We start from the raw sequence: 57671 nt of genomic DNA, 5'->3' as shown, positions 1-57671 counted from the left end.
ACATGGGCATACTGCGCCAGTACCGCCTGCATTGCCTGATGCGGGAACGGATAGAGCTGCTCAATGCGGATAATCGCCACATTGGTCTGCTCGTTTTTGCGGCGCTGTTCCAGCAGATCGTAGTAGACCTTACCGGAGCACATCACCACACGTTTAACCTGTTTCGGGTCGAGCGCGTCCACTTCACCAATCGCCGGCTCAAAGGTGCCGTTCGCCAGCTCATCCAGGCTGGAGACGGCCAGCGGGTGGCGCAGCAACGATTTCGGCGACATCACGATCAGCGGGCGGCGCATACCGCGCAGCGCCTGGCGGCGCAGCATGTGGTAGACCTGTGCCGGGGTGGACGGCACGCACACCTGCATATTCTGCTCCGCGCAGAGTTGCAGGTAGCGCTCAAGGCGTGCGGAGGAGTGCTCCGGCCCCTGCCCTTCGTAGCCGTGCGGCAGCAGCATGACCAGCCCGCACATCCGGCCCCATTTCTGCTCGCCGGAGCTGATGAACTGGTCAATCACCACCTGCGCGCCGTTGGCGAAGTCACCGAACTGCGCTTCCCAGATGGTCAGGGTGCGCGGCTCTGCGGTGGCGTAGCCATATTCAAACGCCAGCACCGCCTCTTCAGACAGTACGGAGTCCCAGACACGGAATTCGCCCTGGCTGTTATGGATGTTCGCCAGCGGCACATAGACTGCGCCGTTTTTCTGGTTGTGGATCACCGCATGGCGGTGGAAGAAGGTGCCGCGGCCGCTGTCCTCACCGGAAAGCCGCACCGGCACGCCCTCATCCACCAGCGTGGCGTAAGCCAGGTTCTCTGCGCCGCCCCAGTCAAAGGCTTTGTTGCCTTCGGCCATCTCTTTGCGGTCGTTGTAGATCTTGGCCACACGCGACTGCACTTCAATGGCATCCGGGATGGTGCTGATGCGGCGTGCCAGCTCCTGCAGGCGCTTCATGTCAACGGTGCTCGGGTAGGGTTCATCCCACTCGTGGTTGAGGTACGGCGACCAGGTAAAGGAGTGCATGTTCATCGGACGCCACTCTTCCACCACACAGTCGCCGCGATCCAGCGCGTCACGGTAGAGGTTGATCATTTCCGTGGCATCTTCCAGGCTCGCGACCTCGGTTTCGCTCAGGCGGTCAGCGTAGAGTTTGCGCGGCGTCGGGTGTTTTTTGATCTTGGCGTACATCAGCGGCTGGGTCGCGCTCGGCTCATCCGCTTCGTTATGGCCGTGGCGGCGGTAGCACACCAGGTCAATCATCACGTCACGCTTGAAGGTGTTACGGAAATCCAACGCCAGGCGGGTCACAAAGGCCACCGCTTCCGGGTCATCCGCATTCACGTGGAAAATCGGTGACTGCACCATTTTCGCGATGTCGGTACAGTACTGGGTGGAGCGCGCATCCTGCGGGTTCGAGGTGGTAAAGCCCACCTGGTTGTTGATCACGATGCGTACCGTGCCGCCCACTTCGTAGCCGCGGGCCTGCGACATGTTCAGGGTTTCCTGCACCACGCCCTGGCCGGTGATTGCCGCGTCACCGTGGATGGTGATCGGCAGCACCATGTTGCTGCGGGCCTCGTCGAGGCGGTCGCGGCGGGCGCGTACGGAGCCCATCACCACTGGGCTTACAATCTCCAGGTGCGACGGGTTGAAGGCCAGGGCCAGGTGCACCATGCCGCCTTCGGTTTCCACGTCGGAGGAGAAGCCCATGTGGTACTTCACGTCACCGGTGCCGAGGTGCTCTTTGTGCTTACCGGCGAATTCGTCAAACAGTTCTTCGGTTTTTTTGCCCAGCACGTTAATCAGCACGTTCAGGCGGCCGCGGTGCGCCATGCCCAGCACCACTTCACGGGTGCCGTTTTTGCCCGCATGGCGGATCATCTCTTTGAGCATCGGCACCAGGGCGTCGCCGCCTTCCAGTGAGAAGCGCTTCGCACCGGGGAATTTCGCGCCCAGGTAGCGTTCCAGCCCTTCGGCTGCCGTCAGCTCTTTCAGGAAGCGTTTCTTCTCTTCCGGGCTGAAGGTGGCGCGGCCCACCGCGGACTCGATGCGCTGCTGGATCCAGCGTTTCTCGTCCGTGTTGGTGATGTGCATATATTCGGCGCCAATCGAGCCGCAGTAGGTCTGCTTCAGTGCCTGATACAGCTCGCCGAGCTGCATGGTGTCTTTGCCGATGGCAAACGAACCGACGTTGAAGGTTTCCTGGAAATCCGCCTCGGTCAGGTTGTGGTAGGCCGGGTCAAGATCCGGTACCTCATCCTGTTTCCACAGGCCAAGGGGGTCGAGATTGGCTTGCTGATGCCCGCGGAAGCGGAAGGCGTTGATCAGCTGCAACACTTTCACCTGTTTGGCGTCAGTGTCGGGATCGTTGATCGCCGCGGAGTAACGGGACGCATCCTTCGCCAGGCGGCGGAAGTAATCCCGGGTTTTCGAGTGGAGTTGATCGGGTTTCACACCCGCGGTGGGTAGCTGTTGGAAAATAGAACGCCAGCTATCTTCTACGGAGCCCGGATCGGTTAAGAAGTCTTCATAGAGCTGCTCTATGTAAGACTGGTTCGCGCCCGCCAGATAGGAGGAATCCAGCCAGGCCTTCATTGCGCCGTTCTGCATCATGATCCCTTAAGCTTTGTAGCTTTAGTTTTCGCCGTGGTTAACATACATCGTTGTGCCGTATAACGGTGTGCCGAATTACGGTTCATGCGGTACGGGCAGAGAGGCCCGTAAAGGAACCTTTGAAAGCGGTCTGGCGGCGGCCGCTTTCAAAGGTTTCCTGTTGCCATCACGCAGCAGAGTCAAACCGGGTAAAACAGGCCGGGAACCCGCAGGCTCCCGGCACCGCGGCCCTTACGCGCCGCGTTGTAACAGCATAGACTTGATATGCCCGATTGCCTTAGTCGGGTTCAGCCCTTTCGGACAAACGCTGACACAGTTCATGATGCTGTGGCAACGGAACACGCTGAAGGCATCGTCCAGGTCGTCCAGGCGCGCCTGGGTTTCAGTGTCGCGGCTGTCGATCAGGAAGCGGTATGCCGCCAGCAGGCCGGCCGGGCCGACGAACTTGTCCGGGTTCCACCAGAACGACGGGCAGGACGTGGAGCAGCAGGCGCACAGGATGCACTCATACAGCCCATCGAGTTTTTCCCGCTGATCCGGCGTTTGCAGGTACTCGCGTGCCGGCGGATTTTGCCCATCATTCAACAGGTAAGGCTTAATTCTCTCATACTGCTTATAGAATTGCCCCATGTCTACGACCAGATCGCGGATCACCGGCAGGCCCGGCAACGGGCGGATGACAATTTTCTTGTTGCCGTTGCGCAGCGCGGAAATCGGGGTGATACAGGCCAGCCCGTTTTTGCCGTTCATGTTGAGGCCGTCAGAGCCGCAGACCCCCTCACGGCAGGAGCGGCGGAACGTCAGGGACGGGTCCTGCTCCTTGAGTTGGATCAGCGCATCCAGCAGCATCATGTCGCGGCCTTCTTCCGCCTCGAGCACATACTCTTTCATGTGGGGCGCGGCATCGACGTCCGGGTTGTAGCGGTAAATCGAAAATTCAAGTTTCATTTCTGGCTCCTGCGCAACATGCCGCTGACTAGTAAGTACGCGCTTTCGGCGGGAAGGCCGGGCGCAGCGTCGGCTGCATGTTCACTTGACGACGGGTCATGCTCTCGGTTTGCGGTTCATACAGCGTATGGCACAACCAGTTCTCATCATCACGCTCCGGGAAGTCGAAGCGGCTGTGCGCGCCGCGGCTCTCGGTACGGTAGTTGGCGGATACGGCGGTGGAGAACGCGGTCTCCATCAGGTTATCCAGCTCCAGGCATTCGATGCGCTGGGTGTTGAATTCGCTGGAGGTATCGTCGAGGCGCGCATTTTTCAGCCGCTCGCGGATGCCGCGCAACTCTTCCAGCCCTTTCGCCATGGCGTCCCCTTCACGGAATACCGAGAAGTTGTTCTGCATACAGGCCTGGAGTGCCTTGCGGATCTCCACCGGGTCTTCGCCGGAACGGGTGTTGTTCCAGCGGTTGAGGCGCTCCAGGGCCACGTCGATGTCGTCATTGGTGGCATCGCGCAGGGTGCCCTGTTCCAGCAGCGATTCCTGCAGGTGCATCCCGGCCGCACGGCCGAACACCACCAGGTCAAGCAGCGAGTTGCCGCCCAGGCGGTTGGCACCGTGTACCGATACGCAGGCGATTTCGCCGACCGCGAACAGGCCCGGGATCACCTCATCCTCACCGTTGGCATTCAGGCGCAGCGCCTGGCCGGTGACTTTGGTCGGGATGCCGCCCATCATGTAGTGGCAGGTCGGGATAACCGGGATCGGCTCTTTCACCGGGTCAACGTGGGCGAAGGTGCGGGAGAGCTCCAGGATGCCCGGCAGGCGGGACTCCAGCACATCTTTGCCGAGGTGGTCGAGCTTCAGTTTGGCGTGCGGGCCCCACGGGCCGTCACAGCCGCGGCCTTCACGGATTTCGATCATGATGGAACGCGCCACCACGTCACGGCCGGCCAGGTCTTTGGCGTTCGGCGCATAACGCTCCATAAAGCGTTCGCCATCTTTGTTCAGCAGGTAACCGCCTTCGCCGCGGCACCCTTCGGTGACCAGTACCCCTGCCCCGGCGATGCCGGTCGGGTGGAACTGCCACATTTCCATGTCCTGCACCGGCACCCCGGCGCGCAGCGCCATGCCGACACCGTCGCCGGTGTTGATGTGGGCGTTGGTGGTGGACTGGTAAATACGGCCTGCGCCGCCGGTGGCCAGCACCGTGGCTTTGGCTTTGAAGTAGACCACTTCACCGGTTTCGATGCAGATGGCCGTACAGCCCAGCACGTCGCCATCCTGGTTTTTCACCAGATCCAGCGCATACCACTCGGAGAAAATGGTGGTGCCGTTTTTCAGGTTCTGCTGGTACAGGGTGTGCAGCAACGCATGGCCGGTACGGTCAGCCGCGGCCGCAGTACGCGCCGCCTGCTCACCGCCGAAATTCTTGGACTGGCCGCCGAACGGGCGCTGGTAGACGCGGCCGTCATCCAGGCGCGAGAACGGCAGGCCCATGTGCTCCAGCTCCAGGATCGCTTCCGGGCCGGTTTTACACATATATTCAATGGCATCCTGGTCACCGATGTAGTCGGAGCCTTTTACCGTGTCATACATGTGCCATTCCCAGTTGTCCTCATGGCTGTTGCCCAGCGCGACGGTGATGCCGCCCTGTGCGGACACCGTATGGGAGCGGGTCGGGAAGACTTTGGACACCAGGGCGCAGGAGAGGCCCATTTGCGAAATTTGCAGTGCAGCGCGCATACCGGCCCCGCCGGCACCCACTACCACTGCATCAAAGGTTCTGACTGGCAGATTCATTTACACTCCCCACACCACGATAGATCCATAAATTAAGTAAGCCAGCAGCGCCACGACGACGGCAAAATGCACCATCAGACGGAAGGCGAACGGCTTCATATAGTCCGTTAATACCTGCCACATGCCGATCCAGGCGTGAACCAGGGTCGAAAACAGGGCAAGCAGGGTGAATACTTTCGTGACCGGGGAAGCGAAGAAGCCATGCCAGACGGCAAAGGTAATCGGGGGGGCGATGAGCACGAAGCCCACCAGGTAGATGATATACAGCGTGATGATGATGGCTGACGCACGCAGCAGAAGCCAGTCGTGCACGCCATTACGCCCTAATGCTGAGACATTGCTTACCATACCAAAACTCCAGCCAGAATTGACAGCACGACGGTCAGCCCTATCGCCACGTAGGCTGAGCGGGTACCAGCGGCCAAACTCTCTTCAATCATGCCAAAATCCATTAACAAATGGCGGATGCCACCGCAAATGTGATAGGCAAGTGCGGTCAGGATTCCCCAAAATATGAATTTAACGAACCCGCTATTCATAATGGCCGCTGCCTGCATGAACCCCTCTTCAGAAGAGAGGGAAATGCCCAGAAGCCAGAGGAGGATACCCACCGCAACGAAGGTGATTACGCCAGAGACTCGGTGTAAAATTGACGCTATCGCAGTAACAGGGAACCGGATCGTTTGCAGATCCAGGTTGACAGGTCTTTGTTTTTTCACGGATTAGCCCACACAGCTCTTATTATTTTCCTTCCTCCGGCCTGGGTGGGATCAGACAGCGTTAAGAGCCTTGGCCCTTCACGTCACGCGCTCAAACAACAACATCCACTGTGCTTAAACGGCGCGGTCTTATTAACGCTGGGTGCTCCTACTTCAGGGTGTTCCGGAGACCTGGCGGCAGTATAGGCCGTTCACATTCTCATTACAATTACCACACAAACCCTTTGGTCACATTTCCCCAAAACAGTGATCCAAGCCACATTTTTCACAAAAGATACAAAATTAATTATCTAGTTTGACAATAGATCAACATTTCCATTACAAATAGGCATGCCCTCTCCCTTACGGCTTCAGGCTTCTCAGATCGGCACTTCCCTGGGAGCATAAGTTATGCAAAAGTGTACTTTGAGTTATGCAAAGGTGTACTTTGCGCAAAACCGTTCGTTATGTGAAAACCTGTAGCGGCTGACCTCTTTAGCGGGGCCGGCCCTGTGTCGTAAAGCGATGCCGTAGGGTGATGAATCCGGTTACCCAAGATCTACTGAGTCGTTAACAACCCGGAACGCAGCTTGTCCGCCCTGTAAGGTCTGCTCCAGAGGGCTGGCGCCCAGAGGGGATTACACCTCATAAACTGCACGTCATGAACGCTGTTCCCTTTCCGCTTACAGCTGCTCATGCGTCCGTTGTGGCACATGCCGGGCCTCTCCCGGCAGTGACAGCCCGGTTGTGACAGATTTTAATAATAAGGCGCTAAGGAGACAGTAAAATGGCTGATAAGAAAGCGACACTGACCCTGGAAGGCAGTGACCCGATTGAACTGGATGTGCTGGCCGGTACGCTCGGTCAGGAGGAGATTGATATCCGCAAGCTGGGTTCCCAGGGGCTGTTCACCTTCGATCCCGGTTTCACCTCCACCGCATCCTGTGAATCCAAAATCACCTACATCGACGGCGATCAGGGTGTGCTGCTGCACCGTGGTTTCCCGATTGACCAGCTGGCGCAAGAATCCAACTACCTGGAAGTGAGCTATATCCTGCTGTATGGCGAAGCGCCGACCAAAGCACAGTTTGAAGAGTTCCGCACCAACGTGACGCGCCATACCATGGTGCATGAGCAGATCACCCGCCTGTTCCACGGCTTCCGCCGTGACTCGCACCCGATGGCGGTGTTGTGCGGCGTGACCGGCGCACTGGCGGCCTTCTACCATGACTCGATTGACGTGGAAAATGAACGCCACCGTGAGATTGCGGCCTTCCGCCTGCTGTCGAAAATGCCGACCGTGGCCGCGATGTGCTACAAATACTCCATCGGCCAGCCGTTTGTGTACCCGCGCAACGACCTCTCCTATGCCGGTAACTTCCTGCATATGATGTTCGCCACCCCGTGCGAAGAGTACAAGGTGAACCCGGTGCTGGAACGCGCCATGGACCGCATCCTGATCCTGCACGCTGACCATGAGCAGAACGCCTCCACCTCTACCGTGCGTACTGCCGGTTCCAGCGGCGCGAACCCGTTTGCCTGTATCGCGGCAGGCATCGCCTCACTGTGGGGGCCGGCGCACGGCGGCGCGAACGAAGCCTGCCTGAAGATGCTGGAAGAGATCAACACCGTGGAGCACATCCCGGAATTCGTGCGCCGCGCGAAAGACAAAAATGACTCGTTCCGCCTGATGGGCTTCGGCCACCGTGTCTACAAAAATTACGACCCGCGTGCCACCGTGATGCGTGAAACCTGCCATGAAGTGCTCAACGAGCTGAACATGAAAGACGACCTGCTGGAAGTCGCCATGGAGCTGGAGCACATCGCGCTGAACGACCCGTACTTCATCGAGCGCAAACTCTACCCGAACGTCGATTTCTACTCCGGCATCATCCTGAAAGCGATGAAAATCCCGTCCTCGATGTTTACCGTGATCTTCGCGATGGCGCGTACCGTCGGCTGGATTGCACACTGGAATGAAATGCACCAGGACGGCATTAAAATTGCCCGTCCGCGCCAGCTCTACACCGGTTACGATAAGCGTGACTTCAAAAGCGAGCTGAAAAAATAACGGCCCTCACCGGCCTCTGACCCAGACCGGGATGCGTTGGCATCCCGGTTTTTTTATGCCTGCCCGGTGCCTCATTCTATTATTCCCAGCCCGTCTTTCGCCCCACATTATCATTATTGTGAATATTCTTTATCTATTCACTAAATCAATATTTTTCAGAACCATTTCTTATTCAATGCCTAAGCCTGTGCCGTTTTGAGAAAATAAGAAAATCGTTGAAAAGCCCCGCCCCGCCCTCTATTTTGCCGCCTTTTACGCGCCTCACCGGCCGCCCCTTTTCGGTGGGGTGTTTTTTTATCCACGCCTTTTTTCAGGAAGAAAAATGCATCACCGGCCCGCAGCCCACCGCCCCCTGTTCCGTAAAACCGTGATTGCCGGACTGCTTTGCAGCCTGCCGCCGCTGACCGCCGCCTGGGCGGAGGATCGCCACCCACGCATTATCAATGACGGTGCCGCCCATACGCTGAATAACGTTGATATTTACAGCGACAGCGCCAATGCCCTCACCGTGAATAACGGCAGCCGTCTCACCCTCACAAACAGCACCCTGACCATTGACGGAATAACAGCAAAAGGTATTGCGGCCGACGGTGAAAATACCCTGCCGCCCACCACGCTGGAGGCAAAAAATATCCTCATCCATGTCGGCGGGAAAAAGGCCAAAGGGATTGAACTCGCCGGCCATGTCACGGCGACACTGGCTGATGCGGTTATTTCACTGCAAGACGGCGTCTCTGCGCTGCAAAGTAAACTCGGTGCCACCCTGAGCGCCGACAATATGCAGATCGTGGTGGACAACACGGCCCACGGCAGCGCGCCGACGATGGAAGTGGTGGATATCATCGGCACTCAGGCCGTGTTCAACGGCGGCGATATCCGGGTGGCGACGCAGGGCACGCTGGACGTGTTTAACGTCTCCGGCACGGAAACCCAGCAAGGCCGCCTTACGCTGAACGGCCTTAACGTGGCGGTCAACGGGCTGGAAAGCGGCCGGCCCAGCTACCTGATTAACGCCAGCGGCAACAGCCGGATCACCGTCAACGGCGGCGACTATCTTATACGCGCCGGGAACGGTTACGGCGTCTGGCTGGTGGATGAGCGCGTGCAGATGGAGGCCAACGATATGACGCTGACCACCGAAGGCAACGGCGCGCACGCCATAGATAACCGCGGCCGGCTGGCGATGGCAGGCAGCCGGATCACGACGCTTGGCAATAATTCGCACGCCCTCTATACCGAAGCCACAACCCATGCGCGCGATCTGGTGCTGAACACGGCAGGCAAACGCAGCGCGGCCATCGCTGCCGCGCGCGGGGGTGAGGTGGCGTTGAACGGGGTTTCTGCCGCCACCTCCGGCGAAAACAGCAACCTGCTGCTTAACTTTGGCGACAGCCATATCGCCGCTACCGCCCTGACCGGCACCGCCTCCGGCGACCGGGCGGATGCGATAAAAACCTACGCCAACGCCACCCTTGCCCTCACTGACAGCCACCTGACTGCCGGGGGTGTTGACGCCCACGGCATCACGATGCTCAACGACCCGGCGCTTCGGGCCGCCACCACCGCCATCACGCTGGATAACAGCACGATCCAGAGCGCACAGTCCGCAGCCGTCTCCGCGCTGGGCGGCGGCATCACGATTAACCTCGCCAACAGCAGCCAGCTCACCGGCGGGAACGGCGTGCTGCTGGAAACCGCCGTCATTCAGGACACGGCGGGCAACCTGGTGCATGATGACGTCACCCTCAATGCGGGCGGCCATTCACGCCTGACCGGTGATGTGCTGATCGATCCCCTGGCGGCAGAGAACAACGCCGCCCTGCATTTGCGCGACGCCTCCCGCTGGCAGGGGGCCACGCCGCAGCTCAACCAGCTCACGCTTGACGCCACCAGCCAATGGGCGATGACCGGTGACAGCCGTATCAATCAGCTTGCGCTGGGCGGCGGTACGCTCGCCATGCAGCACCACGGCGATCGCTACCTGACCCTGCATACCGATAGCCTGAGCGGCGGCGGCGATCTGCTGTTGAATACCGCGCTGGCCGGTAACGCCTCAGACACCGACCGGCTGGTGGTCACCAGCGAGATGCGCGGCGATTACCAATTGTTCGTGCATAACACCGGCGGCCGTGGCGGGCTGACCACCGGTGACGGCATCAACGTGATTCAGGTGGACGGCAGCAGCAGCGGCAGCGTGACGCTGGGGCAGCGGGTGGCGGTGGATGCCTACGACTATTTCCTCTACCAGGGCGGCGCACAGGATGCCGACGACTGGTACCTGCGCTCCACCTTTACTGACGAGCCGGTGACACCGGACGATCTGCCGCCGGACGACACGCCGTCAGACGATCCGCACCCTGCGCCACCGGCCCCCCAGCCCGACCCGGACGACATCCCGTGGCGGGAAGAGGTGCCGGGTTACCTGGCGGCACCGGTGCTCAACCAGCGTTACCTGTTTGATGCGCTCGGCACCTACCACCAGCGCACCGGCGGCGATGTGGCGCACTTGGACGGCAGCTGGCTGCGGGTGTTTGACCAGCAACAGGATCTGGATTCCGGCCGGTTTGGTTATGACAGCGAAACCCGCTATGTGCAGTTGGGCAACGACGTGTACGAAGACCGCAGCAGCACGGCCACCACCCGCGCCGGCTGGGTGCTGACGCTCGGCAGCCAGCGCACGGACGCCGAAGACCGCCAGCGCGCACTGAACCCGGCGCTCTCCATCGCGACCGGCCGGATCGAGAGTGAGATTTACAGCCTCGGCGGCTACTACAGCGTGCAGGCCGACGATGGCGGTTATCTGGATGTGATCGGCCAGCTCAGCACGCTTCATAATGACTATTTCAGTGCCGGGCACAGCGCGCAGCATGGGGTGGGCGTTGCCGCCTCTTTCGAGGCCGGGAAACCGTTCGCCCTGGGTAACCTGCTCATGCTGGAGCCGCAACTGCAACTGAAATACCAGTACCTGCATCTGGACGGGTTTCACGACGCGATCAGCCCCGTCTCCGGCGTGGCGCAAAGCAGCGGCGAGGCGCGTGCCGGGCTGCGCCTGTACCGTGACGTTGGCCACTGGCAGCCCTATCTGACGCTGGATGCCGCCACACTGATCGGGGATGAACCGGCGGTGCGCGTTGGTTCACAGCAGATCCAGACCGGGTTCAGCAACAGCTACTGGCAAACCGGGCTGGGCGTGGCGGCCACCCTCAGTGACCGCGCCAGCGCCTACGGGGAGTTCCGCTATCAGCAGGCGTTTGACCGGCAGAGCGACGGCTATGCCGGGATGATCGGGGTAAAAATCGCTTTCTGATTTCCTTTACCCTGTGGGTCAGTGCTGGCAGGCCGGGCACCAATAAAACGGCCGGGAGGAGAGCGTGGTTTTCTCAATGAGGCTGCCGCACCGTTCGCAGGGTTTCCCGGCGCGGTGGAACACCCGGAAGCGGAACAACGCGCCGTGGCGTTTGCTCTCTTTAGCCTTGCCGCGCGTGGCATAGGAGAGGCGCGCAATGCTGAGCACCGCCTCGGCCAGCGCCTCCCGCTGTGCCTCGCTGAGATCCTGCGGTTTGTGGTGCGGGGCAAGTTGCGCCTGCCAGAGAATCTCTGCCCGCAAATAGTTGCCCAGCCCGGCGATAAACGCCTGATCCAGCAGCGTGCCCGCCAGCTGGCGGCGGCGGAACGCCGGGGACATCAGCCGCTCACGCACGATGTCCGGCGTCAGGGCCATGTCCAGCACATCCGGCCCGATGCGCGCCAGGAACGGATGGGTGTCTACCTCATCCGTGACCCACAAGGAGATGTCTGAGGCGCTCAGCAGCACCACCGCCTTGTCCGCGGTTTCCAGCCGCACGCGCGGCGAGCGCTTGCCCGCCGGTTCCTCCCCCGGTTTCACCACCCGCCAGACGCCATACAACTGGTTGTGGCTGTAGAGCGTCATGCCGTTGGAAAAGTGGGTCAGCAGCGCTTTGCCGCGGGTTTCAAAGCGGATGACGCGGCAGCCGATCAGTTCAGGTTGGTAGGGTTGCAACTGGGGAAAGGCGAACCAGACATGGGTCAGCGGCTTGCCGCCTACCGCTTTTTCAAGCTTATCGGCCGCGCGCCGGATTTCCGGGCCTTCAGGCATGGGGACTGCTCCTTCGCTATGTCATAAACAGGTCAGGCACGCGTTAACGTGCCTGCCAATGCCCTGAAGTATAGCGTAAAAGCCGTGGATCAGTGGGTTGCGCCGCCGCCCACCAGCAGGTCGCGCTCGGTGTTGAGTGCAATGGCGATCGCCAGCTCCAGCGCCGTCAGCACGGTGTTGGCCGCCATGCTCGGGCTGCCGGGATGGTGCGCCGCCTGCTCCGGCAGATAAGGGATATGGATAAACCCGCCCTTGATGCGCGGGTTGTTTTTCAGGTGCAGATGGTGCAGTAACCCGTACATCACATGGTTACAGACAAACGTCCCGGCGGTTTGCGACACCGCCGCCGGAATGCCCGCCTCGCGCAGCCCCTCAACAATCGCCTTGATCGGCAGTTGCGAGAAGTACGCCGCCGGGCCGCCCGGCACAATCGGCTCATCAATCGGCTGCTGCCCCTGATTGTCCGGGATGCGGGCATCATCGACGTTGATCGCCACCCGTTCCAGGCTGATTTCCGCCCGGCCGCCCGCCTGCCCCACCGCCAGAATCAGCCGCGGCTGGGTGTCCGCTATCGCCGCCTCGAGCGCTTCCAGCGCATGGTGGAACACGCAAGGCAGTTGGCGCGCCACGATATGCACGCGGCCCAGCTCCATATCATGCAGCCGCTTCACCACCTCCCAGGAGGGGTTGATGCGCTCACCATCAAAGGGTTCAAACCCGGTAATCAATACAGTTTGCATCGTCTCATCTCCCCGCAGGCCCTGTTTTCAGCATAGCCAGTATGCTCATAAAAACATCAAAAAATAGAGCAGGAAAATATTCACCAACAGCAGTGCCAGCCCTGTCGGGATCTGTGCCTTGATCACCGCATTGCGGTCCGGCAACTCCAGCAGCGCGGCGGGCACAATGTTGAAGTTGGCCGCCATCGGCGTCATCAGGGTGCCGCAATAGCCGGAGAACATGCCGATCGCCGCCATCACCGCCGGGTTACCGCCCTGCTGCATCACCAGAATCGGGATGCCGATCCCGGCGGTCACGATCGGGAAGGCGGCAAAGGCGTTGCCCATCACCATCGTCAACAGCGCCATGCCGGCGGCATACACCGCCACCGCCACCAGCCGGTGGTTCACCGCCAGGTACTCCTGCGTCAGGTGGGAAATGGCGCTGCCGACCCCGGCCGAGGTAAACAGCAGCCCGAGCGTCGCGAGAATTTGCGGCAGGATAAACGCCCAGCCGATGGCATCCAGCAGGCGGCGCGTCTCCTGCACCGATTGCAGCGCCGAATCCCGCGTCATCCGCAGTGCCATCAGCAGGCCGACCACGCAGCCGACCAGCATTGAGAACAGCGTGTTGAGCGTCGGCGGGCTGCCGGCACCAAACACCGTGGCCGCCAGGCCGGGGATATTGTTGAACGCCAGCACGCCCAGCACCGTCACCACCGGGATCGCCAGCGCAGGCAGGAACAGCCGGTTGCCGAGCCGCCCTGCACTTTCGGCACGCGCTTTCTCACTGCGCTGGTGGTAACTGCCGAGGCGCACCCCGCCGCACCCGGCGATCAGCGCCATCAGCACCACTACCACGCCCACCGCAATGTTCAGCGTGCGCACGCCTTCTGCCCCGCCCTGCGCGGCGGCCCACTGCCCGGCCCAGTCACCCAGCAGGAAAATCAGGCCATACAGCCCCCAGAACAGCCCGGTAAACAGGCGGCGCGGGTTGGCGCGGTCACGCAGGGACATCACGCTGACAATCAGCAGCAAGACCCCGGCCAGCACATAGAGATAGTGTTGCTGGAACATTATTGGCCTCCTTTGCGTGACAGGGCCGCGCTGTTCAGGGCGGACAGCTCACGCCGGAGCTGCCGGTCAAGCCGGTTCAGGCGGAAGGCGTGGATCAGGAACGCGCACACCGCCGTCGGGATGCCCCACAACGCAATGTGCAGCGGCTCGGTCTGGATCCCGGCGGACTCCAGCATGAAATTATGCATAAAGATGATGGCCCCAAACGCGACAAAAATATCCTCGCCAAAGAACAGGCCGACGTTGTCGGTCGCCGCTGCCATCGCCCGCAGCCGGTGGCGGGTGGCTTCCGGCAGCTCACCGTGGCGCGCGGTGGCCGCCCCTTCGGTCATCGGTGCCAGCATCGGCCGTACCATCTGCGGGTGGCCGCCGAGGCTGGTCAGCCCCAGCGCCGCCGTCAGCTCACGTGCCAGCAGGTAGACCGTCAGCAGGCGCCCGGCGGTGGCGCTGTGGATGGTGGCGATAAACGCCTGCGCCCGCTCCTTCAGCCCGTGGCGCTCCAGCAGGCCGATCACCGCCAGCGGCAGCAGCAGGATCAGCGGCAGGGTGCGGGTGCTGAGAAAGCCCGACCCGAGTTTCTCCAGGATGGCGGCCACCGGCATCTGCGCCGCCAGCCCGGTGATAATACCGGCGACAATCACCACCAGCACCGCGTTAAAGCGCAATAAAAACCCAATGACGATGGCGGCAATGCCCACCAGCGGCCATAAGTTGACAGCCTCTTGCATAGTTCCTGCTCCCAAAGCGATCAGCACCGGGCAAGGCCCGGTGCGTAACATGCCCCAAACGGGCGAAAAAGGGGAAAAATCAGGCGGCGCGGATGGCGATCTGCCGCTGCTCAAAACTGCGGCGCAGCAGGCGGGCAAACGCCAGCGCGTGGGCGCCGTCGCCGTGCACACAGACGCTGTCCGCCTGCACCGGCACCGCCTGCCCGCTGCGGCTGATGACCTCGCCCCGCTCCACCATATGCAAGGTTTGCGCCAGCGCCTGCTCGTCACTCTCGATTAACGCATCCGGCTCACTGCGCGGCACCAGCGTGCCGTCATCCTGGTAGCGGCGGTCAGCAAACACTTCCTGGCGGGTTTGCAGCCCCAGCCGCTGGCCGGCGCGGATAAGCTCACTGCCCGCCAGCCCGACCAGCCGCAACGTGCCGTCCACCGCCAGGACGGCGCGGGCAATGGCATCCGCCAGCGCCGGGTCTTTCGCCGCCTGGTTGTAGAGCATCCCGTGCGGCTTCACATGCACCAGCGTGCCGCCCTCGGCACGGGCGATCGCCGCCAGTGCGCCGATCTGGTAGAGCACCTGCGCGTAGACCGTTTCCGGCGGCAGTTGCATCGCCGTGCGGCCGAAGTTTTCACGATCCGGGAAGCTGGGGTGTGCACCGATAGCGACGCCGAACTCACGCGCCCAGCGCACCGATTGCACCATGGTTTGCGCGTCCCCGGCGTGGAAACCGCAGGCGATATTGGCGGAGCTTACCAGTTGCAGCAGTTCACGATCGTTGGCGCAGCCCTCACCCAAATCCGCATTCAAATCAACGGCCATATAACCCCCGTGCCACTTGTTGCAGGAACCGGTCCTGATCGGCCTTGACCTGATGGGCCTCTTCCAGCGTGCATTTCACAAAATGGATCGGCTCGCCGAGCCGGATTTGCGCCAGGTGATAGAGATCCGCCTCGATGACGCAGGCGATCCGCGGGTAGCCGCCGGTGGTCTGCGCATCCGCCAGCAGCACGATCGGCTGGCCGTTGCCCGGCACCTGCACCACGCCCGGCAGCAAGCCGTGCGACAGCATGTCGCGGTCGGTGGTGCGTTCCAGCGCGTGGCCGTGCAGGCGGTAGCCCATACGGTTACTCTGCGGGCTGAGCTGCCAGGCAGTGCGCCAGAATGACTCGCGCGAAGCCGGGCTGAACTCCTGATACTCCGGCCCCGGCAGGGCGCGGATGCGGTTACTGAACAGCAGTTGTTTGATGCCGGTGGCGCGCTGCGGCAGGTTCTGCGGTTCGCCCAGCGGCAGCAGATCGCCCTCCTGCAAACGCCGCCCGTGGAAGCCGCCAATCCCGGCTTTCAGGTCAGTGCTGCGGGAGCCGAGCACCTCCGGCACATTGATGCCGCCGGAAATCGCCAGATAGCTGCGCATACCGCGTCTCGGCATCCCGAGCACCAGCCGCTGCCCCGGTTTGACCGGGTAACGCCAGCCGGTCCAGAGTTTCTGTCCGTCCAGTTCGGCGTCACAGCCGGCACCGGTCAGCGCTATCCAGCCGTCACGCAGGAATTCAGCGGTGAACTGCCCAAGGGTGATTTCGATCCCGGCGCTGTCGGGCGCGTTGCCCACCAGCATGTTCGCCAGTTGCAGCGCCGGTTGGTCCAGCGCGCCGGTCTGGCTGATGCCGAGGGCGCGGAAGCCGTGGCGGCCCAAATCCTGGACGGCGGCATACATCCCGGCACGGATAATTTTCAGCATACGCCCTCCTGTTGCGGCACAAAGCGCACGTTGTCACCGGGGCGCAGCAGGGTCGGCGGCATCTGGTCAGGCATAAACAGCGCCTGCGGCGTCAGGCCAATCAGTTGCCAGCCGCCGGGCGAGGCCAGCGGGTAGATGCCGGTCTGCGCCCCGGCAATGCCGACGGAACCGGCCGGCACCAGCAGGCGCGGCTCGCCGCGGCGCGGGGTCGCCAGGTGCTCCGGCATCCCGCCGAAATAGGAGAAGCCCGGCAGGAAGCCGAGGAAATAGACCACATAGTGGGCGGAAGCGTGGGCCTCAACCACCTGTTGCGGGGTCAGGCCGGTATGGCGCGCCACCACCTCCAGATCGGGGCCGTGGGTGCCGCCGTAGATCACCGGGATGTCGATGTCCCGCGCGTCGGGCACCAGCGCCTCGCTCTCTTCCCACCAGCGTTGCAGCCGCTCAATGGCATCCAGCGCCACCGTCTGCGGCTCGGCCAGAAAAATAGTGAGGTTATTCATGCCCGGCACCGCCTCGCGGACATCATCCCGGCCCCGTAACCGCTCCGCCAGCCCCCAGATCCGCTGCTGGCTTTGCAGCGTCACCGGCGGCTCCAGCTCGAGAACGACCGCGCGCTCCCCTAACAGATAACAACGTGCTCGCTGCACTTCCCGCCCCTTAGATAAAGAATAATTATCAATTAAACCCGCATCGTTATGCAGGAAAGCAGGGGGCGCTGTCAACCATCCGCCCCTTACCCTGTCGCCGCACCTGCTAGTATCAATAGCATAAGGTTGCCTGTTCTGCGCCGGTGAAGCAGCGCAGGGCCAGCCCACCGGCCGGCTTTTTTTACATGGATAAGGGAGATAGCGTGAAAAAAACCCTGAGTGTCTTTTTTCCCCTCTACACCACCACCCTGCTGATGCTGCTCGGCTCCGGCCTGCTGACCACTTACGTCTCCCTGCGGCTCACGGCCGTGCAGGTCAGCGGCGCATTGATTGGTGCCATCATCGCAGCCCACTACATTGGGCTGGTGATCGGCGGGAAGGTCGGCCATATGCTGATCGCCCGTGTCGGCCACATCCGCGCCTATGTCTCCTGTTCCGGCATCATCACCGCCGCGGTGCTCGGCCACGGCCTGACGGACATCATCCCGCTGTGGGTGGCGCTGCGGCTGGTTATTGGCCTGTGCATGATGTGCCAGTACATGGTGCTGGAGAGCTGGCTTAACGATCAGGCGGCCGCTGAGCAGCGCGGCACGGTATTCGGGTTTTATATGGCGGCCTCTTACCTCGGCATGGCCCTCGGCCAGGTGGTGCTGATGTTGCAGGATGGGCTGGGGATAAGCACGCTGCTGATTATCGCGCTCTGTTTTGCGCTGTGTCTGGTGCCGATTGCATTGACCACCCGCACCCACGCCGGGCACATGTCACCGGCACCGATGGAGCTGAAATTTTTCATCGGCGCGATCCCAAAAATCCTGGCGATTACCCTGGTGATTGGCATGGTGGTCGGCGCGTTTTACGGCATGGCACCGGTCTATACCAGCCAGCTGGATCTGTCGACCCGCCAGACCGGGCTGTTTATGGCGCTGGCGATTTTTGCCGGGCTGGTGGCGCAATTCCCGCTGAGCTGGCTCTCTGACCGCTACAACCGCACCCGGCTGATGCGCCTGTGCGCCCTGCTGCTGGCGGTGGCGGCGCTGCCGCTGGCAGTGTTGCCGCACCTGCCGTTCCCGCTGCTGCTGGCCATCGGTTTTGCGGTGAGCCTGATGCAGTTTTCGCTGTATCCGCTGGTGGTGGCGCTGGCCAATGACCTGATCGCGCCGGAGCGGCGGGTGTCGCTGTCTGCCTGTTTGCTGATGGCGTTTGGCGTGGGGGCCTGTGTGGGGCCGCTGCTGGTGGGCGCGCTGATGCAGCCGCTGGGGGCGAATAGCCTTTACGCCTTCTTTGCGGTATGCGCCGCCGGGATCGCCGCCCTGACGCGCACCCCGAAAGCCGCCGGGGAACCGGCGCAGGCGCAGGATGCCCCGGTGCCGCACACCGCCATGCCGGACAGCCTGACCAGTTCACCCCTCTCACCGGCGCTGAACCCGGCATTTGATGAGCAGCTGATTCAGGAAACGATGCCGGCCCCGGCTTCCGTGAATGATGACCCGTTAACGGCCGGTGAGGAGGAGAACGCGTTTCCGCCGCAGGGCGCGGACCCGGAGAGCGATACCGGCCTGCAACGGGCGTTTATTTTGCTGGAGGATGACGCCCCCCCAGGCGGGGCGGCGGAAGAGGACACGGCGCGGAAAAAAACCGGCTGAGCCGGGTTACGCCGGGTTATCAATATCAATAAAGGTGACGTCCAGCCCGTGCTCAGCGGCCAGCCACTCACCGAGGGCGCGCACGCCGCCGCGTTCGGTGGCGTGGTGCCCGGCGGCAAAGAAGTGCAGCCCCATTTCGCGGGCGATGTGGATGGTCTGCTCCGACACTTCCCCACTGATAAAGGCATCAACGCCGAACTCGGCCGCCTGCTGGATGAAGCCCTGCCCGCCGCCGCTGCACCAGGCCACGCGTTTGATGGTTTCCGGCGCGCCGATGTCGCTGTGCAGCACGCTGCGGCCGAGTTGCTGCTCAATCCGTTGGCGCAGCGCCTCGCCGGTGAGCGGGGTCGCCAGCTCGCCGAACGGCACCAGCGGCATCACCTCGCCCTGCACCTCAATGCCGAACGCCTGCGCCAGTTGCGCGTTGTTGCCCAGCTCCGGGTGGGCGTCCAGCGGCAGGTGGTAGCCATAGAGGTTGATGTCATGGGTCAGCAGGGTTTTCAGCCGGTTACGCTTCATGCCGCGCACCGCCACCGGCTCGTTTTTCCAGAAATAGCCGTGGTGAACCACAATCGCATCCGCCTGATGCGCCACGGCGGCATCCAGCAGTGCCTGGCTGGCGGTGACGCCGGTCACGATACGCCGCACCTCGTCGCGCCCCTCGACCTGCAACCCGTTGGGCGCGTAATCTTTGAAGTCGTTGACGTTAAGTTTCTGGTTAATCAGGCGTTCAAGCTCGGTATTGCGCATGGTGTGTTCTCTTAATCGGTAAGTCAGGCTCACAGGGTAATGTGTTCGCCCTGTTGCATAAAGATGAAGTTAACGCCGAGGCGGTTACCGGCCTCAAGCTGTTGTTTCACCTCGGCCGGGACATCTTTGCCCGCCTGTAATGAGGGTTTGATGTGGGTGACCAGCACCGGCAGGCCGCGCAGCGCCTGATCGCCGCCGCTCAGGGCGGCGAGTTTGTCCAGTTCGCCGAGCAGCAGGGCCGGGGTCAGGTGGCCGAACAGCCGGTTGGCCGGCTGGTCGTTGGCGTAGGAACTTTCAATCAGGATGCCCTTCAGCTGATGCGCCTGCACCAGCGGCGCCAGCACCTGCCAGGCGGCCTGCAGGTGTCTGGATTTCTCATTGGCATCGCTGCCGGTATCGCCGAAATAGGCAAACGCCTCATCACCGCGGCTCACCAGCAACATCGATGAGGCGCTGCTGTCATGGCTCAGCGGGGTGATCACGCCGCTGAGGCCGGTGTCACCCAGCGTGACGCGCTGCCCCAGCGGCGGCGTATTGATGCGGTACGTGCCGAGCCGGGTGCCGTTGCCGCTGTCACTGAAATTGGGCCAGCTTTTCCAGTTGAAATAGTGGGTGCGCAGGGTGTTGGCGGTGTCGGCGGTGGTGTAGATCGGTTTGCGGCTGTCGTCCGGCGCGGCCAGCAACAGCCCGGCGAGGTGGTCAAGGTGGCCGTGGCTGAGGAAATAGGCCCCAATCAGCTCGCGCAGCACGTAGCCCTGCGGCGTCAGCGGCGCGGCCTTCTCCGGCGTGGCCTGCGGGAAGCTGCCTTTCGCCAGCGCCTGGGCGATGCCCGGCAGCAGCGTGCCGGCATCCAGCGCCAGATAGCGGCTGTTTTCGCCGTTTTTGATCAGATAGGCGCTGAGGTTGCCCTCTTCCAGCCCGCCGCGCACCCCCAGCGCCACGATGTCAAAGTCAGCGGCGGCCGCCGCTGACCAGAGCGCCAGCAGCGCCGCCATTACCCGTATGCTTCTGCCCATTGCGTGCTCCGTGCTGATTAATAAGGGTCGTCAGCCTCCTGGGCGCGGGCGTGGCGCCGGGCATCCTCAAACGCCTCCAGCGTCTCCCGCCGTGCGGTGGCGTGGTCAACCTGTGGTGCCGGATAGTCTAGCACGCGCCGCTGCTGTTCGGCCCAGCGATGCGGGTGGTGAATGGCACTGTCCGGCACGGCGGCCAGCTCCGGCAGCCAGCGGCGGATAAAGTCGCCCTGCTTGTCGTAACGCTCGCCCTGGGTGGTCGGGTTGAAGATGCGGAAATAGGGTGTGGCGTCAGTGCCGGTGGAGGCCGCCCACTGCCAGCCGCCGTTATTCGCCGCGTAGTCGCCGTCGATCAGTTGCGTCATGAAATAGCGTTCGCCTTCGCGCCAGTCAATGCGCAGATCTTTCACCAGGTAGCTGGCGGTGATCATCCGCAGCCGGTTGTGCATCCAGCCGGTCTGGTTCATCTGCCGCATCGCCGCGTCCACAATCGGGTAACCGGTGCGCCCCTGTTTCCACGCCTCGAACGCCTCACCCGGCGCACGCCACGGCACAAAGCGCGTCCAGCGGATAAACGGCTGGTGCTTGCAGAGCATCGGCCAGGCCACCAGCAGATGGCGGTAAAAATCGCGCCAGACCAGCTCATTCAGCCAGCCAAAGGCGCCGCTGTCGCGCCGCTCCAGCAGCCCAGGGCACTCTGCCTGCAGGCGGTTGAAACACTGGCGCGGCGAGAGCGCGCCGATCGCCAGATACGGGGAGAGCTGGCTGGTGCCGCTGAGGGCGGGCAGATCGCGTTGGCGCACGTAGTCCGGCACCTGTTCACGGCAGAAGGCGCGCAACCGCGCCAGCGCCGCCTCTTCGCCCGCCGGAAAGTGCGCCTCATCCACCGCCTGTTGCGGGTAGTCAAACGGTGCCAGCCGGTGCCGGGTGACGTGGCCCTGATCGCGCGGGCGCGGCGCAGGCAGTGAACGGGTGTCGGAGGCCGTCAGGCGGCGCAGAAAGGCATTACGGAACGGCGTGTAAACCTTGTACATCTCACCGCTGCCGGTGGTCACGCTGCCCGGCGGCAGCAACAGGCTGTCATCAAACGCCCGGCAGTGCACCTGCCCGGCCAGCGCCTGCTCCAGCGCCGCATCACGCTGTTGCTCATTCAGTTCATACTGGCGGTTATAGAACAGCTGGTCGATGCGCTGCTCACGGCAGAACGCCACCAGCCAGGCGTTGGCGGCGGCGAAATCCTCACACTGGTGGTAACAGAGTTCGATGCCTTTGGCCGCCAGCGCAGCCTGCAGATGGTGGAGGGTCTGGTAAATAAAGGTGGCCTGACGCGGGGCCATGTTGTGTGCGGCCCACTGGCCGGGGGTGGCGATAAACAGCGCCAGCACACGTGCTGACGGATCTTCGCAGGCGGCGTGCAGCGCCCGGTTATCAATGGTACGCAGATCGTTCCTGAACCAGACCAGATGGGTGGCCATAAAAAATCCTGTGAATCATGAAAACAGGGGCGGCACGGTGGCCGCCCCAGACAGTGGCTGTTGCTCAGGGCACGCTTAGTGGCCGTAGCGCAGGCAAAGTGCTTCGGGGTAAGGCTCGAAGTAGCGCTGCTGTTGCAGGTAGTCGTCGGGGAATTCCGCCATGTAGTGCTTGAGCAGCGTGATCGGTGCCAGCAGCGGCTGCACGCCCTGCCGGTAACGGTCGATCAGCTGGGTCAGTTCCTGGCGTTGCGACGGGTTGAGCTGTTTGCGGAAGTAGCCCTGCACATGCATCAGCACGTTGGTGTGGTTGCGGCGCGTCGCTTTGTGGGACATCAGCGCCATCAGGCGGCTGCGGTACTCAATGGCGAACGCATCCAGCGACTCCCACTGATCCATCGCGGCGACAAAGCGCCCCAGCTCGCGGTACTCCGGCTGGGAGTGCGCCAGCAGCGAGAGTTTATAGCGGCTGTGGAACGCCATCAGCCCGCCGCGCGTCAGCCCCTGCTTCCACAGCGCATTGAGTTCATACAGCGTAAACACCCGCTCGACGAAGTTCTCCCGCAGCATCGGGTCATGCAGGCGGCCATCTTCCTCGACCGGCAACCACGGGTAACGTTTCATCAGTTCGGCGGTATAGAGGCCGACGCCGCTTTTACGCGCGTCTTTGCCGTTGGCGCTGTACACACGCACCCGCTCCATGCCGCAACTGGGCGATTTGGCGCAGACGATATACCCGCACAGGTGGCCGAGCGAGCTGACGCGCTCCGCCGACCAGCGCTGCATGGCGTCAGTAACGTCCACCGAGGCGTCATTGCTGTAACGCATCGCGATGCGTTCATCCGTTTTGACCAGCCGCAGCGCCGGGCGCGGCGTCGGCAGGCCGATGGCCATTTCCGGGCAGATTGGCTCAAAACGCACGTAAGGGGCTAATTGTTCGACGGCAAACCCGAACCGCTTATGCCCACCATCAAAACGGACATTCTCGCCTAACAGGCAGGCGCTGATTCCAATGGGAATTTTTTCACTCACGGCAACTCCCGGATGTTGTTGATGATGAATTAAGTGTAGAAGACGGGCACCCAAACCGCGTACCCAGGGAGAAGTAATTTATACAAATAGAGAAATTTGTACAGGTTAGCGCGCAAAAAATTATCAGGCGAAGGGGTTTGCCGGTCAGCCGCCGCTGGGGCGGCGGCCGTTATTGATAGGAGAGCGTGAATACACCGGTAGCCTGGAAAGGCCCGGCTTTGCGTGCTTTACCGTCTGCCCGCAACTCTGCCGTATAATTGAGTTTTACCGTGCCGGCCATCTCCAAGCCATTGATGACAGACGAGGAGTTGAGGTCATTCGGGCGCAGCGTGTTGTTGTTAACATCACGGATTTGCACCCCGAGGCCCTCCGCATAGCCAGGCTGCCCCATCCACGCGTTAGCCATCATGTTGCCATCCTCACTGGCAAACAGCGTGGTGAGTTTGGCGGTCACGCTGTTCACCAGTGAGCAGCCACTCAGGGTGATGCTGAACGGTTTTACCGGTACGCGCCCGCCCCCGAGGTCGTTGATATTGACGTCACCAAAATCCACCGTGCTGTTGCTGACATCTGCCACCGCGCTGGTACAGGTGGGCGCGGAGATAGGGATGGCGAAACTGCCTTTTTCGATATTGAGTGTGATGACAGGTTGTCCACTAGTATCCCCCAGGCGATAATCGCCCAGCTTGGTGGTGTATAGGGGCTGCACCCGGCTTATCCCATTATTGCCCCGGTAATCGGCATCCTGATAGATGTCGATGTAGACACGCCACTTCTCTCCATCCAGCTTGCCGTTCTCGCTATCCATTTCGCCCGGCATATATACCACGGTTTTCCATTCGCTTTGGGGCGGCAAGTAACCATCCACTTCTGAGGTGGTGTTGGGCATCATATGCACGTTGTAAACAATGCCGGGAATATTGGTTTTAAATTGCACGCCATCGACGCCGGGTAACCCTTTGACGTCCTGAAGATTAGAGCGGGCGTGTAAATTCTGCCCGTCAGGCCCAGTGCTACATCCGGATACAATGCCGTCGCCGTCATACGCCAGCATATTTTTTCTTAGCAATTTCGGCTCCGTGACAGTGCCGGTTATTGGCAACGGTGTGATTGTTCCGGTAAGCAAAACAAAAGTGCCCGATGATTTGAAATTGCACTCCCGCCCCGCCCACGCCGCCGCTGGCAGCAGCGGCAACAGTGCCATCACACAGGCCCGGTAGGTAAACCGCTTCATCTTGTTTTCCTTTTAGTCATAGGTCACATCCACCCGCACCCGGCTGGTGACCAGGCCACTGGTGGCCGGCCCTGTGCCCTGATAACGCACCGTGAACGGGTAATCCTTGAGCAGGTTGCCGTCAGCCGGGAACACCACGTCCGAACTGCCGTCAGCGTTCAACACATTGGTGCCGTGCTCGCGGGAGAAGATCACGATGCCCACCCCCTGTGCGCCGCCGTCAGCAGGTGGGATTTCATTCAGAAACACCTGGTTTTGCACCGGCAGCGCATAGGGGCTGAAAGCAAAGTGCAGGCCGGTGGCGGCGGCGCCCCCGGCATTTTCCATGCAGTCGGTCACCGTGATATGAAACGCTTCCCCGCCGGTATTGTCAGTGGGGCTGACCCGCGGGTTGCCGTCGCCGTCCACCAGTGCCGCACGATGGATGACCGGCAGCCGCATGTAACCCTCATTGTCCAGGCTTATCGTGCAGGTGTTATCGCGTATCTGGGCGGTAATGGTCAGATCCGTGCTGTTCCCGTCGCCGGCAAAGGCGCCGGAAACGTTAAGGGTGACCAACAGCACCAGCCGGCATACAGAAAAGAGAGGTCGTTTCACGTCATGGCTCACTATGCTGGTTAGCGTGAATTATTCATACGTCACGGCAAAGGTGAGAGGGATGGTGGTATCCCCTGCGGTCACATTGTTAATTGAGCGCTGATAGGCGATCACCATACGGGCGTTCATGTCCACTGAGGCACCGCCGCTGGTGATGCTCACGTTTTGCGGCGGCGGGTTGCTGCACACCAACGCGGTGCCGTTGTCCGCTTCGCCTTTCCACAGCTCAACCGCAACCGCCGTCGCTGTACCGGTACCGGTGAACGACGGGCCATCGGCGCTCGGGCCGGAGCAGCCGGAACCCGCACTTTTCGTCGCGCTATAGTTCGCTTTCACCACACCGCTGCAATTGCTGAAGACCAGCTTGAACGGCTCCACCCGGCTTTTGTTCACCAGATCAGATTTATAGACATTGCCGAAGTTAAGCTCGTTGATGACGGTGCCTGCGCCGTTCTGGATTTGCGCGGCGCAGGTGCCGGCCTCAATCACGGATTCAAAGGTCATTGTGACGCTGTCGGTGCCTGCCAGGGCGGGCGCGGCGATACCCAGGCAGAAGATCCCTGCGCTGACGGTCATGCTGATGTTTTTCATAGTCTCTCCCGTGACATTATTCATAAGTAAACGCAAAGGTCGCCAGCGCGCTGAATTGGCCGGTCGTCGCCATGTTGGCCTGCGTTTCCGTCAGGCGGGCGGTGAGGTTCACCTTTTTGTCCTGCTTAATTTCCGTCTCCGTCCAGACCAGGCGCTCCGCATCCGTGGTGGAGTTAATTTTGAACGGTTTGTCCGGGGCGCTGGTGCGGGCGATGCTCACGCCGATAAATTGCGCGCCGCCATCCCCCTGCGCGATGTTGTTTTTAATGCCGGTCGGGATCTCACTGACTGACCCGTTTACCGAGGTTTTCAGTTTTTGCAGGCTGCCGGGGCATTCCACAATATCCAGCGAGAAGGCCGCCGTCGTCGTCACTTGATCGCCCGCGATCAGTTTATCCAGCCCTACTTTGCCGCCAACACCGATTTTCAGGGTATTGTTCTGCCCATCACCGGTGCCGCCGGTCACTTTCATGGTACAGGTGGTCTCTACAATGTTGGCTTTGAACACTATCGGCACATCCTGAGCCTGTGCCAGGCCACCGGTAAACAGCAGCGCCAGGGGCACTGCCCGGCACGCCATGCTTAGTTTCTTCATTCTCATCCTTCCTTTTTGCTGGTTTTTCATTTCACTACGTTCTAATAGCCAGAGGGTGACGTCGCTGTCAGGGGGGACCTCCTGTCTCCATCACTGTTTGGCGTCTGCGACGCGGCCCGCCTCCATCACACAGGGCTGCTCGCCAAGGGAGAGGCTGCCCGCCAGCACCGGCGCTTCCGGTGTGATGCGGTAGTCCACCCGGCAGCGCTGGTCTGCCCCGCTGCCCCAGGCCACCTGCAATACGCCGCTGTCCGGGATGCCGCGCACAAAGGCTTGCCCCGCCTGCCCGACCACGCCCACCGAGCGGCCGTCAAGCAGCACGTCTGCCGCCAGAGGGATAAAGCCCTGGTCGCTGCGTGTCAGGGACAGCAGCACCGAGCGTTCGTCATCGGTTTCAAAGTTGACTTTCACCACCGCCCCACCCGCCGGGATGGCCAGGGTGCTGGTGTTTTTGATCTCCACATCCTGCGTCAGAGTGCCGATGTCCAGTGCCACCGTGTTTTCGCGGTAGGCCGTCAGGCCGGTGTTCACCGCGTAACCGTCGCTATTGATGCGCCCCATTGAGGCCACGCCCGCCCCTTCTGCACCTTTGGCATACACCAGCGCCAGGGTTTCGCTGTCACTGATGCTGTTCGGGGCCAGCGTGATGCCGTCACCGTGCAGCAGCAGGCCGCCGCTGTAGCTCAGGGAGTACTGGCGGTCCGCCTCATCCGACACGGACACCGAGGCGCTGACCGGGCCATAGGCACTGTTGTAAGTGCCGTACCCGCTGAGATCCGCCAGGGACTGCTCATCAGTGCGGTTGTAACTGGTGCTGATGCTGTAGTTGACGCGGTCATCCTCACTGCTGCCGTTAGCCGACACGCTGGTATTGCTGTTGCCGTCACTGTCGACGTTCATGCCCATATTCAGGTTGGAGAATCCGCCCGGTGCTTTGCGGCTCTGGGTAAAGTTTTCCAGCGGCAGCGTCAGGTTGAGGTAGATGCTGTCATCTTTGACGCCCAGTTCATCGTAGGTGCGCTGCACAGAGAGGCTGTAGCTGCCCCAGCGGAAGCTGTTGCTGTAACCGGCAGAGAACTGCGAGGTCGGTTCATCTTTCGCGCCCCAGTAATCCTCCCAACTGCCGGTGAGGTAGAGCGAGCCGTAATCGCTGTCATTGATGCGTACCGGCTGGCTGATGTTGAGCTGGACCTGGTTTTTCATCCGCTGGTACTGGTTGTAGTCCCCCTCATCATCACTGCCGCCATGCAGCGAGGCGGCGTCAGCGAGGGTCATGTAGTGCTCGGTGGAGAAGCGGTAGGCGGCAAAGTTAAACGAGGTGTCGGTGCTGCTGAGGGTTTTGTTGTACGACAGGCGGTAGCTCTGCCCCTGTAACATCTCGTCGGCCACTTCCGGGTCATTCAGGTAGGAGTGGGTCACGTCAAAGGCGATCGCCCCGAAACGGGTGTTCATCGCCACCCCCAGCAGGCCGGAGACGTAGCCGATGTCCAGGTACTCCACCCCGGCATAGCCGGTAAAGGTGTTGTTGAAGCCGTAGTAGCCGTTGGCAGCCATGACCCACGGGCGCGTGGTCAGGTCGCCCTCATTGTACTGGCCGAGGCCGACATCCCAGCGGGAGGCCCCCGGCCGCAGCATCTGGGTCACGGAGGCATAAGGGATTGAGAAGCTGTTTTTGCTGCCGTCCGCCTCTTCAACCGTCACGTCCAGATCCTGCCCGTAACTCACGGTGGAGAGGTCAGTCAGTTCAAAGGCACCGGGCGGCACCGTGGTTTCATACACCTTGTTGCCGTCCTGCATGACGGTGACTTTGGCGTTGGTCCGAGCCACGCCGCGCACCACCGGGGTAAAGCTGGAGAGGCCGCGCGGCTGCATACGGTCATCGTTGTAAAGGCGGATGCCGCGCAGGTTCACCGAGTCGAAGGTGTCGCCGCGGGTGTAGGAATCACCCACCAGAAATTGTGCCTTCAGGCTGGGGATGTCCCGTTGCAGGTAGATGTCGTGGCTGTCGTAGTCGGTGCCGCTGTCACTGTCCCAGTCCAGATTGCCCCTGGCCCGGAAACGCCACGCGCCGAGGTTGCCGCCGAAACGCAACCCGGCATAGGCAGATTCACTGCGGTCATGGTCATTGACGCTCTGGTAACCATTCAGGTCATAGGAGAGCATCGCGGCCGGGATGCCGTAATCCCACAGGGCCGGGTCAACATAGCCTGCCGGTTGTTGCAGCACGTAAACCTGCGGCAGGCTGACGTCCAGCACCTGAGCGGAGGGGTCGTAATTCAGCTGTGCCGTGCTGTAGTAGCGGTTCAGGTCCAGGCAGCGCTGCTCCAGCGGTTCGGCGCTTTTTTCCGCCTCCAGTGCCGGCAATAATTCTTCCGTTTTGATGCCCAGTTGCATCAGTTGGCGCAGGGTCAGGCAGGGTGTCGCCACCGGCGTGCCGTTCTCAAGGAAGGTCACGTCGCCGTTGACTTTAGGCACGCCGTTCAGCTGAATCGTCACCGGATAGGTACCGGGCAACACGGGGTTTCCGCGCGCGAAACGCCCCAGTTCGATCGGTGAACCGGTGCTGAAAAGAAACTGCTCATTGAATTCAATGTCGGCTGCGGCATAACTGTGCCTGGCACCTATCAGGCAAGCCACCCAGACACCGGCAGATAAGAGGCGAGAGAATTGTTTTGCTGACACAGTGACACCCGTCCTTGCCTGAAAGATCCCCTGTTAGACAGGGCGTTACAGTTGGCTTTCGTACTGATTTAACCCACCGAAGTCATTGATGGTGTTGAATTTCACGACACCTTTTCCGGGAGCAGGCGACCCTTTTACCGTGGCGCTGAGGCTGGAGAACGGCGCAATCTGCGACAGCTCAAGCGGGTATGTCTTGCCGTTCTGCACAAATTCACCGCTGTGCAACACCACGTAGTAAGGGGAGTCATTGCGGATGGTCGCTTTTGCCTTGCCGCCGCTGTTTTCCAGCGACCACTTGAGGCTTTCAGCCGCCGCGGCCGCAGACCCTTTCAGCCCTTCAGGGCGGAAAAAGAGCTTAATGCGGGTACGGAAGGCGAGTTGCAGCAGGCTCTGTTTCTCGTCCGCGCTGGGTTTCGGCGGCACTTCCAGCACGTTGAACCAGTAGAGTGTTTCCCTGTCCTGCGCGACCGGCTGGCCCAAGTAGGTGATGCGCACCGTCTGCCCTTTGCCCGGATCAAGGCGCGACACCGGCGGGGTAACGACAAACGGCAGTTTCAGCGCCTGCGGGTTGGCGTCTTCGCGGCCGTCATCCAGCCAGACCTGCGCCAGCAGCGGGTTGACGCCCTTATTGGTCAGGTTGACCGTGACATTTTTTGCCGGTTGGGCATACACAACCCGGGTGCTGGATAAGACGATATCGGCCTGCGCGCTGTAGCTTGCCGTCAGGGCAACCGCAAACAGTGCGGCGGCGGCGGCCGGGGTGGGAGTAAAAGAAAACATAAGTGTCCTGTAAATGAATAATGAACATCCCCGCCGCCCGGCAGGCGGCGGGGCCAACCGGTTATGGTTTATTCATAACTCATGGTGAAGGTGGTGTTGCTGCTCACCTTCCCGGCGACGATGTCGTTCGTGGTTTCGTTGTAGTCTGCGCTCGGCACGTAAGAGACCATAAAGGCCAGCGAGCCCTCGCCTGAGGAAATATCCGCAACCTGGGTGGCGTTCATGTCACCAATTTTGATCTGGGATTGATCGGCAGATGTGTTGTTAAACAACGCCAGGCTGACGTTCTGCGCCGCGCCTGCTACCGTTGGGTCTGGTTTCAGCGTGCCGTTAGACAGCTCGGCGAATTGCTGAGAGGTGAAGGTGACACTGGCTTTTTCATAGGCACCCGCCGGGCATTCGGTGAGTTTCAATTCAAACTCTTTGGCACCCACGCCGCGCGTGTCCAGCGAGGCGCCTTTCACGTCTGCCTTTTGCACCACCGGCAGGCTGATGGTGACATTATTCGCTTCAACGCCGTTATTGGTGGTGATTTTGCAGGTGGTATCCGTGACAGCGCCGTCAAAGGTGATAAGCCCTACGGCATTATCCGCGTAGGCAGAGGAAGCGCCGAAAGCCAGTGCCAGTGCAGAGACTGCAAGCATATGTTTTTTCATTTTCATGTCCGTTTAAAAAATGGGATAAGCGAATTCGGGGGAAATACTTAAGGTTCGGAGGAAAGAACCTTAAACTTCAGGAAAAAACCTTAAGATTTGGGAAAAAATCTTAGGAAAATTTCCCAATTCCGGCCTCATTATCCTTTTAAAGGGCACATGAACAATCGGCCATTAATAAATAATCAATTAACTATTATTTAATAGTTAATTTCCCCTGCTAATTATGAAAAATATAATCAGCAAAGATTGAATCCATTCCTTTTTATTTATTCATTACTCAACAAACCTATTACCCCTTGCCTTACCCCCTCACCGGACAGCAAGTATTTTTACTTTTTTTTTACACCCCGCCCTCCGCTTTTTTCAGCTTCTTTGCCCCGCGCGCTTTACGCTGCCCTTCGTCCCACATTGGAAAAAATTCCCTTTTTTTACAGGAGAGAAACATGAGTTTCGGCGTAATCGCGGGTGCAGTACTGGTGCTGTTGCTGCTGGCCTACCTGATCTATGCCCTGCTCCGGGCGGAGGCATTTTGATGACCGCTCAGGGCGCAGGATTGATTGCCGGTTTTATGCTGGTGCTGTTGTTGCTGGCGCGTCCGCTCGGCAGCGGGCTGGCACGGCTGATTGAAGGTACGCCGCGGCCGGGGTGGCAACACCTGGAAAACGGCGTGTGGCGGCTGGCCGGTATCCGGCCGGAGGAGATGAACTGGGTACAGTACCTGCTGGCGCTGCTCGGCTTTAACCTGCTGGGGCTGGTGCTGCTGCTGGCGCTGCTGCTCGGGCAGGGGGCGCTGCCGCTGAACCCGCAACAGTTGCCGGGGCTGCCGTGGGATCTGGCGCTGAACACCGCCGTCAGCTTTGTCACCAATACCAACTGGCAGGCGTACAGCGGCGAAAGCACGCTGAGCTACTTCAGCCAGATGGCCGGGCTGGGGGTGCAGAACTTTCTGTCCGCTGCCACCGGCATCGCCGTGGCGTTCGCGCTGATCCGGGCCTTTGCCCGTCCCGCTGCCGCCACGCTCGGCAATGCGTGGGTTGACCTCACGCGCATCACCCTTTACGTGCTGCTGCCGCTCTCATTGCTGATGGCGCTGTTCCTGGTGAGCCAGGGAGTATTGCAGAACCTCGCGCCTTACCAGCATGTCGCGACGCTGGAGGGCGGTGCGCAACTGCTGCCGATGGGGCCGGTGGCCTCGCAGGAAGCGATCAAAATGCTCGGCACCAACGGCGGCGGCTTCTTTGGGGCCAACTCTGCCCACCCGTTTGAGAACCCGACCGCGCTGAGCAACCTGGTGCAGATGCTGGCGATTTTCCTGATCCCGTGCGCGCTCTGTTTCGCCTTTGGCGAAGCAGTGGGCGACCGCCGCCAGGGCAACGCGCTGGTGTGGGCGATGTCGCTGATTTTCGTGGTCTGCGTGATCGTGGTGATGTATGCCGAACTGGCCGGTAACCCGCACTTTACCGCGCTGGGCGCGGACAGCACCGCCAATATGGAGGGCAAAGAGACGCGCTTCGGCATTCTCGCCTCGTCACTGTTTGCGGTGGTGACCACCGCCGCCTCGTGTGGGGCGGTCAATGCGATGCATGACTCCTTTACCGCGCTGGGCGGGCTGGTGCCGATGTGGCTGATGCAGATTGGCGAGGTGGTGTTCGGCGGCGTCGGCTCCGGCCTCTACGGCATGCTGCTGTTTGTGCTGCTGACGGTGTTTATCGCCGGGCTGATGATTGGCCGTACGCCGGAGTACCTCGGCAAGAAGATCGACGTGCGCGAGATGAAAATGACCGCGCTGGCGATTCTGGTCACCCCGGCGCTGGTGCTGCTCGGCACCGCGCTGGCGCTGGTTACCGAAAGCGGCCGGGCGGGCATCCTGAACCCCGGCGCGCACGGCTTCAGTGAAGTGCTCTACGCCCTGTCGTCGGCTGCCAATAACAACGGCAGCGCCTTTGCCGGGCTGAGCGTCAACACGCCGTTCTATAACCTGTTGCTGGCGGTGGCGATGTTCCTTGGCCGCTTCGGCGTGATCCTGCCGGTGATGGCGATTGCCGGGTCACTGGTGGCGAAAAAACGCCAGCCTGCCGGGCCGGGTACGCTGCCCACCGCCGGGCCGCTGTTTATCGGCCTGCTGGTCGGCACTGTGCTGCTGGTCGGCGCCCTGACCTTTATCCCTGCCCTGGCGCTTGGCCCGGTGGCGGAACACCTGCTTATGATAACGGCCCCGCTGCACGCGGCGGCTCACTGAGAACGGCGGAGAACTGACGCAATGACCCGTAAACATTCTGCGCTGCGTGACCCGGCGCTGCTGCGCGCTGCCCTGCCGGACGCCCTGAAGAAACTCGACCCGCGCACCCAGTGGCGCAACCCGGTGATGTTCGTGGTGTGGCTCGGCAGTGTGCTGACCACGCTTATCTGGCTCGAAGGGCTGGTGAACCAGCGCGGTGACAGCGCCTTTACCGGCGGCATCGCCCTGTGGCTCTGGTTTACCGTGCTGTTCGCCAACCTGGCGGAAGCGCTGGCTGAAGGGCGCAGCAAGGCCCAGGCCGCCAGCCTGAAAGGGGTGAAAAAGAGTAACTGGGCGAAAAAACTCAGTGCCCCGCAACCGGATGCCGCCCAGGAGAGAGTCACCGCCGAAAGCCTGCGCAAAGGCGACTGGGTGCTGGTGGAAGCCGGCGATACCATCCCGTGTGACGGCGAAGTGCTGGAGGGCGGTGCCTCGGTGGATGAGAGCGCCATCACCGGTGAGTCTGCCCCGGTGATCCGTGAGTCAGGCGGGGATTTCGCCTCCGTGACCGGCGGCACACGGCTGCTCTCAGACTGGCTGGTGATCACCTGTAGCGCCAACCCCGGCGATACCTTCCTTGACCGGATGATCGCGATGGTGGAAGGGGCGAAACGGCGCAAAACGCCCAACGAGATCGCCCTGACCATTTTGCTGATTGCGCTGACGATTGTGTTCCTGCTGGCGACAGCCACCCTCTACCCGTTCTCCGTGTTCAGCGTGATGGCCGGGCAAGCCGGGACGCCTATCACCGTCACGGTGCTGGTGGCGCTGCTGGTCTGCCTGATCCCGACCACCATCGGCGGGCTGCTGTCCGCGATTGGCGTGGCCGGGATGAGCCGGATGCTGGGCGCGAATGTGATCGCCACCAGCGGCCGCGCGGTGGAAGCCGCCGGGGATGTGGATGTGCTGCTGCTCGACAAAACCGGCACCATCACCCTCGGCAACCGCCAGGCCTCGGATTTCCTGCCGGCACCGGGCGTGAGCGAGCAGGATCTGGCGGACGCGGCGCAACTCGCCTCGCTGGCGGATGAGACGCCGGAAGGGCGCAGCATCGTGGTGCTGGCGAAACAGCGCTTTAACCTGCGCGAGCGCTCACTCGCCACCCTGAACGCCAGCTTTGTGCCCTTCTCCGCCCAGACGCGGATGAGCGGCGTGAATATCGGCGAACGCTCGGTGCGCAAAGGCGCGGTGGACGCCATCCGCCGCCATGTCGAGGCCAACGGCGGCAGCTTCCCGACAGCGGTCAACACGCTGGTGGAGGGCGTGGCGCGCCAGGGCGGCACGCCGCTGGTGGTGGCGGACGGCAACCAGGTGCTCGGCGTGGTGGCGCTGAAAGACATCGTAAAAGGCGGCATCCGCGAGCGTTTCGCCCAGTTGCGCAAAATGGGCATCAAAACCGTGATGATCACCGGTGATAACCCGCTGACCGCCGCGGCGATTGCCGCCGAAGCCGGGGTGGATGATTTTCTCTCCGAGGCCACGCCGGAAGCCAAGCTGGCGCTGATCCGCCAGTATCAGGCTGAAGGCCGGCTGGTGGCGATGACCGGCGACGGCACCAACGACGCCCCGGCGCTGGCGCAGGCTGATGTGGCGGTGGCGATGAACTCCGGCACCCAGGCGGCGAAAGAGGCAGGCAACATGGTAGACCTCGACTCCAACCCCACCAAACTGATCGAAGTGGTGCACATCGGCAAACAGATGCTGATGACGCGCGGCTCGCTGACCACCTTCAGCATCGCCAACGATGTGGCGAAATATTTCGCCATCATCCCGGCCGCGTTTGCCGCCACTTACCCGCAGCTCAACGCGCTGAACGTGATGCACCTGCACTCACCTGCGTCCGCCATTATGTCGGCGGTGATTTTCAACGCGCTGGTGATTGTGTTTTTAATCCCGCTGGCGTTGAAGGGCGTGCACTACAGCGCGATGGGCGCGGCGGCGCTGCTGCGGCGCAACCTGTGGATCTACGGGCTGGGCGGGCTGCTGGTGCCGTTTGCCGGCATCAAACTGATTGACCTGCTGCTGACCCTGCTGGGCATGGCGTAAATAAGGAGAGTTCCGATGATGATGTTACGCCCGATGATTGTGGTATTACTGCTGCTCAGTGTGCTGACCGGCATCGCTTACCCGCTGCTGACCAATGCGCTGTCCGCGTTGCTGTTCAATGCGCAGGCCAACGGCTCGTTGCTCTACCGTGACCAACAGGCGGTGGGGTCTTCGCTGATTGGCCAGAATTTTACCCGCGGTGACTATTTCTGGGGCCGCCCTTCCGCCACCTCCCCGACGCCTTATGCTACGCTGGCGTCGGCGGGCAGTAACCTGGCGGGCAGTAACCCGGCGCTGGATCAGGCGGTGGCGGCACGCATCACCGCATTACGCGCCGCCAACCCGGAAAGCCCGGCCCGCGTGCCGGTGGAGCTGGTGACGGCTTCCGGCAGCGGGCTGGACCCGCAGATCTCCCCAGCAGCGGCGCGCTGGCAGATCCCGCGTATTGCCCGTGCGCGCGGGGTCCCGGCGGAGACGCTGGAAACCCTGATCGCCGCGCATACTGAGACCCCGTTCCCGGCGTTTATCGGCGCGCCGGGGGTGAATGTGCTGCAACTGAACCGCGCCCTGGATGCGCTCAACAAGGATAAGTCATAGTGAATGAGGTGCCTGCGCGCCCCGACCCGGATGCCCTGCTGGCGCTGGCCAATGCCCGCCCGCGCGGCCAGCTGAAAATTTTCTTTGGTGCCTGCGCCGGGGTGGGGAAAACCTACGCCATGTTGCAGGAGGCGCAGCGGCTGCACGCCGCCGGGCTGGATGTGCTGATAGGCGTCGTGGAAACCCACGGCCGCCGGGAGACCGAAGCGCTGCTGGCGGGCATCCCGGTGCTGCCGCTGCGGCGCATTACCCACCGGGGCCGCCCGCTGCCGGAATTTGACCTGGATGCCGCACTGGCACGCCGCCCGGCGCTGATCCTGATGGATGAGCTGGCGCACAGCAACGTCGACGGCTCCCGCCACCCGAAACGCTGGCAGGACGTTGACGAGCTGCTGAACGCCGGGATCGATGTGCTGACCACGGTGAACGTGCAGCATCTGGAGAGCCTGAACGACGTGGTCGGCGGGGTGACCGGCATCCGCGTGCGGGAAACGGTGCCCGATCAGGTGTTCGATCAGGCCACCGAAGTGGTGCTGGTGGATCTGCCGCCGGATGACCTGCGGCGGCGGCTGAAGGAGGGCAAAGTCTACCTGCCCGGCCAGGCCGAGCGGGCGATTGAGCACTTTTTCCGTAAAGGTAACCTGATTGCGCTGCGTGAACTGGCGCTGCGTCGCACCGCAGACCGGGTGGACGGCCAGATGCGCGAGCTGCGGCAAGGGCCGGAGAGCGAGGCCCTGCGCCATGCGCGGGATGCGCTGCTGGTGTGCATCGGCCCCGGCGGCGGCCAGGAGAAGCTGGTGCGGGTGGCCGCCAGGCTGGCGGCGCGCCTCGGCTGTGACTGGCACGCGGTCTATGCCGAAACGCCGCGCCTGCACCGGCTGCCGGAGGCGCGGCGGCGGGCCATTCTACAGGCGCTGAAACTGGCGCAGGCACTGGGCGCGGAGACGGCGACCCTGGCCGATCCCCAGCCGGAACAGGCGCTGCTGCGCTATGCACGCCAGCACAGCCTGGGCAAAATTGTCGCCGGGCGGCCGCCGACGCCCCGCCGCTGGCGGCGCAGTTTTGGCGAACGGCTGGCGCGGCTTGCCCCGGATGCCGATCTGCTGCTGGTGCCGCTGGCCGACGCGCCCTTCCCGCCCACCGCCCCGGACCCGCGCCCGCTGGCCGGGCGCTGGCGGCGGCAGTGGCAGGGCTGCGGGCTGGCGGTGGCGCTCTGCGCGCTGATCACGCTGGCGGCGCACTGGCTGCTGCCCGGTTTCGACCCCTCCAATCTGGTGATGCTCTACCTGCTCGGTGTGGTGGTGGTGGCGCTGTTCTTTGGCCGCTGGCCGTCCGCGCTGGCGGCGCTGCTGAATGTGGTCTGTTTTGATCTGTTTTTCGTGCAGCCGCGCGGCTCGCTGGCGGTGACGGATGTGCAGTATCTGGTGACTTTTGCAGTGATGCTGATTGTCGGGCTGGTGATCGGCAACCTCACCGCCGGGGTGCGCTACCAGGCGCGGGTGGCGCGTTACCGCGAACAGCGTACCCGGCATTTGTATGAGATTTCCACCGCGCTCAGCCAGGCGCTGACCCCGGAAGAGGTGGCGCGCACCGGCTGCCGCGTGGTGGCCAGCGGCTTCCCGGCGCGGGTCAGCGTGTTCCTGCCGGACGATCAGGGCGTGTTGCAGCCTTTCAGTGAAGAGGGGGCCGCGCCCGGCCCGATCGACCCGGCCATCGCCCGCTGGAGTTTTGACACCCACGCCCCGGCGGGTGCCGGCACCGACACCCTGCCCGGCGTGCCTTATCAGTTGCTGCCGCTGGCGACGGCCCGCCGGACATTTGGCCTGCTGGCAGTGGAGCCTACCAGCCCGCGCCAGTTGCTGGTGCCGGAACAGCAACGGCTGTTGCAGACCTTCACCGTGCTGCTGGCCAATGCGCTGGAGCGGCTGCATCTGGCGGCTGAAACCGAGCGGGCGCGGGTGGACGCGGAGCGCGAGCAGTTGCGCAATTCGCTGCTGGCCGCCCTCTCCCACGATCTGCGCACGCCGTTGACGGTGCTGTTCGGGCAGGCAGAGATTCTGACGCTGGATCTGGCGGCGGCGCACTCCCCGCACGCGCCGCAGGCCAGCCAGATCCGCCAGCAGGTGTTGAGCACCACCCGGCTGGTGAATAATCTTCTGGATATGGCGCGCATCCAGTCGGGCGGTTTCCAGTTGCGCAAAGAGTGGCAATCCCTGGAGGAGCTGGTGGGCAGCGCGCTGCGCTCGCTGGAGCCGTTCCTCGACAGCCACCGGCTGGTGCTGAACCTGCCGCCGGCGCTGGTGCTGGTGGAGTGCGATGCCGGGCTGATTGAGCGGGTGCTGGTCAATCTGCTGGAGAACGCCCACAAGTACGCCGGGCCGGGTGCCACGCTCGGCATCAGCGCGGATGTGCAGCCGGAGATGCTGGCGGTCACGGTATGGGATGACGGCCCCGGCATTCCGCCCGGCAGTGAACAGCTGATCTTCGATAAGTTCGCCCGCGGGCATAAAGAGTCAGCAATTCCCGGCGTCGGTTTGGGGTTGGCGATTTGCCGTGCCATTATGTCGCTTCATGGCGGTGATATTCAGGCCGCAAACCGGCCTGAAGGCGGCGCAGCGTTCTGTTTCCGGCTGCCGCTCGCCCCACCGCCGCACCTTGAAATGGATGCCGACGAGGAGAACTGACCCTGAACCCGGTGCAGATTCTGATAGTAGAAGATGAGAAAGAGATCCGCCGCTTTGTGCGTACCGCGCTGGAGGCAGAAGGCTGGCGCGTGCATGACGCCGCCACGTTGCAACGGGGGCTGATCGAGGCCGCGACCCGCAAGCCGGATCTGATCATTCTGGATCTTGGCTTGCCGGACGGCGACGGGCTGGATTTTATCCGGGATCTGCGCCACTGGAGTGCGATCCCGGTGATCGTGCTGTCAGCCCGCAGTGAGGAGGAAGATAAGATCGCCGCGCTGGATGCCGGGGCGGATGATTACCTCAGCAAGCCGTTTGGCGTCGGGGAGTTGCTGGCACGGGTGCGCGCCTCGCTGCGCCGCCACGGCAACAACAACGGCGGCGAAAGCCCGCTGGTGACGTTTTCAGACGTGACGGTGGATTTGCTGAACCGGCAGGTGACGCGGCAAGGCGAGCCGGTGCACCTGACGCCGATTGAGTTCCGGCTGCTGGCAGAACTCCTGGCGAACCGGGGAAAAGTGCTGACCCAGCGCCAGTTGCTGAGCCGGGTGTGGGGGCCGAACGCGGTGGAACACAACCACTATCTGCGCATCTATATGGGCCATTTGCGCCAGAAACTGGAAGCCGACCCCACCCGGCCGCAACATCTGCTGACCGAAACCGGCGTCGGCTACCGTTTTATCAGTTAACCCCGCGTGGCGGGTAACCGCCCACGCGTGCGGCCATCAATAGAAGTCCTGAACCGCCAGTTCCGACTGGGCAAGCCAGACCGGTTTATTGCTGGTTTTTTGCCAGACGCGGTGCAGGTAACTGTAAAAACGGGCGCGATCGCGGCGCAACAGCATCACCGGCAGGGCCAGAACGCCGACCACCAGCACGGCCAGGCGGCGCAAGAAAATTTGGTAGCGGGGAAACGCGGTATAGATGGACATGGCTATCTTCCTCAGCAGTAAAGTTACGCAGGTAAACAGTCACGCTGTTTATGTAAGTTAGTATAAATATTACTCTGCGTGATGTAATTTTACCACTCATCCGACCACTATTTTTCGCGTTTTTTACCTTATCCTACCTTATTTCTGTCATTAAGTTACAAGAGTGTTAAGAATTAACTAACCATTAGTTAATTTACGGTTATTCCGGCTGGTCTTCCGGCTGATCCTCTGCGGCATCTTGTGGGGCCAGCGTCAGCGTAATGGCCGCGACGGCGGTTTGCAGTGCCTGGTTAACCTCAGCGATCTGCGCGGGGGTCAGGTCAGTGCGCATCATGTTGCTGCGCAGGACGTGCTTCAGCTGTTTCATGGTGCCGCTGATCCCTTCTGCCAGGTTGCCTTCGCGGTTCTGCGTTACCTGCGCCAGCCGGGCAAAAATGACATCTACTGCCATCTGATGCTGTGCCAGCTCTGCTTCCCCGGCGGCAGTCAGGCGGTAACTTTTACGGCCATTGCCGGTCGGCACCGCTTCCAGTAACTCCTGCTCTTCCAGCAGCGTCAGCGTCGGGTAGATCACGCCGGGGCTGGGCACGTACAGGCCGGACGAGGCCTCTTCAATCGCTTTGATCAGCTCATAACCGTGGCTCGGTTTTTTCGCCACCAGTGCCAGCAGCACCCGCTTCAGGTCACCATGTTCAAACAGACGGTGCAGTCTTTCACCCTGGCCGCCACGGCGCCCGCCGCGCTCACCGTGGTGATGCGCATGGTGCCCGCCACGGCGGATCAGGTTATAGACTTTGTCGCGACGGCGGCCGCCGGCTTTGCGGGGGGTAATGTGGTCATTAATCATTGTTCACTCCACTCGTTTTAGATATATCGATTTGTTTTCGATATATCTAAAATAGACGCTGCGCAGAAGGCAGGCAAGATCTTTTTGCGAATTCGATATATCTATTTTGCGGGCATAAAAAAAGCGCTGTGTTCACAGCGCTTTTTCAGCAAGTCGGGAAGGTGTCGCGATTATTTGGCGTTCGCCAGCACTTCACTGACGATATCCACCGCTTCTTTCTCGATCTTCTCGCGGTGCTCAGCACCCAGGAAGCTCTCGCAGTAGATTTTGTACGCCTCTTCGGTGCCGGACGGGCGTGCGGCAAACCAGCCGTTGTCGGTCATCACTTTCAGGCCGCCGATCGCCGCGTTGTTGCCCGGTGCGGCAGTCAGGCGCGCGGTGATTTTGTCACCGGCCAGTTGGTCAGCCTTCACCTGCTCCGGGGAGAGCTTGGAGAGCGCGGCTTTCTGCGCATGGCTGGCCGGTGCCTGGATACGGTTGTAGCTCGGCGCGCCGAAACGCTGTGCCAGCTCATCGTAATGCGCCTGCGGGTTTTTACCGGTCACGGCGGTGATTTCCGCGGCCAGCAGGCACATGATGATGCCGTCTTTGTCAGTGGACCACGGGGTGCCGTCGAAGCGCAGGAACGAGGCCCCGGCGCTCTCTTCGCCGCCGAACCCGAAGCTGCCGTCATACAGGCCGTCCACGAACCATTTGAAGCCGACCGGCACTTCCACCAGCTTGCGGCCCAGGTCGGCCACTACGCGGTCGATCATCGCGCTGGACACCAGCGTTTTGCCGACGGCCACATCCTGGCCCCACTGCGGGCGGTGCTGGAACAGGTACTGGATGGCCACTGCCAGATAGTGGTTCGGGTTCATCAGCCCTTTCGGGGTGACGATGCCGTGGCGGTCATAGTCCGGGTCGTTGGCGAAGGCCAGATCGAACTTGTCACGCAGCGCCAGCAGGCCGGCCATCGCGGACTCGGAGGAGCAGTCCATGCGGATGATGCCGTCGTGGTCGAGGTGCATGAAGCGGAAGGTCTGGTCGACTTCATCATTCACCAGCGTCAGGTCGAGCTTGTAGTGCTCGGCGATGCGCTGCCAGTAGGCGATGCCGGAGCCGCCGAGCGGGTCAACGCCCAGCTTCAGGCCCGCACGCTGGATGGCCGGCATATCGATGATGGAGGTCAGCCCCTCAATGTACGGCTGCACCAGATCTTTCTCGTGCAGGTGGCCGCTCTGCCGGGCTTTGTCCAGCGACTGGCGCTGCACGCCGTTCAGGTTGTCGGCCAGCAGCGCATTGGCGCGCTTTTCGATGACCGAGGTCAGGTTGGTGTCAGCCGGGCCGCCGTTCGGCGGGTTGTATTTGATGCCGCCATCTTCCGGCGGGTTGTGGGACGGCGTGATCACAATGCCGTCTGCCTGGGCGCCGCCGTTCTGGTTGTGCACCAGAATCGCATTGGAGACCGCAGGCGTCGGGGTGAAGCCGTTATCCTGCTGGACAATCACGTCCACGCCGTTGGCGGTCAGCACTTCCAGCACAGAGATGAAGGCCGGCTCTGAGAGCGCGTGCGTATCCTTACCCACGTAGCATGGCCCGGTTGTGCCCTGCTGTTTGCGCACTTCGGCAATCGCCTGGGCGATGGCCAGAATGTGTGCCTCGTTAAAGCTGTGACGCCCGGCGCTGCCGCGGTGCCCGGAGGTGCCGAACTTCACCGCATGCGCAGTGTTGCCCGGCTCCGGACGCAATACATAATATTGCGACGTCAACTGTGCCACATTAATCAAATCGCTCTGCTGAGCAGGTTGCCCTGCACGTGGATGATTAGCCACCGGCACTTCTCCCTTTCGCTAAATTAAATGGTGCCGCAAACTTTGTCAGTCAGTTCCACCGGGAACTGCATCGCCTGCATGATGGTTTCAATCATGCTGCGTTTACGGCCGGTATTGGTGTTGGTGATGACCCAGTACGGTGTGCCCGGAACAGGTTTGGGCTTGGTGTGGTTACCGCCCTGGAGCAGGGTTTGCTCGTCGCCGGCAAAGTAGGTGCGCGTGCGGCCGTGCAAGGTTTCCGTCGCCGCCGCGAATTCCTGCGGCGCCAGGCTATATAAGGTCGACAACACCAGCATAAAGCGGTTCACAGCCTTGTTCTGCTCGGCGTACTCATCCGACAGCAGCAGTTCACGCATCGCCCGGACTTTGTCACGCGGCTGTTGCGCGGCGGCCGGGGCCGTCACGGAAGGCGCGGCCGGGGCAACCGGCGCGGCCTGCGGCTCAGCGCGGGCCTGCATCGACTGGGCAACGGCGGCCGGGGCCGCACGCACGGCCTGCTGGCCGGGGGTGAACTTCAGCATACGACGCAGAATGTCGGACGCGCTCTCACCGATATGCTGGGTATGGCTCGCGATATAACGATAGAGCTCTTCGTCAACCTCAATAGTTTTCATCTTTATCCAGTACTGTTTTTCTACTTAATTCAATCGAAAAGAGTATACAAGCTAATCCGGTTTCGCGAACAGGTTCCTGCGGCCTCAGCCAAAAATGCAGACTATTACCTAAACGCGCTGCCCGGCAGGCGCTTCGTCATCTCTCAATCACGGGGAAGATCCAGATTTATATCTCATGATAACCTAAGGAGATTGTCTCTCAGTATGAACTTTGCCATGAAATTGAATTATCGCTTACAAACCGACCATTCACCGGCCGGTGCGCTGCCGGTGGTGCTGATTCACGGGCTGTTCGGCAGCCTGGATAACCTTGGCGTGCTGGCGCGCGACCTGCGTGACCGCCACCCGGTGGTGCAGGTGGATATGCGCAACCACGGGCTGTCACCGCGGGCGCCGGGCATGACCTACCCGGAGATGGCGGCGGATTTGAAGGAGTTGCTCGACGATCTGGCGATTGAGCGGGCGATTGTTATCGGCCACTCGATGGGCGGCAAAGCGGCGATGGCGCTGACGGCCGTGGCCGGGGAGAAAATTGAGAAACTGGTGGTGATTGACGTCGCGCCGGTGGATTACCAGACCCGCCGCCACGATGAGATTTTTGCCGCGATCCGCGCCGTCACGGAGGCCGGGGCAACAGTGCGCAGCGCCGCCGCCGGCATCATGCGGGATTATCTGGACGAAGAGGGTGTGATCCAGTTCCTGCTGAAATCGTTCCATGAGGGCGAATGGCGCTTCAACGTGCCGGTGCTGTGGGACCAGTACGCGCACATCACCGGCTGGGAGCCGGTGCCTGCCTGGCCGCACCCGGCGCTGTTCATCCGCGGTGGTCACTCCCCCTATGTTCAGGAGAGCTACCGCGAAGAGATTGCGCGCCAGTTCCCGCAGGCGCGCGCCCATGTGGTGGCCGGTACCGGCCACTGGGTGCATGCCGAGAAACCCGAGGCCGTGCTGCGTGCCATTAACCGGTTCCTCGGCGAGGCGTAACCGCTAGTTCAGGGCGTCGTCCGGCCAGTATTTGTAGCCGTACAGCATCGCCTGGGCGGAGAGGCCGTTGTCGGTGAGCTGATAGATGCTGATGCCGGACACCCCCTGCTCCGCTGCGGCCTGGGTGCTCAGCGTGCGGCTGGGGGTGGCGCCGCCCTTGTCTTTATATTTGGCAGAGGCATGGGTGTCTGCGCTCAGCATCAGGCCATGTTCGATGAAATCGCTCAGGCTTTTCGCTGTCGGGAACACCATCAGAAAGCGGATCTGGTTGACCCCCAGCCCTACCCCGGTTCCCGCCTGCGCCACCCGCATGTAGGTCTCTTTGCCGCTGTGGTTGTCATGCACCACGCCGTACCCGTTTCCGATCCCGACCACCATGATTTTATTGCTTTGCAGGGCAAACACCCCGTAACCCGCCGCCTTTTTCAGCGCCTGCTCTGCTGCCGGGTAACGGGTACACACCTCTTTCAACGTGGTTTGCTGCATGGCGTGAATCGAACGGCGCTGCTGCGCCGGGTTATCGCCCTGGGCACCACAGCCGCTCAGCATGACAGCAAAAATAATCCAGACAAATGATTTAAAATTAATTATATCAAACATTTATGGTTAATCCTGACCGATAAACCGCGCATTTTGTCAGGTTTTTACCCTGAAAGCGCCGGTCAAAGCGGCTTACCGCACAAAATGAAAAATGGGCTGAAACGCCAACAGATGAACCAGGACAGGCAGTTAGGCATTGTTCCGGCGGCGCGGGCTGGGGTATTATGGCGCGCTATTGTTTTGCCGCCGTCCGCGCTGCTGCGCAACGGGGTAATGTGGGTTAAGGTTGATTGACCTGAACGTATATTCACCGAGCCATCCGGCTGCGCTGGCGCAGGCAGATGTTTATCCCTTAGTTGTACCGCTACCTATATGGCAAAAGAACAAACGGATCGCACTACGCTGGATCTGTTCGCAGATGACCGTCGTCCCGGCCGCCCCAAAACCAACCCGCTTTCCCGTGATGAACAGCTGAGAATCAATAAGCGGAATCAATTACGGCGCGATAAAGTCCGCGGTTTGCGGCGGGTGGAATTGAAGATTAATGCGGACGCGGTGGATGCGCTCAACAAGCTTGCTGAGCAGCAGAACATCAGCCGCAGCGAACTGATTGAACAAATGTTGCTGGAACAGTTGCGCAAACAACAGGCTGAATCCTGACGGCCTGCTGTTTGCGCCCTGCCCCTCCCCCAGACCGGTGGTGAACCCAGTTCACCACCGGTTTTGTTTTAGGGCGTCCTCAGATTAGAACGTTTCCCAGTTGTCCTGGCCGGACGCCGGGGTGCGTGCGCTGACGACCGCCACGCTTTTCACCGGGGCCGCAGCCACGGCCGGGGTGCGCACTGCGCCGTCCCGCAGGGTAAAGGTGGCCACTGTCTGGTTCAGCACGGCCGCCTGCTCTTCCAGCGACAAGGCTGCCTGCGACGCCTGCTCCACCAGCGCGGCGTTCTGCTGCGTCACGCTGTCCATTTCTGTCACCGCCAGGGCCACCTGGCTGATGCCTTTGCTCTGCTCGTCTGACGCAGAGGCGATTTCGCCCATGATGTCCGTAACGTGGGTGATGGACTGCACGATGTCGCCCATCGTCTGGCCTGCGCTGGCCACCAGTTTGGACCCGCTGTCCACCCGGCTTACCGATTCGCTGATCAGGTTTTCAATCTCTTTCGCCGCCTGCGCGCTGCGCTGTGCCAGGTTGCGCACTTCGCTCGCGACCACCGCAAAGCCGCGGCCCTGCTCACCGGCCCGCGCGGCTTCTACCGCGGCGTTCAGTGCCAGGATGTTGGTCTGGAAGGCGATGCTGTTGATCACGGTGGTGATTTCAGCAATTTTCTTCGAGCTGCCGGAGATTTCCTGCATGGTGCGGACCACATCGGCCACAATCTGCCCGCCTTTCTGGGCGGTGACGGAGGCGGTGCTGGCCAGCTGGCTGGCGTGGTGCGCGTTGTCGGCGTTGTGTTTCACCGTGGCGGTCAGCTGCTCCATGCTGGCGGCCGTCTCTTCCAGCGCCGAGGCTTGTTCTTCGGTACGGGAGGAGAGATCGTTGTTGCCGGCAGAGATTTCAGACGCCCCCTGATAGATGTTGTCGGTACAGGAGCGGATCGCCAGCACGGTTTTCGCCAGGCTGTTTTGCATATCACGCAGCAGCGGGATCAACCTGCCGACGCAGTTGCTGCCGAAATCATGCAGCTCTTTGCCGAGATCGCCGTTGGCAATCGCCGCGAACTGCCCGCGCAGGGTGTCCAGCGGTTTCACGACAGCCATCACCAGGTAACGGTCAGTGGCAATCAGCAACAGGATGCCGAAGGTCAGCGCCGCGATCAGGATCACTTTGCTGGTGGAGGCGATGCTGTGGAAATCCGCCTTGGAAGCGTCAATCTTCGCCGTGGCCTGTTTGGTATACCGGGCGTTGGAAGCGGAGAACTGGCGGCTCAGGGCCGGCACCGTCACTTTGGACAGCTGGCGGTAGCTTGCCATGTCGCCCCGTTTGGCGGCCTGATAGAGCGGGTTGACACCCTGCTCGATCAGCGCTTCCCAGTCATCCGTCACCTGTTTGACGGTGTCCGGCTCAATGCTGGCATTACCGATCTTTTTAAATTCACTGTATGCGCCTTGCAGGTTCGCCAGCGCCTTGGCCACGGAATCGAAATCCGGGTTCGGCTCATTGGAGGCAACGCTGTCGACGGCACGCGCCAGGCGGGTTACGGTACGGAAATACTGGTCGTTGCCGTGGTTAATCAGGTCAATATTCTGTACCAGCAGCGCACTGGCCTCGGTTGTGTCAGTGAGTTTATTCAGAGAGATGACGGTATAGGCCGCAACCCCGCCCCACAGGACGCAAAATATCCCCAGCACCCACAACAGGGCGGCACGGATGGTGATGTTTTTTAAAAACTGCACATTTCCTCTCTCGAAACAGGATGTTTCAGGCTGAACAACGTGGATCCGGGTACTCGCTCCCTGATACAAGGTTGGTATGGCGGAACCGGGGTTCCTGCCAGATAAAATGAGGATGATCCCCCCTCATGTGTCTGATATCGGCAGACCGGAAGCAACGTTTAGCCTTGGAGGAAAATATTCACGCAGGGAAATTACCTGCGGCCCGCTGCGGGAGGTCAGGCGCTTGATATCACAATGAAGTTACTTTCAGCACACAAAGGCGATAACACCTCTGTTTTTTGGCCGATAGAATATTTCACCATTCTGTCTGCCGGTGAGGGTTGCCGGCACCGGCAAGTGCAGGCCGGACGGCGTGATGATGTTCACCCGGCGGTGACTTTGCTATCATCAGCAGCATCAGCGCCTGTCAGTGGCAGGTTTACTTATTAAGAACAAGAGGTTAGAGAAGCATATGGCCGTAGTGGGAATCTTCTTCGGGTCCGATACCGGAAACACGGAAAACATCGCCAAAATGATCCAGAAGCAACTGGGCAACGATGTTGCCGAGGTGCACGACATCGCCAAAAGCAGCAAGGAAGATCTGGAAAAGTTCGACATCCTGCTGCTGGGCATCCCGACCTGGTACTACGGCGAAGCGCAGTGTGACTGGGATGATTTCTTCCCGACGCTGGAAGAGATCGATTTCGAAGGCAAACTGGTGGCCCTGTTTGGCTGCGGTGACCAGGAAGATTACGCCGAGTATTTCTGTGATGCGATGGGCACCGTGCGTGACATCATTGAACCGCGCGGCGCGGTACTGGTCGGCCATTGGCCAACCGAAGGCTACCATTTCGAAGCCTCCAAAGGGCTGGCCGATGACACCCACTTTATCGGCCTGGCCATTGACGAAGACCGTCAGCCGGAACTGACCAACGAACGCGTTGACGCGTGGGTCAAGCAGATTACCCAGGAGCTGAGCCTGGCGGAAATCCTCGGTTAATACCCCCGGCCCCGGCGGTTGATTTTCAACCAAAAGGGCCCTGTTTCCCCTGCCCGGCACCGAAATATTGGCTACAAGTTTGTAACTTTATCCAGTATCGGGGTACACTGGGCCCCGCGTATTTCCTATCCATCAACGTGTTGCAAAAGTAGCCCGCAACCCGCACAACGCAAGCAGGCGGCGTTTTCATTTTGAGCGGCTCAGTTCTATAATGAGACGCAACTAAAACCTTTGCGCCGACCGATGTCATAGGCTGTATGCCTAAACGTGAATAGCATAGTAACAGGACAGAATCCGCATGACTGACAACAACACCGCATTAAAAAAGGCCGGCCTGAAAGTCACGCTTCCGCGACTCAAGATCCTGGAAGTGTTACAAGATCCGACCTGCCACCACGTCAGTGCGGAAGATCTTTATAAGAAGTTGATCGACATGGGCGAAGAGATTGGCCTGGCCACGGTATACCGCGTGCTGAACCAATTTGATGACGCCGGCATTGTCACCCGCCACAATTTTGAAGGCGGTAAGTCAGTGTTCGAACTGACTCAGCAGCACCACCACGATCACCTGATCTGCCTGGATTGCGGAAAAGTGATCGAGTTCAGCGATGAATCCATTGAGATTCGTCAGCGTGAAATTGCCAAGAAACACGGCATTAAGCTGACCAACCATAGCCTCTACCTCTATGGTCATTGTGAAGCGGGCGATTGCCGCGAAAACGAAGGATTGCACGAGAAGTAATCGCTGCCTGGGGCACCCGGTGCCCTTTTGCCGTTGCAGCCGAAAAACCGCATTGATGCGGTTTTTTTTCGCCCTTTTTCCGGCGGCCCCGCCCTGTGGCGATAAAAAAGCCCCGGTTTGCCGGGGCCATAATATTGCGCTGCACTGTCGCGTTATGCGGCGTTACGTCAGAGCCCGACCTGCTCGCTGCGCCCGCTGCGTTTGCCGTCCGGGCTGAGGGTACGCACCCAGACGCCTTTTTCCACGCCCGGTTTGGCCTCTGCCCGGTATGTCTGCCAATTTACGCCGTCCTGTGAATACTGGATGGTGAGGCCCGGCAGTGACACATTGGCGTCAAGCTTACCGTTTACGATGCGTGCGCCGGGTACCGGCAGGCGATAGGCGACGCCGTGACGATCCAGCTTCGCGATCTCGCGCTGCCCCATCAGGTTGGCGAAACGCTGCCAGTCCGCCGCCAGCTTATCGCGGTTAACCCAATGGGTTTTGCCGCCCTGGTACTCCCGCCCGGCTTTGTACGGCAGTTCCCAGTCTGCACGGTGCCAGGCGCGCTCGGCCAGCACCATCAGGCGCGGATAGATACGGTATTCCAGGTCACTGTCGGTGCGGATGGTTTCGCTCCAGGCCTGCCCGGACATGCCGTGCGCGCCCGGCCACGGGGCATCGCCGCGGGCGGTAAAGGCGTTGCCGTCACGGTCAACGGAGGTTTCGGCGTTCTGCGGCAGGTTGTCCGGCGCGAAGCTGAAGATCTTGGCCTCATCGCTGGCGCGCGTGGCCCAGTAGTAGCCCGGCTCACGCGCGCTGACCTCATAGGGTTTGTCAAAGTAGAGGTAATCCGGGTTGGAGAGCGTAATTTCATACCCTTTGGCTGCCCATTCCCCGGCGCTCTGCGCACCGCCCCAGTAGAGGGTGTCCCAGAAATTGACCCCCACCCGCGACGTGGCGAAAGCGCGGGCATCTTTCGCATCTTTCAGGCCATCCTGCCAGGCCTGCATCCGGTCAATGCCGCGCGCCTTGACCAGCTTGCTGACCTCTACGGCAAAATAGCTGGAGAGGTGATCAAACGCCGCCACTTTCCCGGATTTCACCAGCGCCTGACAGACAGTGGATTTTGACCACGGCTGATCCTCTTTACTCAGGTCGATGGCCCCTTTCGCCGGGTCTGCCGGGGCATTCAGGTCCTGATACCCCGGCCCAAGGCGGATGTTTTTCGCCTCATCCCCGCCAAAGTGCCAGGTGGTGAGCGGTTGCCCCGCTTCCTGGTGCATCGCAGCAATTTCGCTTACCACTTTATCCACAAAGCGCAACGACGACGGCAGGCACGGGTTGAGGTAACTGCGGCGATCGTAATACTGCACGGAGGTGGTATTGGAGGTGTCCGTCGGGTCGAGCAACCGGTAAGCCCCCGCCTCTTCAGGTTTACCGGCCTGTTGCAGCCGCTGGTAGCGCGCCTCCATGGAGACAATCGCCGCCCTGGCGTGGGCAGGCATGTCTATCTCCGGGATGACGTTAATCTGCCGTGCCTGCGCATACTTCACAATCTCGATATAGTCCGCCCGGCTGAAATAGCCGCTGCCGTTATTGTCGCTGTAGGGGCCGGAGCCGAGTTGCGGCAACAGGCAACGCGTCTCCGTCAGGTCATGGCAGCGTTTGCTGCCGATCTCTGTCAGCTCCGGCAAACCAGGGATCTCAATGCGCCAGCCTTCATCATCCGTCAGGTGGAACTGGAAAGTGTTGAGCTTATAGGCGGCCATCTCATCCAGCAGCCGCAATACCGCGGCTTTGCTGTGGAAGTTGCGGCCGACGTCCACGTGCATACCGCGGTAAGGGAAGCGCGGTGCGTCCGCGGCGGTCAGTTGGGCGATGCGTTTTTCGCCCTCCACCGGCACCAGCGACAGCAGCGACTGCACACCATAGAAGACGCCGCTGTGATCAAAGCCCACCACGTCCACCCCACCCTCACCAATGGTCAGCCGGTAAGCGCCTGCCACCGCCAGTTTGCCGCTGAAGGCCGTACTGTCGATGCGGGTGCGGAGCGGGTAGCCGCCGGGCTGCGCCGGCAGGCCCAGCAGCGCCATACGCGCGCGTAACGCCTGTTGCGACGGCACCGGCAGCGCCGCCAGGTCAGCCGCCAGCCCGTTATTCAGCAGCACATCGCCTTTGTTGATCTTCACCTGTAACGGCGTCGGGATAATCTGCCCGCGCAGCGAGGCGGCGGCCATCGGCGCGACATCACGGTTTTTCACAAAGCGGGTATCCGGGGTCATCGCAATATTGTTATCTTCCGGTGCGCGCTTCAGGTTCGCCGGGGTGATCTCGCCGACAAACTGCGAGACGTCTTCGGTATCGGTATTACGGATGATTTTCGGTTCGGCATCGTCAGCGGTGACATACCAGCGCGGCATAATGTCGCTGTTGGCGACCTGCCAGTACTCGACCACCATCGGAATGGCCGTGCGGCCGCCGGCCGGGAAGCCTTTGAAGGCCGCTGTCGGCGTCAGGCGGTGCAGGTCGCCGGTCAGGCGGGTGACGGAAAACTGCGGATCGGTGACTTGCAGCACCTGCCGGATGCTGTGGAAGTAGATTGCCCAGTTGTGGTCATTCACCGCCTCGCCGGGGTTGGTCAGCGTCAGCGTCACGGTGTTGCAGGAGGCCCAGTCCGCCCCCAGGGCGCGGCAATCCGTGCCGTGGCGGTTGGCCTGGTTGTCCTCTATCTGATAATTCAGAGTGAAACGGCTGATGTCATCGACCGTTTGCTGGCTCGCCTGTGCCGGTGCGGCGACCATCAGCGAGGCCACCGTGGCCGCCAGGGTGGTACGTAAGAAATGTGTTTTCATGCTGAACCTCATCCATTAGCGGGCAGGCATGTCGCCCGGCAGGGCATTCATGCCACAGCCGCGCGGTTAAAATACGGTGAACGGTGCGATCACCATAAATTTGATGTCTTTTTCGTCCTGGAAAATGTTGCCGTAGCCGCCACTCCAGCTCGGCAGGTTTGAGTGGTTGTTGTATTGGGTGTAATGCAGCTTGATCTGGGTATCTTTCGCGCGGCCATCCTGCACGGTGTAGACCGCATCCAGGCTCCAGGCGCTCTCTTTCAACCGCTGGCTCTGGTCATACACCGGGTTGGTGCTGGGGCGGGCGTCCCAGGCGTAGACGTAGGAGCCGCCCACCGACAGCCCCGGCAGTTGCCATTTTTTCAGGTCAACCATCACCCCGGCGTACAGCGCTTTTTCGCCGTTGGCGTTGAAGTCTGAGCGGTTATCCCACCAGATATCCAACCGGCCGTTTGAGGTGGCGTACGTCGGCGTCATACGTTGCAGGAAGTAGCCCTGGTTCCCTTCCGCTTTTACCCTGGTGCCCTCCAGCCGCCAGGTCGCCGGGCCGGTGTCATAACCGAATGTCAGCCCTTGTAACCACGCCAGCCCGTCATACAGGCTGTTGGGATCGTTTTTATCGCCGAGGCGATCTTCCGCACCGTAAAACTGGTAGCTGGTGGTGAGCGGGCTGCCGGCAATATCGATCTTGTAAGATCCTTTCAGGAAGTATTGATCGACATAGCCTTCCGCCTGCCCATAGGCCGCCTCCAGGATGAAATCGTTTTTGAAATCATATTTGGCCCCGATGGAGTGCAGGTAATCCACCGGGGTTTGCTGATCCGCCTGACGGAAACCGTCAGTCTCCAGATGCCAGGGCGCTTTGTATTCATCCGCCCACATGTAGGAGAAGCTCAGTTCACCGGCCTGCTGGAAATCCCGGCTGTACCCCGCTTCAATGCCGCGATAGGTGCCCGGCATAAAACTCCAGTGCGGGGCCAGCAGCGTCTGCCCTTTTGGCTGGATATAACCGGCCTGCGCCCAGGCCCCGTGGGATTTGAACTTGGCGGCCGCCCGGTAAATACTGACGCCGCTTTTGTCACCGCTGTAATCCTCTTCATAAGCGCGGTTGCTGGTTGAAAACGCGATTTCGTTGGGGTGCCCGCTGGCGCTGCTTTCTGCCAGCTCAACGGCGGTGAAGGCGGCCAAATCCAGGCCGAACATGTCCCAGGCGTAGCCGGAACTGAAATCGAGGTTAAAATTGGCCGTCGCGTGTGACAGGTTAGTGGCGTAGCGATCGTAATCAGGGTTGTTGAGGGTAGTGACCGAGCCATCCGGCTGGGTGACGGTCTTTGTCGGGCTGAGATCTTTGCGGTCGCGTTCACGTTGCCAGTAATAGAGGCCGCCGGACAGGGTTGAATCATCGATAAACCCTGCCGCGCTCACCGCCGGAGCATATCCCCCGGCACTGCCCGCCATCAGGCCGGCGATCACGATTGTCGGCCCCCTGCGCTGTCTGGTTGGCGTTACCATAGCAATTCCTCTTTGACAAAAAATAGATAAACCGGCTGAAAATCAACCGGTAAACAGGCCGTAATGTGGCTTGTCTGAAGCGTTCAGACAGGTGTTAATCTATTTTTCGCATCGCGAATTATCAATGCAGTTTATGAGGGAATGTGTAGGTTTATGACAGGCGGCACAAAAACAGTGCCAATGCACGCTGCGCCTGAAATGGCTTATCACTTCAACAATATAGGTGGGATTGGAGATATAGTTCAGGGTAATGGATAAGGGGAAAACAGGCTCACTGAGAAATGTGATCTCACGGGGAAACGGGCATTCCCTGCCGCTTAATTTCTGATGAAAATAATGTCAGGTAAAAAAAAGCGCGGCTGACGCCACGCTTTTCAGACACAGGGTTACCCGTCAGGCAGTGGCTTTCGCCGCCCAGGTATCACGCAGGCCCACAGTGCGGTTAAACACCAGGTGCTCCGCGCTGGAGTAACGGCTGTCGGCGCAGAAGTAGCCTTCACGCTCGAACTGATACGCCACTTCCGGTTGTGCTGTCGCCAGTGACGGCTCAACAAACCCGTGGGCAATCACCAGGGATTCCGGGTTAATGGTGGAGAGGAAATCCTCCGCCAGGCCTGGGTTCGGCTCATTGAACAGGCGGTCATAGAGACGGAATTCTGCCGGAACCGCGTGCGCCGCGGAGACCCAGTGGATCACGCCTTTCACTTTGCGGCCGTCTGCCGGGTCTTTGCTCAGGGTTTCCGGGTCATAGCTGCAGAAGATCGTGGTGACATTACCTTGTGCATCTTTCTCAATGTGTTCCGCTTTAATCACATAGGCGTTACGCAGGCGCACTTCTTTGCCCAGCACCAGGCGCTTGTACTGTTTGTTGGCTTCTTCGCGGAAATCAGCCTGATCGATGTAGATTTCACGGCTGAACGGCACGTCGCGGTTGCCCATCTCCGGTTTATTCGGATGGTTCGGCATGGTGACGTTCACTTCGGTGCCGGCGTCAAAGTTTTCAATGATCACTTTCACCGGGTTAATGACGGCCATCGCACGCGGCGCGTCTTCGTTCAGCTCGTCACGGATGCAGGATTCCAGCGCCATCATCTCGACGTTGTTGGTCTGCTTGGTGACGCCGATACGGCGGCAGAACTCACGCACTGCGGCGGCCGTGTAACCCCGGCGGCGCAGGCCGGAGATGGTCGGCATCCGCGGGTCGTCCCACCCTTCCACGATATTCTCCGTCACCAGCAGGTTCAGCTTACGCTTGGACATGATGGCGTACTCAAGGTTGAGACGCGAGAACTCGTACTGACGCGGGTGGCAAGGGATGGTGATGTTGTCCAGCACCCAGTCATACAGGCGGCGGTTGTCCTGGAATTCCAGGGTACACAGCGAGTGCGTAATGCCTTCCAGCGCATCGGAAATGCAGTGGGTAAAGTCATACATCGGGTAGATGCACCACTTTTTGCCGGTCTGGTGGTGTTCTGCAAATTTAATGCGGTACAGCACCGGGTCGCGCATCACGATGAACGGCGAGGCCATGTCAATTTTGGCACGCAGGCAGGCTTTGCCTTCCGCGAAACCGCCGTTGCGCATCTTCTCAAACAGCGCCATGTTCTCTTCGACGCTGCGGTCGCGGTACGGGCTGTTTTTGCCCGGCGACGTCAGGGTGCCGCGGTATTCACGGATTTCATCCGGTGAGAGTTCATCCACATAGGCCAGACCCTTGCCGATCAGCTCCACCGCATAGGCGTGCAGCTGGTCAAAATAGTCAGAGGAGTAACGCACCGCGCCGCTCCACTCAAAGCCCAGCCATTGCACGTCACGCTTGATGGATTCCACAAACTCGATGTCTTCTTTGACCGGGTTGGTGTCATCAAACCGCAGGTTGCATTGGCCCTGATAATCTTTCGCAATGCCAAAGTTCAGGCAGATCGACTTGGCGTGGCCGATATGCAGATAGCCGTTCGGCTCAGGCGGAAAACGGGTATGCACAGTGTTGTGTTTACCGGATGCCAGATCTTCGTCAATAATCTGACGAATAAAATTTGTTGGGCGGGCTTCAGCCTCACTCATCTCTTCATTCCTCTATGCGAAAGCACTACTGATAACCGCTTATGTTCCAACAAGCCACGCTGGGACACAACCGTTTGTTGCAGAAAAACCGGCGGGCGCGGCCACAAACAAAAAAACGGGAGAGGATTGCTCCCCTCCCGTTTTCACGTTGCTGAAAAAGCGGGTGTTTACTTGCCTTGCAGATCAATCAGTTTAGTCTGGCCTGCCACCACCTGGCCGCTGGCCAGCGTTACCACAGCGGAGAAATCATCCGCGTTGCTGACCACCACCGGGCTAATCATGGAGCGCGCATTGGCGTTCAGATAGGCCAGGTCGAGTTCCAGCACCGGCTGCCCGGCGGTGACTACCGCGCCCTCTTCCACCAGGCGGGTAAAGCCTTTGCCGCCCAGTACCACGGTGTCGATCCCCATGTGCACCACAATTTCCGCACCGGATGCGGTTTCAAGGCAGAACGCATGGTTGGTGTTGAAGATCTTCACCACGGTACCGGCCGCCGGTGACACCACGGTACTGCCCGTGGGGCGGATTGCCACACCGTCGCCCACGGCACCGCTGGCAAACGCTTCATCCGGCACATCAGACAACATCACCACCTCACCGGTGATCGGTGAAACCAGGCTGTCTACCACGGCTTTGAGGTTCGGCGTCGCCTGCGGCTGTTTGACCACGTTCACGACCGGCTCATTACCGGTGGCGCCCCCGGCAGAGGCAGCGACCGGGCCGGCCGCCACCAGACGTTTCATGGTGTCCGCGATGGACTCCGCTTTCGCCCCGACAATCACCTGAATACTTTGTTTGTTAAGTTTCACCACACCGGATGCACCCAGGCGTTTGCATTCGGCATCATTCACCCGGCCCGCATCTTTTACAGTCAGGCGCAGGCGGGTAATACAGGCATCAATCCCTTTCAGGTTATCGGAACCGCCAATCGCGCTGATGTAGCTGCGGGACAGATCCGTTAACCCCTCTTCTGTATTGCTGTTAGTGGTCGGGCGGGCGATCGCGGACTCATCTTCACGCCCTGGGGTTTTCAGGTTGAACATGCGGATCACTGCGCTGAACACCACGAAATAGATGGCAAACGCCACCAGCCCCATCACCAGCAACATCCAGACATTGCTGCTGGCGGCCGGCAGGTTATACATCAGCGCGTAGTCGATGGCCCCGGCAGAGAAGGAGAACCCGGCGTGGATATCCAGCGTGGTGGCCACAAACAGGCTGATACCGGTCAGCAGCGCATGCAGTAAATAGAGCAGCGGTGCCAGGAACATAAACAGGAATTCCAGCGGCTCGGTGACGCCGGTCAGGAAAGCCGTGACCGCTACAGAGAGCAGCATCCCGCCCACCATCGGGCGGCGCGCTTTCGGGGCCGCCAGGTACATCGCCAGCGCCGCACCCGGCAGGCCGAACATCATGATCGGGAAGAAGCCGGACATAAACATCCCGGCGGTGCCGTCACCGGCGTAGAAGCGGTTGATGTCCCCGTGGAATACCGTCCCGGCCGCATTGGTGAAATCACCAATCTGGAACCAGGCGATGGTGTTCAGCACCTGATGCAGCCCGGTCGGGATCAGCAAACGGTTGACGAACCCGAAGATACCGGCCCCCAGCGCGCCCGCAGAGACGATCCACTCCCCACCGGCACGGATGGCATCCTGCACCGGCGGCCAGACGTAGCCGAAAATGGCGGCCAGGATCAGGCAGAAGAACCCGGTGGCAATCGGCACAAAGCGTTTGCCGCCAAAGAAGCTGAGGAAATCCGGCAGCTTGATGTCAGACCAGCGGTTGTAGACCATCCCGCCCACCAGCCCGGTGATGATGCCGGAGAGCACCCCCATGTTCACCGCCGGGTTGATGGTGACCATCGCTTTGGTCAGGACAAAATAACCGACCGCACCGGCCAGCGCCGCAGAACCGGCATTGTCTTTGGACCAGGTGGACGCCACACCGATGGCGAAAATCAGTGCCAGGTTATCGAAGATTGCCCCGCCCGCCTGGGCGATAAAAGGCATGTTGAGTAAGTCCGGCTGGCCGAAACGCAGTAACAGCGCGGCAACCGGCAACACGGCGATAGGTAACTGTAACGACCTACCTAAACGTTGAAAAAACCCTAGAATATTCACCATTTCCCCCTATATGTCCGCTGCCGGACGATGCAAGCAGTGTCAGCACGCAACGACTACTCTTAATCTGGTTAAAGCAACTGCTACGCGGAGTGTAAAAAAATTAATTCGTATCGCAAATTAAAAGCAGGGATTTTGTGATAATAATCACCTTAAATCACATTCCGCCCGGCAAAATGCTGGTCATGCCTGAAAACTTATTTTATGATTCAAAAAATCAAGGCAGCCTGAGGCTGTACCGGTACTTACGCACCGGAGCCGGTTTGGCCGGCCTTCCGGCTTTCGCGCTAGTATATCTTTATTTCAAGCATTTAAGAGGTGAATGATGAGACTGATCCCCCTGAAATCAACGGCTGATGTGGGCAAATGGGCGGCACGGCATATTGTTACCCGTATTAACGCATTCAAACCCACGGCCGATCGTCCGTTCATCCTCGGCCTGCCGACCGGCGGTACCCCCCTTGAAGCCTATAAACACCTTATTGCAATGCATAAAGCAGGCCAGGTGAGCTTTAAACATGTGGTCACCTTCAATATGGATGAGTATGTCGGGCTGCCGCAGGAACACCCGGAGAGTTACCACACCTTTATGTACCGCAACTTCTTTGACCACGTTGACATCCCGCACGAAAACATCAACCTGCTCAACGGCAATGCAGACGACGTAGAGGAAGAGTGCCGCAATTACGAAGCGAAAATTAAGTCTTACGGCAAGATCAACCTGTTTATGGGCGGCGTCGGCAATGACGGCCATATCGCCTTCAACGAACCGGCCTCTTCCCTGGCGTCCCGCACCCGCATCAAAACGCTGACGGAAGAAACGCGCATTGCCAACTCCCGTTTCTTTGGCGGCGACGTCAGCCAGGTGCCGAAATATGCTCTGACCGTGGGCGTCGGCACGCTGCTGGATGCCGAGGAAGTGATGATTCTGGTTACCGGTCATCTGAAAGCCCAGGCGCTTCAGGCGGCAGTAGAAGGCAACATCAATCACATGTGGACCATCAGCTGCCTGCAGCTGCACCCGAAAGCGGTTATGGTGTGTGATGAGCCGTCCACCATGGAGCTGAAAGTAAAAACCGTGAAATATTTCCGCGAGCTGGAAGCGGAAAACATGAAAGATCTGTAATCTCTGCGACGGCCGCCGGCGATACCCGCCTGCGGCAGTGCAGACAGTAATCAGTAGAAAGAATGTAATCAGGGGGCACAGATGTACGCGTTAATTCACGGGCGGCTTTATACCGGCCACGATGTTCTTGATGGCCATGCTGTCGTGGTTGAAAACGGGCTGATCAGCCGGGTATGCCCGGAAGCGGAGTTGCCGGCAGGCATTGAAACCCGCGACCTGGGCGGCGCGAACCTGGCTCCCGGCTTTATCGACCTGCAACTCAACGGCTGCGGCGGTGTGCAGTTCAACGATTCGCTGGACGCCATTTCCGAAAAGACACTGGAGATCATGCAGAAAGCCAATGAGCGCTCCGGCTGCACCAGTTTCCT

The 57671-nt window shown here is 60.8% G+C and carries 48 protein-coding genes (2 of these 48 running past the window's edge); 15 read left to right on the top strand and 33 right to left on the bottom strand.

Features of this window, described 5'->3' with window-relative positions:
• The 5 genes from sucA to sdhC form a co-directional block, all read right to left on the bottom strand.
• Positions 1-2603, bottom strand: partial view of a 2-oxoglutarate dehydrogenase E1 component gene (sucA, locus tag JK232_RS06005; protein ID WP_101827842.1) — the 5' portion only. It extends 205 nt beyond the left edge of the window; only the first 2603 of its 2808 coding nucleotides appear in the window; it begins with the start codon at positions 2601-2603; its stop codon lies off the left edge, out of view.
• Positions 2604-2837: 234 nt separating this feature from the next.
• Positions 2838-3554 (bottom strand): succinate dehydrogenase iron-sulfur subunit, encoded by a 717-nt coding sequence (locus tag JK232_RS06000; RefSeq protein ID WP_072926216.1) that lies wholly within the window; start codon positions 3552-3554, stop codon positions 2838-2840.
• Between the two features lie 28 nt (positions 3555-3582).
• Entirely contained in the window at positions 3583-5349 is a 1767-nt protein-coding gene (sdhA, locus tag JK232_RS05995; RefSeq protein ID WP_072926217.1) for a succinate dehydrogenase flavoprotein subunit, read from the bottom strand.
• On the bottom strand, positions 5350-5697 hold the full coding sequence (gene sdhD, locus JK232_RS05990; protein WP_072926219.1) for a succinate dehydrogenase membrane anchor subunit: 348 nt from the start codon (positions 5695-5697) through the stop codon (positions 5350-5352). It lies immediately after the preceding gene.
• On the bottom strand, positions 5691-6068 hold the full coding sequence (gene sdhC, locus JK232_RS05985) for a succinate dehydrogenase cytochrome b556 subunit (RefSeq protein WP_072926221.1): 378 nt from the start codon (positions 6066-6068) through the stop codon (positions 5691-5693). The genes sdhD and sdhC overlap by 7 nt, the downstream gene beginning before the upstream one ends.
• A 766-nt stretch (positions 6069-6834) precedes the next feature.
• Here sdhC and JK232_RS05980 point away from each other — a divergent pair.
• Both JK232_RS05980 and JK232_RS05975 read left to right on the top strand, forming a co-directional pair.
• Entirely contained in the window at positions 6835-8118 is a 1284-nt protein-coding gene (locus JK232_RS05980) for a citrate synthase (protein ID WP_072926229.1), read from the top strand.
• Between the two features lie 322 nt (positions 8119-8440).
• Complete coding sequence (locus JK232_RS05975) at positions 8441-11425, top strand: autotransporter family protein (protein ID WP_212588930.1); 2985 nt, start codon at positions 8441-8443, stop codon at positions 11423-11425.
• 18 nt (positions 11426-11443) lie between these two features.
• On the opposite strand, the gene nei is transcribed toward JK232_RS05975, so the two are convergent.
• The 7 genes from nei to pxpB all read right to left on the bottom strand — a co-directional run bounded on the left by nei (position 11444) and on the right by pxpB (position 17145).
• Positions 11444-12235 carry an endonuclease VIII gene (nei, locus tag JK232_RS05970; protein ID WP_212588929.1) on the bottom strand — a complete coding sequence of 264 codons (792 nt, stop codon included), beginning with the start codon at positions 12233-12235 and terminating at the stop codon, positions 11444-11446.
• Positions 12236-12324: 89 nt separating this feature from the next.
• Positions 12325-12975, bottom strand: a complete 651-nt coding sequence (pcp, locus tag JK232_RS05965) for a pyroglutamyl-peptidase I (RefSeq protein WP_072926234.1) — start codon at positions 12973-12975, stop codon at positions 12325-12327.
• 45 nt (positions 12976-13020) lie between these two features.
• On the bottom strand, positions 13021-14034 hold the full coding sequence (locus tag JK232_RS05960) for a DUF979 domain-containing protein (protein WP_212588936.1): 1014 nt from the start codon (positions 14032-14034) through the stop codon (positions 13021-13023).
• The gene (locus JK232_RS05955) at positions 14031-14759 is read right to left on the bottom strand and encodes a DUF969 domain-containing protein (RefSeq protein ID WP_101827845.1); all 729 of its coding nucleotides are present in this window, start codon (positions 14757-14759) and stop codon (positions 14031-14033) included. Before JK232_RS05955 ends, JK232_RS05960 begins: the two co-directional genes overlap by 4 nt.
• A gap of 79 nt (positions 14760-14838) precedes the next feature.
• Positions 14839-15576, bottom strand: coding sequence for a 5-oxoprolinase subunit PxpA (gene pxpA, locus JK232_RS05950; RefSeq protein WP_072926239.1), 738 nt, complete (start codon positions 15574-15576; stop codon positions 14839-14841).
• Positions 15566-16495 carry a 5-oxoprolinase subunit PxpC gene (pxpC, locus tag JK232_RS05945; RefSeq protein WP_072926241.1) on the bottom strand — a complete coding sequence of 310 codons (930 nt, stop codon included), beginning with the start codon at positions 16493-16495 and terminating at the stop codon, positions 15566-15568. The genes pxpA and pxpC overlap by 11 nt, the downstream gene beginning before the upstream one ends.
• Positions 16489-17145, bottom strand: coding sequence for a 5-oxoprolinase subunit PxpB (pxpB, locus tag JK232_RS05940; RefSeq protein WP_101857595.1), 657 nt, complete (start codon positions 17143-17145; stop codon positions 16489-16491). The genes pxpC and pxpB overlap by 7 nt, the downstream gene beginning before the upstream one ends.
• A gap of 203 nt (positions 17146-17348) precedes the next feature.
• Here pxpB and JK232_RS05935 point away from each other — a divergent pair, with 203 nt between their 5' ends.
• A complete protein-coding gene (locus JK232_RS05935; RefSeq protein ID WP_101834205.1) occupies positions 17349-18788 on the top strand; it encodes an MFS transporter in 1440 nt (479 codons plus the stop codon).
• A gap of 6 nt (positions 18789-18794) precedes the next feature.
• Here the strand turns inward: JK232_RS05935 and JK232_RS05930 are convergent, their stop codons facing one another.
• From JK232_RS05930 to JK232_RS05880, 11 genes are all read right to left on the bottom strand, one after another.
• Complete coding sequence (locus JK232_RS05930; RefSeq protein ID WP_101834207.1) at positions 18795-19538, bottom strand: type 2 GTP cyclohydrolase I; 744 nt, start codon at positions 19536-19538, stop codon at positions 18795-18797.
• A 29-nt stretch (positions 19539-19567) separates the two neighbouring features.
• Positions 19568-20554, bottom strand: coding sequence for an MBL fold metallo-hydrolase (locus JK232_RS05925; RefSeq protein ID WP_072926247.1), 987 nt, complete (start codon positions 20552-20554; stop codon positions 19568-19570).
• 17 nt (positions 20555-20571) lie between these two features.
• On the bottom strand, positions 20572-22026 hold the full coding sequence (gene phrB, locus JK232_RS05920) for a deoxyribodipyrimidine photo-lyase (protein ID WP_212588928.1): 1455 nt from the start codon (positions 22024-22026) through the stop codon (positions 20572-20574).
• A 75-nt stretch (positions 22027-22101) separates the two neighbouring features.
• Positions 22102-23055, bottom strand: coding sequence for a YbgA family protein (locus JK232_RS05915; RefSeq protein WP_072926250.1), 954 nt, complete (start codon positions 23053-23055; stop codon positions 22102-22104).
• Between the two features lie 169 nt (positions 23056-23224).
• A complete protein-coding gene (locus JK232_RS05910) occupies positions 23225-24124 on the bottom strand; it encodes a fimbrial protein (protein WP_212588927.1) in 900 nt (299 codons plus the stop codon).
• Between the two features lie 177 nt (positions 24125-24301).
• On the bottom strand, positions 24302-24886 hold the full coding sequence (locus JK232_RS05905) for a fimbrial-like protein (RefSeq protein ID WP_165698443.1): 585 nt from the start codon (positions 24884-24886) through the stop codon (positions 24302-24304).
• Positions 24887-24916: 30 nt separating this feature from the next.
• A complete protein-coding gene (locus tag JK232_RS05900; protein ID WP_072926259.1) occupies positions 24917-25477 on the bottom strand; it encodes a fimbrial protein in 561 nt (186 codons plus the stop codon).
• Positions 25478-25493: 16 nt separating this feature from the next.
• Positions 25494-26072, bottom strand: a complete 579-nt coding sequence (locus tag JK232_RS05895) for a fimbrial protein (RefSeq protein WP_101857590.1) — start codon at positions 26070-26072, stop codon at positions 25494-25496.
• Between the two features lie 90 nt (positions 26073-26162).
• Complete coding sequence (locus tag JK232_RS05890) at positions 26163-28709, bottom strand: outer membrane usher protein (protein WP_072926263.1); 2547 nt, start codon at positions 28707-28709, stop codon at positions 26163-26165.
• Between the two features lie 90 nt (positions 28710-28799).
• Positions 28800-29534 (bottom strand): fimbrial chaperone, encoded by a 735-nt coding sequence (locus JK232_RS05885; protein ID WP_101834214.1) that lies wholly within the window; start codon positions 29532-29534, stop codon positions 28800-28802.
• 68 nt (positions 29535-29602) lie between these two features.
• Complete coding sequence (locus JK232_RS05880; protein ID WP_476739371.1) at positions 29603-30196, bottom strand: fimbrial protein; 594 nt, start codon at positions 30194-30196, stop codon at positions 29603-29605.
• A 437-nt stretch (positions 30197-30633) separates the two neighbouring features.
• Here JK232_RS05880 and kdpF point away from each other — a divergent pair, with 437 nt between their 5' ends.
• Genes kdpF through kdpE form a run of 6 tightly spaced genes read left to right on the top strand, consistent with a single transcriptional unit; the run spans position 30634 to position 38484 of the window.
• Positions 30634-30723, top strand: coding sequence for a K(+)-transporting ATPase subunit F (gene kdpF / locus JK232_RS05875; protein ID WP_079205155.1), 90 nt, complete (start codon positions 30634-30636; stop codon positions 30721-30723).
• Positions 30723-32429 (top strand): potassium-transporting ATPase subunit KdpA, encoded by a 1707-nt coding sequence (kdpA, locus tag JK232_RS05870; RefSeq protein ID WP_072926269.1) that lies wholly within the window; start codon positions 30723-30725, stop codon positions 32427-32429. Before kdpF ends, kdpA begins: the two co-directional genes overlap by 1 nt.
• A 21-nt stretch (positions 32430-32450) precedes the next feature.
• Positions 32451-34514, top strand: coding sequence for a potassium-transporting ATPase subunit KdpB (gene kdpB / locus JK232_RS05865; RefSeq protein ID WP_101834216.1), 2064 nt, complete (start codon positions 32451-32453; stop codon positions 34512-34514).
• Positions 34515-34529: 15 nt separating this feature from the next.
• Positions 34530-35111, top strand: a complete 582-nt coding sequence (gene kdpC, locus JK232_RS05860) for a potassium-transporting ATPase subunit KdpC (RefSeq protein ID WP_072926887.1) — start codon at positions 34530-34532, stop codon at positions 35109-35111.
• Positions 35108-37795, top strand: a complete 2688-nt coding sequence (gene kdpD, locus JK232_RS05855; protein WP_072926272.1) for a two-component system sensor histidine kinase KdpD — start codon at positions 35108-35110, stop codon at positions 37793-37795. Before kdpC ends, kdpD begins: the two co-directional genes overlap by 4 nt.
• A gap of 2 nt (positions 37796-37797) precedes the next feature.
• Positions 37798-38484 carry a two-component system response regulator KdpE gene (kdpE, locus tag JK232_RS05850; protein ID WP_394853977.1) on the top strand — a complete coding sequence of 229 codons (687 nt, stop codon included), beginning with the start codon at positions 37798-37800 and terminating at the stop codon, positions 38482-38484.
• Between the two features lie 36 nt (positions 38485-38520).
• Here the strand turns inward: kdpE and JK232_RS05845 are convergent, their stop codons facing one another.
• From JK232_RS05845 to seqA, 4 genes are all read right to left on the bottom strand, one after another.
• Complete coding sequence (locus JK232_RS05845; RefSeq protein ID WP_072926276.1) at positions 38521-38727, bottom strand: YbfA family protein; 207 nt, start codon at positions 38725-38727, stop codon at positions 38521-38523.
• Positions 38728-38926: 199 nt separating this feature from the next.
• Positions 38927-39574, bottom strand: coding sequence for a PadR family transcriptional regulator (locus JK232_RS05840; protein WP_101827855.1), 648 nt, complete (start codon positions 39572-39574; stop codon positions 38927-38929).
• A gap of 170 nt (positions 39575-39744) precedes the next feature.
• Positions 39745-41388, bottom strand: a complete 1644-nt coding sequence (pgm, locus tag JK232_RS05835) for a phosphoglucomutase (alpha-D-glucose-1,6-bisphosphate-dependent) (RefSeq protein WP_101827898.1) — start codon at positions 41386-41388, stop codon at positions 39745-39747.
• A gap of 23 nt (positions 41389-41411) precedes the next feature.
• On the bottom strand, positions 41412-42002 hold the full coding sequence (gene seqA, locus JK232_RS05830) for a replication initiation negative regulator SeqA (protein WP_072926279.1): 591 nt from the start codon (positions 42000-42002) through the stop codon (positions 41412-41414).
• A 204-nt stretch (positions 42003-42206) separates the two neighbouring features.
• Here seqA and ybfF point away from each other — a divergent pair, with 204 nt between their 5' ends.
• Positions 42207-42986, top strand: coding sequence for an esterase (ybfF, locus tag JK232_RS05825; RefSeq protein WP_101827856.1), 780 nt, complete (start codon positions 42207-42209; stop codon positions 42984-42986).
• Between the two features lie 3 nt (positions 42987-42989).
• Here the strand turns inward: ybfF and JK232_RS05820 are convergent, their stop codons facing one another.
• Positions 42990-43586, bottom strand: coding sequence for a lipid-binding SYLF domain-containing protein (locus JK232_RS05820; RefSeq protein WP_101857586.1), 597 nt, complete (start codon positions 43584-43586; stop codon positions 42990-42992).
• Between the two features lie 312 nt (positions 43587-43898).
• Between JK232_RS05820 and ybfE the strand changes: the two genes are divergently transcribed.
• Positions 43899-44186 (top strand): LexA regulated protein, encoded by a 288-nt coding sequence (gene ybfE / locus JK232_RS05815; protein WP_072926284.1) that lies wholly within the window; start codon positions 43899-43901, stop codon positions 44184-44186.
• Between the two features lie 84 nt (positions 44187-44270).
• Here the strand turns inward: ybfE and JK232_RS05810 are convergent, their stop codons facing one another.
• Positions 44271-45923, bottom strand: coding sequence for a methyl-accepting chemotaxis protein (locus JK232_RS05810; protein ID WP_072926285.1), 1653 nt, complete (start codon positions 45921-45923; stop codon positions 44271-44273).
• 451 nt (positions 45924-46374) lie between these two features.
• Between JK232_RS05810 and fldA the strand changes: the two genes are divergently transcribed.
• The gene (gene fldA / locus JK232_RS05805; RefSeq protein ID WP_072926287.1) at positions 46375-46902 is read left to right on the top strand and encodes a flavodoxin FldA; all 528 of its coding nucleotides are present in this window, start codon (positions 46375-46377) and stop codon (positions 46900-46902) included.
• A 298-nt stretch (positions 46903-47200) separates the two neighbouring features.
• Positions 47201-47644 carry a ferric iron uptake transcriptional regulator gene (gene fur / locus JK232_RS05800; RefSeq protein WP_072926289.1) on the top strand — a complete coding sequence of 148 codons (444 nt, stop codon included), beginning with the start codon at positions 47201-47203 and terminating at the stop codon, positions 47642-47644.
• 167 nt (positions 47645-47811) lie between these two features.
• On the opposite strand, the gene JK232_RS05795 is transcribed toward fur, so the two are convergent.
• From JK232_RS05795 to nagE, 4 genes are all read right to left on the bottom strand, one after another.
• Entirely contained in the window at positions 47812-50478 is a 2667-nt protein-coding gene (locus JK232_RS05795; protein WP_101827858.1) for a beta-N-acetylhexosaminidase, read from the bottom strand.
• A gap of 66 nt (positions 50479-50544) precedes the next feature.
• Positions 50545-51990 (bottom strand): chitoporin ChiP, encoded by a 1446-nt coding sequence (gene chiP / locus JK232_RS05790; RefSeq protein ID WP_212588925.1) that lies wholly within the window; start codon positions 51988-51990, stop codon positions 50545-50547.
• Positions 51991-52383: 393 nt separating this feature from the next.
• A complete protein-coding gene (glnS, locus tag JK232_RS05785) occupies positions 52384-54054 on the bottom strand; it encodes a glutamine--tRNA ligase (protein ID WP_212588924.1) in 1671 nt (556 codons plus the stop codon).
• Positions 54055-54221: 167 nt separating this feature from the next.
• Positions 54222-56177, bottom strand: a complete 1956-nt coding sequence (gene nagE, locus JK232_RS05780) for a PTS N-acetyl glucosamine transporter subunit IIABC (protein WP_072926890.1) — start codon at positions 56175-56177, stop codon at positions 54222-54224.
• 325 nt (positions 56178-56502) lie between these two features.
• Between nagE and nagB the strand changes: the two genes are divergently transcribed.
• Together nagB and nagA are read left to right on the top strand one after the other, a co-directional pair.
• Complete coding sequence (nagB, locus tag JK232_RS05775) at positions 56503-57303, top strand: glucosamine-6-phosphate deaminase (protein WP_072926296.1); 801 nt, start codon at positions 56503-56505, stop codon at positions 57301-57303.
• A gap of 81 nt (positions 57304-57384) precedes the next feature.
• On the top strand, positions 57385-57671 hold the beginning of the coding sequence (gene nagA / locus JK232_RS05770) for an N-acetylglucosamine-6-phosphate deacetylase (protein WP_101827860.1). Its footprint extends 853 nt past the window's final position; 287 of the gene's 1140 nt are visible here — the first part of the coding sequence; the start codon lies at positions 57385-57387; the stop codon falls past the right edge of the window.

It is taken from the genome of Nissabacter archeti, from assembly GCF_018257325.1.
GTDB classification, from domain to species: domain Bacteria; phylum Pseudomonadota; class Gammaproteobacteria; order Enterobacterales; family Enterobacteriaceae; genus Chimaeribacter; species Chimaeribacter arupi.
The sequence above is the reverse complement of the archived record's forward strand: the minus strand, read 5'-3'. Positions and strand labels throughout refer to the sequence as shown.

Excerpts from the sequence above, each read along its gene's own strand:
- JK232_RS06000 (WP_072926216.1), bottom strand. The coding sequence starts at position 3,554 with ATGAAACTTGAATTTTCGATTTACCGCTACAACCCGGACGTCGATGCC.
- sdhA (WP_072926217.1), bottom strand. The coding sequence starts at position 5,349 with ATGAATCTGCCAGTCAGAACCTTTGATGCAGTGGTAGTGGGTGCCGGC.
- sdhD (WP_072926219.1), bottom strand. The coding sequence starts at position 5,697 with ATGGTAAGCAATGTCTCAGCATTAGGGCGTAATGGCGTGCACGACTGG.
- JK232_RS05980 (WP_072926229.1), top strand. The coding sequence starts at position 6,835 with ATGGCTGATAAGAAAGCGACACTGACCCTGGAAGGCAGTGACCCGATT.
- JK232_RS05975 (WP_212588930.1), top strand. The coding sequence starts at position 8,441 with ATGCATCACCGGCCCGCAGCCCACCGCCCCCTGTTCCGTAAAACCGTG.
- nei (WP_212588929.1), bottom strand. The coding sequence starts at position 12,235 with ATGCCTGAAGGCCCGGAAATCCGGCGCGCGGCCGATAAGCTTGAAAAA.
- pcp (WP_072926234.1), bottom strand. The coding sequence starts at position 12,975 with ATGCAAACTGTATTGATTACCGGGTTTGAACCCTTTGATGGTGAGCGC.
- JK232_RS05955 (WP_101827845.1), bottom strand. The coding sequence starts at position 14,759 with ATGCAAGAGGCTGTCAACTTATGGCCGCTGGTGGGCATTGCCGCCATC.
- pxpA (WP_072926239.1), bottom strand. The coding sequence starts at position 15,576 with ATGGCCGTTGATTTGAATGCGGATTTGGGTGAGGGCTGCGCCAACGAT.
- pxpC (WP_072926241.1), bottom strand. The coding sequence starts at position 16,495 with ATGCTGAAAATTATCCGTGCCGGGATGTATGCCGCCGTCCAGGATTTG.
- JK232_RS05930 (WP_101834207.1), bottom strand. The coding sequence starts at position 19,538 with ATGCGCAATACCGAGCTTGAACGCCTGATTAACCAGAAACTTAACGTC.
- JK232_RS05925 (WP_072926247.1), bottom strand. The coding sequence starts at position 20,554 with ATGGGCAGAAGCATACGGGTAATGGCGGCGCTGCTGGCGCTCTGGTCA.
- phrB (WP_212588928.1), bottom strand. The coding sequence starts at position 22,026 with ATGGCCACCCATCTGGTCTGGTTCAGGAACGATCTGCGTACCATTGAT.
- JK232_RS05900 (WP_072926259.1), bottom strand. The coding sequence starts at position 25,477 with ATGAAAAACATCAGCATGACCGTCAGCGCAGGGATCTTCTGCCTGGGT.
- JK232_RS05895 (WP_101857590.1), bottom strand. The coding sequence starts at position 26,072 with ATGAAGAAACTAAGCATGGCGTGCCGGGCAGTGCCCCTGGCGCTGCTG.
- JK232_RS05885 (WP_101834214.1), bottom strand. The coding sequence starts at position 29,534 with ATGTTTTCTTTTACTCCCACCCCGGCCGCCGCCGCCGCACTGTTTGCG.
- JK232_RS05880 (WP_476739371.1), bottom strand. The coding sequence starts at position 30,196 with ATGAAAATGAAAAAACATATGCTTGCAGTCTCTGCACTGGCACTGGCT.
- kdpF (WP_079205155.1), top strand. The coding sequence starts at position 30,634 with ATGAGTTTCGGCGTAATCGCGGGTGCAGTACTGGTGCTGTTGCTGCTG.
- kdpA (WP_072926269.1), top strand. The coding sequence starts at position 30,723 with ATGACCGCTCAGGGCGCAGGATTGATTGCCGGTTTTATGCTGGTGCTG.
- kdpB (WP_101834216.1), top strand. The coding sequence starts at position 32,451 with ATGACCCGTAAACATTCTGCGCTGCGTGACCCGGCGCTGCTGCGCGCT.
- kdpC (WP_072926887.1), top strand. The coding sequence starts at position 34,530 with ATGATGATGTTACGCCCGATGATTGTGGTATTACTGCTGCTCAGTGTG.
- JK232_RS05845 (WP_072926276.1), bottom strand. The coding sequence starts at position 38,727 with ATGTCCATCTATACCGCGTTTCCCCGCTACCAAATTTTCTTGCGCCGC.
- JK232_RS05840 (WP_101827855.1), bottom strand. The coding sequence starts at position 39,574 with ATGATTAATGACCACATTACCCCCCGCAAAGCCGGCGGCCGCCGTCGC.
- seqA (WP_072926279.1), bottom strand. The coding sequence starts at position 42,002 with ATGAAAACTATTGAGGTTGACGAAGAGCTCTATCGTTATATCGCGAGC.
- ybfF (WP_101827856.1), top strand. The coding sequence starts at position 42,207 with ATGAACTTTGCCATGAAATTGAATTATCGCTTACAAACCGACCATTCA.
- JK232_RS05820 (WP_101857586.1), bottom strand. The coding sequence starts at position 43,586 with ATGTTTGATATAATTAATTTTAAATCATTTGTCTGGATTATTTTTGCT.
- ybfE (WP_072926284.1), top strand. The coding sequence starts at position 43,899 with ATGGCAAAAGAACAAACGGATCGCACTACGCTGGATCTGTTCGCAGAT.
- fldA (WP_072926287.1), top strand. The coding sequence starts at position 46,375 with ATGGCCGTAGTGGGAATCTTCTTCGGGTCCGATACCGGAAACACGGAA.
- fur (WP_072926289.1), top strand. The coding sequence starts at position 47,201 with ATGACTGACAACAACACCGCATTAAAAAAGGCCGGCCTGAAAGTCACG.
- JK232_RS05795 (WP_101827858.1), bottom strand. The coding sequence starts at position 50,478 with ATGAAAACACATTTCTTACGTACCACCCTGGCGGCCACGGTGGCCTCG.
- chiP (WP_212588925.1), bottom strand. The coding sequence starts at position 51,990 with ATGGTAACGCCAACCAGACAGCGCAGGGGGCCGACAATCGTGATCGCC.
- glnS (WP_212588924.1), bottom strand. The coding sequence starts at position 54,054 with ATGAGTGAGGCTGAAGCCCGCCCAACAAATTTTATTCGTCAGATTATT.
- nagB (WP_072926296.1), top strand. The coding sequence starts at position 56,503 with ATGAGACTGATCCCCCTGAAATCAACGGCTGATGTGGGCAAATGGGCG.